Origin of the sequence: Nonomuraea candida, assembly GCF_000725485.1 — a bacterium.
In the GTDB taxonomy this organism is placed as follows: domain Bacteria; phylum Actinomycetota; class Actinomycetes; order Streptosporangiales; family Streptosporangiaceae; genus Nonomuraea; species Nonomuraea candida.
Map to the genome: position 1 here is coordinate 1 of NZ_JOAG01000032.1, position 56,289 is coordinate 56,289.

Below are 56,289 nucleotides of genomic sequence, written 5' to 3' on the forward strand. Positions count from 1 at the left end.
CAGCGGGGTCTCCACCCCGAACAGGTTGACCACCGGCCCGAACGGCACGATCGAGAAGGCCAGGAACGCCGGCACCACCATGATCACCGGCGCGAGCAGGTAGAGCACCTTGTCCACGGTGCGCGGGAAGATGTCCTCCTTCAGGCCCATCTTCAGGCCGTCGGCCACGGACTGCAGCAGGCCGAACTTGCCGGCCCGGTTGGGGCCGTAGCGGTGCTGCATCCGCGAGATCAGCTTGCGCTCGAACCAGACGCCGAACAGGATGCCCAGCATCAGGAAGGCGAACAGCATGACGGCCTTGATGATGGTGATCCACAGCGGATCGTGGCCGAAGTTCTCCAGAGTGGGACTCATGAGGCGCTCCCGATGGTGACGATGTCGCCGGCCACCGCGCGCAGGTCACGCGTGACCGAGCAGCCGCCGGAGTTCGCCGGCACCCAGACCACGCGGTCGGGCAGATCGGCGATGCGCACCGGCAGGGTGACGTTCTCGCCCACGACGAGCTTGTCGCCGTCGGCCACGCCCAGCTCGGCGGCCGTGCTCTCGGAGACCAGTGCTTCGGCGGTGCGGGCGGTGCCCGCGAGGTACGGCTCGCCGTCCTGCAGCCTGCCCTCGTCGAGCAGCAGGTGCCAGGTGGCCAGCAGCGCCTGGCCCTGCTCCGGCGCGTCCAGCGGGCGGGGCAGGGTGACCGGGGCGCTGACGCGGCTGCCGCGCCAGGAGCCCAGGCTGGACAGCTCGCGCCGGGCCGCCTTGGCGTCCGGCAGGCCCAGGTGCACGTCCATGCGGTCGGCCAGGTTGCCGATCACGGCGAGGTCGGACTGGAGCCCCGGCACCTTGAGCGGCGCCTCGAAGGAGCGGCCCCGGCCCTCCCAGTTGACGAACGTGCCGCCCTTCTCCTGCACGGCGGCGACGGGCAGGACCACGTCGGCGCGGTCGGTGACGGCGCTGGCGCGGATCTCCAGGCTGACGATGAACGGCGTGTGCTCCAGCGCCTCCAGCGCGGCCGCCGGGTCGGGCAGGTCGTAGGGGTCGACCCCGGCGACGACCAGCGCGTCCAGCTCGCCGTCGCGGGCGGCGGCGAGGATGCCGGCCGTGTCGCGGCCGGGCGTGGCGGGCAGCGAGCCCACGTTCCACACCCTGGCGACCTCGGCCCTGGCGCTCTCGTCGTCCACCGGACGGCCGATCGGCAGCAGGTTGGGCAGCGCGCCGGCCTCGATCGCGCCGCGCTCACCGGCCCGGCGCGGGATCCAGGCGATCCGGGCGTCGGAGGCGGCGGCCAGGCGTACGAGGGCGGACAGCGCGCCGGGCACGGTGGCCAGGCGCTCGCCGGCCAGCACGATCGTGCCCTCGGCCAGCGTGCCGACCAGGTCGCCGATCGCGTCGGCCTCGGCGCCGGGCGCGGTGCGGATGAGCGTGCCGCCCATCTTCGCCAGGCCCGGGGAGGCGAACGGCGCGATCGAGGTGACCTTCAGGCCCTTCTTCTGCCACGCCTTGCGCAGGCGCAGGAAGACGATCGGCGACTCCTCCTCGGGCTCGAACCCGACGAGCAGCACGTGCGGGGCGTTCTCGAGGTCGGCGTAGCTGATCTCGATGCCCTTGCCGGCCACCGCGTGGGCCAGGAACTGCGCCTCCTCGGCGGAGTGCGGCCTGGCGCGGAAGTCGACGTCGTTGGTGCCGAGCGCGACCCTGGCGAACTTGGCGTAGGCGTAGGAGTCCTCGACCGTGACCCGGCCGCCGACCAGCACGCCGGCCTTGCCGCGCGCCTTGGCCAGGCCCTCGGCGGCCACCATCAGCGCCTCCGGCCACGAGGTGGGCACGAGCACGCCCTCCTCGTTGCGGACCAGCGGCTGCTTGAGGCGGTCGGGCTGCGTGGCGTAGGTGAACGCCCAGCGGCCCTTGTCGCAGTTCCACTCCTCGTTCACCTGCGGGTCGTTGCCCGCCAGGCGGCGGGTGACGCGGCCGCGCCGGTGGTCGGTGCGCAGGCTGCACCCGGAGGCGCAGTGCTCGCACGCACTGGGCGTGGAGACCAGGTCGAACGGGCGGGCGCGGAAGCGGTAGGCGGCGCCGGTGAGCGCGCCGACCGGGCAGATCTGCACCGTGTTGCCGGAGAAGTAGGAGTTGAACGGCTTGCCTTCGGCCGTGCGCACCTGCTCCTTGGCCCCGCGCTCGAAGAACTCGATGAGCGGGTCGCCGGCGATCTGGTCGGAGAAGCGGATGCAGCGCGCGCACTGGACGCAGCGCTCGCGGTCGAGCAGGACCTGCGTGGACAGCGGCAGCGGCTTGGGGAAGGTGCGCTTCTGCTCCTGGAACCTGGACTCGCCCTGGCCGTTGGACATGGCCTGGTTCTGCAGGGGGCACTCGCCGCCCTTGTCGCAGACCGGGCAGTCCAGCGGGTGGTTCATCAGCAGCAGCTCCATGGCCCCGCGCTGCGCCTTCTCGGCGACCGGCGAGGTGAGCTGGGTCTGCACGACCATGCCCTCGGCGACCTCGATCGCGCAGGACGGCTGCGGCTTGGGGAAGCCGCGGCCGTTGCCGGCGTCGGGGATGTCGACCAGGCACTGGCGGCAGTTGGCCGCCGGGTCGAGCAGCGGGTGGTCGCAGAACCGGGGGATCTGGATGCCCAGCAGCTCGGCGGCCCTGATGATCAAGGTGCCCTTGGGGACGCTGACCTGGAACCCGTCGATGGTCAGGGTCACCAGGTTCACTTCTGTCTCTACGACTGTCACTGCTCACCCCAGAGAGTGGACTTCTTCGGGTCGAACGGGCAGCCGCCGATCTCGAAGTGCTTGAGGTACTCCTCGCGGAAGTACTTCACCGAGGAGTGGATCGGGCTGGTCGCGCCGTCGCCCAGCGCGCAGAAGGAGCGACCCAGGATGTTGTCGGCGATGTCGGTGATCGTGGCCAGGTCGTCCTCGGTGCCCTGGCCCTTCTCCAGGCGCTTGAGCACCTGCTTGAGCCAGTACGTGCCCTCGCGGCAGGGCGTGCACTTGCCGCAGGACTCGTGGGCGTAGAACTCGGTCCAGCGCAGCACGGTACGGACCACGCAGGTGGTCTCGTCGAAGATCTGCAGCGCGCGGGTGCCGAGCATGGAGCCCTTGGCGCCGACCGCCTCGAAGTCGAGCGGCACGTCGAGGTGCTCGTCGGTGAAGATCGGCGTGGACGAGCCGCCCGGGGTCCAGAACTTGATCTGGTGCCCCTCGCGGATGCCGCCGGCCATGTCGAGCAGCTCGCGCAGCGTGATGCCGAGCGGGGCTTCGTACTGGCCGGGGCGGGTGACGTGGCCGCTGAGGGAGAAGATGCCGAAGCCCTTGGACTTCTCGGTGCCCATCCCGGCGAACCACTCGGCGCCGTTGGCGATGATCGAGGGAACAGACGCGATCGACTCGACGTTGTTCACGACAGTAGGCGAGGCGTAGAGGCCCGCCACGGCCGGGAACGGGGGCTTGAGCCGCGGTTGACCTCTGAAGCCTTCCAGCGAGTCCAGCAGCGCCGTCTCCTCGCCACAGATGTAGGCGCCCGCGCCACTGTGCACGACGAGCTCCAGGTCATAGCCGGAGCCGAAGATGTCGCTGCCGAGATAGCCCTTCTCGTACGCCTCGCGCACGGCCGCGTGCAGCCGCCGGATGACGTGCAGCACCTCACCGCGCACGTAGATGAAGGCGTGGTTGGCCCGGATCGCGTAGGACGTGATGATGATGCCCTCGACCAGCGCGTGCGGGTTGGCCATCATCAGCGGGATGTCCTTGCAGGTGCCCGGCTCCGACTCGTCGGCGTTGACGACGAGATAGTGCGGCTTGCCGTCGCCCTGCGGGATGAAGCCCCACTTCATGCCCGTCGGGAAGCCGGCGCCGCCGCGGCCGCGCAGGCCGGAGTCCTTGACGGCCTGGATGACGGCGTCGGGCTCCATGCCCAGCGCCTTCCTGGCCGCCGCGTACTCGCCGTACACGTCGAGGGTGAAGGAGTTGGGCTGGTCCCAGTTGGCGGTCAGGACCGGTGTCAGAGTCGTGCTCATGCTTCGGGCGCCTTCCATCCCTTGGCCTTGGCGACCTTCAGGCCCTCCAGCGAGGGGCCGGCGGCCGAGGGGCCGTCGCCCGCGAGGTCGTCGGGCAGACCGGCGAGCACCCGCGAGGCCTCCTTGAAGGTGCACAGCTTCTTCGGGCCGCGCGTGGGCCGCACGTCCTTGCCGTCACGCAGGTCGTCGACGAGCTGCTTGGCCGACTCGGGCGTCTGGTTGTCGAAGAACTCCCAGTTGACCATCATGACCGGCGCGAAGTCGCAGGCCGCGTTGCACTCCAGGCGCTCCAGCGAGATCTTGCCGTCCGGGGTCGCCTCGTCGTGACGGACGCCGACGTGCTCCGACAGCTCCTCCCAGATCTGGTCGCCGCCCATGACGGCGCACAGCGCGTTGATGCACACGCCGACGTGATAGTCGCCCATGGGCTTGCGCTTGTACATGGTGTAGAAGGTCGCGACGCCGGTGACCTCGGCCTTGCTGAGGCCCAGCATCTCCGCGCAGAACTCCTGCCCGTCGTCCGAGACGTAGCCGTCCTCGGACTGCACGAGGTGGAGCAGCGGCAGCAGGGCGGAGCGGGTCTTGGGGTAACGCCCGATGATCTCCTTGGCGTCCCGCTCAAGACGCTCACGGATCTCCGGTGAGTATGTCACCGGTCCACACCTCCCATGACGGGGTCGATAGAAGCCACCGCGGCGATCACGTCGGCGATCTGGCCGCCCTCCGCCATCGCGGGGAAGCTCTGCAGGTTGCAGAAGGACGGCTCGCGGAAGTGCACGCGGTAGGGCCGGGTGCCGCCGTCGCTGACGACGTGGGCGCCGAGCTCGCCCTTGGGCGACTCGATGCTGGCGTACGCCTGCCCGGCCGGCACCCGGAAGCCCTCGGTCACCAGCTTGAAGTGGTGGATGAGGGCCTCCATGGAGGTGCCCATGATGTGCGCGATGTGGTCGGGCGAGTTGCCGAACCCGTCGGGGCCGAGCGCGAGCTGCGCGGGCCAGCCGATCTTCTTGTCCTCGATCATCACGGGGTCGCCCTTGAGCGGGCCGGCGATGCGGTCCAGCGCCTGCTCGATGATCTTGAGGGACTCCTCCATCTCCTTCATGCGGACGAGGTAGCGCGAGTAGACGTCGCAGCCGCGCTCGGTGGCGACGTCGAACTCGTAGGTCTCGTAACCGCAGTAGGGCTGCGACTTGCGCAGGTCCCACGGCAGGCCGGCGGCGCGCAGGATCGGCCCGGTGACGCCGAGCGCCATGCACCCGGTCAGGTCGAGGTAGGCCACGTCCTTGGTGCGGCGCACGTAGACCGGGTTCTCGTCGAGGAGCTTGCGGATGTCCTTGATCCGCTTGGGCATCTCCTTGAGGAATTCGCCGATCTTGTCCACCGCGCCCGCGGGCAGGTCCACGCTGACGCCGCCGGGGCGGATGTAGGCGTGGTTCATGCGCAGGCCGGTGATGTACTCGAACAGGTCCATGATCATCTCACGATCGCGGTACCCGAAGAGGAACGGCGTGGTCGCGCCCAGCTCCATGCCGAACGTGCCCATCGCGACCAGGTGCGAGGCGATGCGGTTGAGCTCCATCATCATCACGCGGATGGCCTGCGCGCGGTCGGGCACGCGGTCCTCGATGCCGAGCAGCTTCTCCACGCCCAGGCAGTAGGCCGTCTCGTTGAAGATCGGCGAGAGGTAGTCCATGCGGGTCACGAACGTGGTCCCCTGGGTCCACGTCCGGTACTCCATGTTCTTCTCGATGCCGGTGTGCAGGTAGCCGATGACGCCGCGCGCCTCGGTGACCGTCTCACCGTCGAGCGTCAGGACCAGCCGGAGCACGCCGTGCGTGGACGGGTGCTGGGGGCCCATGTTGACGACGAGGCGCTCCTCCTCGGCGTCGCGCACGCCACTGACGACCTGGTCCCAGTCGGCGCCGTTGACCGAGTAGACCGTGCCCTCGGTCGCCTCGTCATAAGCGGTGCTCATGAGTGTTCCTCCCTACGGTCGTCAACGCTCAGCTCCACAAGGTCACTCACGCGTAGCTCCTCCTGTGGTCCGGCGAGGGGATGGTGGCGCCGCGGTATTCCACCGGGATGCCGCCGAGCGGGTAGTCCTTGCGCTGCGGGTGACCGTCCCAGTCGTCCGGCATCATGATCCGGGTGAGCGCGGGGTGACCGTCGAAGATGATCCCGAAGAAGTCGTACGCCTCGCGCTCGTGCCAGTCGTGACCAGGGTAGACGCTGACCGTGGATGGGATGTGCGGGTCGGAGTCAGGGGCGCTGACCTCGACGCGCACGCGCCGGTTGTGCGTGATCGAGCACAGGTGGATGACCGCGTGCAGCTCCTCGCCCGCCAGGTGCGGGTAGTGCACGCCCGACACGCCGAGCGAGAGCTCGAAGCGCAGGGCGGGGTCGTCGCGCAGCTTCTGGCAGACCTCGACCAGGCGCTCGCGCTTGACGTGCAGGGTCAGCTCGCCGCGGTCGACGACCACGCGCTCGATCGCGTCGTCGAGCGCGAGGGTGTCGACGATCTCGTCGAAGTAGCTCCCGTACGGGCGCGGCGTCGAGATCTGCGGCGCCCGGCGCACGACGAGGCCGCCGTAGCCGGAGGTGTCGCCGGTGTCGTTGGCGCCGAACATGCCCCGGCGCGCGACGGGCGGCTCCTGGGCCGCCGGCACCTCGGGGACCTGCGCGTCCGGGACCTCGGGGAGGTTGTCGGGCGAGGTCACTTCGAGGCCCCCTGGTCGATCAGCGGCAGCGTGCGCAGCGCCTGCAGCTCGAGCTCCTCGATCTGCTTGGCGCGGTGCGCGCCGAACTTCATGTTCTGGATCTTGTCGTGCAGCTTGACGATCGCGTCGATGAGCATCTCGGGCCGCGGCGGGCAGCCCGGCAGGTAGATGTCGACGGGCACGACGTGGTCGACGCCCTGGACGATCGCGTAGTTGTTGAACATGCCGCCGCTGGAGGCGCACACGCCCATGGCGATGACCCACTTGGGCTCGGCCATCTGGTCGTAGATCTGGCGCAGGACGGGTGCCATCTTCTGCGACACGCGCCCGGCCACGATCATGAGGTCGGCCTGGCGGGGAGACGCCGAAGCGCGCTCCATACCGAAGCGCGCCAGGTCGTAGTGGGGGCCACCGGTGGCCATCAGCTCGATGGCGCAACACGCGAGGCCGAACGTGGCCGGCCACACGGAGTTCTTACGCGCCCATCCGGCGGCCGCTTCGACCGTGCTGAGGATGAACCCGCTGGGGAGTTTCTCTTCAAGTCCCATTTTCAGTCCCAGTCCAGACCCTTGCGGCGCCACACGTACGCGTAGGCCACGAGCACGGTGACGATGAACAGCAGCATCTCGACGAGCGCGAACAGCCCCAGGCCCGAAGAGAGGATGCGGCCGAGGTCGTCCGTCTGCGGAGCGAACGAGACGGCCCACGGGTAGAGGAAGATGATCTCGATGTCGAAGACGATGAAGAGCATCGCCGTGACCATGTATTTGAGCGGGAACCGTCCACCACCGACAGGCTGGGGCGTGGGCTCGATGCCGCATTCGTAGGCGTCGAGCTTGGCGCGGTTCCAGCGCTTGGGACCGGTGAAGGGAGCGATGGCGACCGAGAAGATCGCGAAGCCCCCCGCGAGAACGGCGAGCACCAGGATGGGCACGTAAAGGTCCATCGCTACGCCTCCTCTGGAGTCGCCGCGCGCGCGGGCGCGCAGCCGGATCTGTTGATTGCGAGATTCATGCTGATGGCGCGACCTTCGAGAGTGCGTTGATGATCATGTCGGACGCATCGCCTCGCCGGTCGGTGAGATTACCAAGGAGTTTGAGCGCGAAGCGCATCAGTCTCGGGTGGGGCAACCCGTGCCTGGTGCCGAAGCTCATCACACCCGGCTTCCCGATCGCCTCGACGAACAACCTGCCGAGCGTGAAATAACCGCCGTAGGCGTCCTTCAGAACCTGAGGATAGGTGCGCAGGATCCGCTCCCGTCGCGCGGGGGTGGTGTCCGCGAGCGCCCTGGCGATGACCTCGGCGGCGATCTCCCCGGTCTCCATGGCGTAGGCGATGCCCTCGCCGTTGAACGGGTTGATCGACCCGCCGGAGTCTCCCACGAGAACGAGGCCGCGCGTGTAGTGGGGCTGCCTGTTGAAGGCCATCGGGAGCGCGGCGCCGCGGATCGGGCGCGTCATGTTCTCCTCGGTGAAGCCCCAGTCGGCCGGCATGGAACGGCACCACCGCCGCAGCAGGTCGCGGTAGTCGATGTTGCCGAAATGTGAGCTGGTGTTGAGCAGGCCGAGCCCGACGTTGGCGGTGCCGTCGCCCACGCCGAAGACCCAGCCGTAGCCGGGCAGCAGCGTGTCGCCGTCCCACAGCTCCAGCCAGGTCTCCAGGTAGTCGTCGTCGTGGCGCGGGCTCTCGAAGTAGGTCCGCACCGCCACGCCCATCGGGCGGTCCTCCCGCTTGTGCAGGCCCATGCCCAGGGCCAGGCGGGTGCTGTTGCCGTCGGCGGCCACGACCACGCGGCTGCGGAACTCGCGGCCGTCCTTGGTGGTCACGCCCACGATGTGGCCGCTGCGGTCGTCGAGCACGGGGCCGGTGACGGTGACGCCCTCCATGAGGCGCACGCCGTTCTTGACCGCGTTGGCGGCGACGATCTGGTCGAAGTCCTGGCGGGTGCGGACGAGCCCGAAGTCGGGGAAGCGCTCCAGCTGGGGCCAGTCGAGCTCGAAGCGCAGGCCGCCGCCGACGACGCGCAGGCCCTTGTTCCTGACCCAGCCGGGGGCGTCGATGTCGACGCCCATGTTCTGCAGCTGCTTGACCGCGCGCGGGGTCAGGCCGTCGCCGCAGACCTTCTCGCGGGGGAACCTGGTCTTCTCCAGGAGCAGGACGTCGAGCCCCGCCTGGGCCAGGTAGAACGCGGTCGCGGAACCGGCGGGACCGGCGCCGACGACGATGACGTCGGCGTCGCCAGTGCTCATGGTCGCGCCCGCTTCGCCACTCGTTGGCTGCGCTCTCTCGCGGCGAGCTCCTGCGCTCGGTGTGTGGCTGTTGGCACGGTCACTGGACTGTCCTGTCCCTACACGCTCGAAGGCCTCGGGGTGTCGCGCCTTCGTTCCTTTGTGAACCCCTTCACAAACTTACCGGCCCGCAGTCTACTGCTTTTCGCGTACATAGTGGCAGTCGGGGTACGGTTCTGTGATCCAAGGGGACGGCGTGTCGCCTGAGGCAGCGCAGTCATGATCGTCACGCTAGCAGCAGGCTCCCGGACGCTCAGAGGCCCGCCCGCCAGGCGATGCCGTCTCGAGACTTCTCTCCGGCCGCGCCCGCCCGCCGTGCCGGGCCGGAAGCCGGGCCGGAAATCGCCGAACCGGCGATTGACCCCGTTCCTCGTCCCCGCCCACTTCGGCCGGTTGATTGTGCGCTCGAAATGACGGCGCCGGGCGAGTTTCGGCCGGGCGGAATCGGCGGAGCGCGAAGTCGGGAACGGCGGCAGAATGACAATCCCGATAATCGGCCGGCCGCCGATTTCGGCGGCCGGGCCCCTGGCCTCACATGGCGTCCCGGCTCAGGGGGCCGGACCCTCTGCCCTCGCCTGGCGGCCCGGCTCAGGCGGGCTTGAAGCCCCGGTGCATGGCGACGATCCCCATCGTGAGGTTGCGCCAGGCCACCCGCTCCCAGCCGGCCTCCTGGATGGTGCGCGCCAGCGTGGGCTGGTCGGGCCAGTCCCTGATCGACTCCGCCAGATACTCGTAGGAGTCGTCGTTGGAGCCGAACACCTTGGCCACCTTCGGCAGCAGCCGCATCAGGTATTCGCGGTAGACCAGGTCGAACGGGCCGAACGTGACGTGCGAGAACTCCAGGATCACCAGCCGCCCGCCCGGCTTGGTCACCCGCAGCATCTCCCGCAGCGCCGCCGAGGTGTCGTGCACGTTGCGCAGCGCCACCGAGATCGTCACCGCGTCGAACACCTCGTCGGCGAACGGCAGCCGCATCGCGTCACCGGCGACGAACGGCACCCCCGGCCCCGACAGCGCGTTGCCGCCATGGCGCCGCACCCCGGTGCGCAGCATGCCCAGCGAGAAGTCCGAGGCGATCGCCCGCGCGCCCAAGGTGGTGAACGTGTCGGTGGACGTGCCCGTGCCGGCGCCCAGGTCGAGCACCAGCTCCCCTGGCCCGGCGTCGACGGCGGCGGCCACCGCCTTGCGCCAGAGCCTGACCTGCCCGAGGGAGATCACGTCGTTGACCAGGTCGTAGCGCCGGGCGGTGCGATCGAACATCGCGGCGACCTCATCCGGCTGTTTGTCCAACTGAGCGCGCGTCATGCCCCACAGCCTATTGGTGCGGGCCGGCGGCGCCGCGGCGTGCCGGGCGCCACGGGAACCCGCGGGCGGGGAAGCGCCGCCACACGCCGCCACCCCAGGGAGACCGGGCGGGCGACGAAGCGCCCCGGAGGGCGGCGGGGCCGACATCGTCCGGAGGGCGGCGGGCCCGACAGCGCCCGGGAGGGCGGCGGGCCCGCCGTCATGCCCATCCGGGAGAATCGACGGAAAGTAGCCGCATGGCTACCGATCGTCTGCTAGTTGTTGGGGAATGCTGGCCCGTGTCGCCCTTGCGGCGATCATCGCATCGACCCCCGTCCCGCATGCGCGCGTCGTGTCGGCCGACCCGGTCGACAACACCCCCCATGTGCTCGACGGCATCGTCAACGCCATCGCCGTCGTCGGGCGCACCGTCATCGTCGGCGGCTCGTTCGGCGAAGTCAGCGACGCGGGCCGGACCACGGTCCACACCCGCGCCAACCTGTTCGCCTACGACCTGGTGACCGGCCGCGTCCTGCCCGGCTTCGCGCCGAGCGTGGCCGGCCCGGTCTACGCCCTGGCGGCCGGCGAGAGCGGCACCGTCTACGTCGGCGGCGAGTTCCACGGCGTCGACAACCGCAGCGCGCGCGGCCTGGCCAGGCTCAACGTGGCCGACGGCGCGCTCGTGCCCGGCTTCGCGCCGCGCATCGGCGGCGGCATGGTGACCGCGCTGGCCCGGCAGGGCGGGCAGCTCTATGTCGGCGGCGACTTCGTCCGCCCGCGCACCGCGCTGGCCCGGCTCGACGCCGCCACCGGCGCCCCCGACCCCGGCTTCGCCATCGAGCCGGGCGCGCCGCTGACCCCGCGGGTGAAGATCTACGGGCTGGCCGTCTCCCGCGACAGGCTCGCCGTGGACGGCTCGTTCACCACGCTCGACGGCCAGTCCAGGCCCCAGCTCGGGCTGATCGACATCGGCTCGCCCACCGCGCGGGTGGCCTCCTGGCGCACCGACGCGTACGCGCGCCGGTGCAACCCCAACTTTCCCTCGTACGTACGCGGCCTGGATTTCTCGCCCGACGGACGCTATTTCGCGGTTGTCACCACCGGAGGCGCCAGAGGCGGGATGTGCGACACGACGGCGAGATTCGAGACCTACGCCGGCGGCTCGGCCATCAGGCCGACCTGGGTGAACGCCACGGGAGGCGATTCGCTCTACGCGGTCGCCGTGACCGGCGCGGCGGTCTACGTGGGCGGGCACCAGCGCTGGCTGGACAATCCGCAGGGCCGCGACTCGGCCGGCCCGGGCGCCGTGTCACGCCCGGGGATCGGCGCCATTCATCCGCGCACCGGAAAGGCCCTCAGTTGGAATCCCACGCGGGAGCGCGGCATCGGGGTGAAGGCGTTTTACGCGCACGCCGGCGGACTACTTGTCGGTAGCGACACAACGAGACTCGGACGGGAGTACCATGCCCGGATTGGCATGTTCCCCCTGCCCTAGCCGTCCTGTGGCTTGGGGCGGTCGATCCGGTTGCTAAGACGCTCGCTCATGGCGTCACGCTGCTTGGAGAGCAGGACGTAGCTCGCTATGCCGCTGATCAAGAAAGAGGCCACGATCAGCGCGAGCCAGTTTTGCAGCCCAAGGAGCAGAAGGACACCGAGGGTGACGGTGAACAGGCCGATCCGCGACGCGGTGTAAACGAGAACGGGACGCACGGGTTCCAGGTTACTCGGACCTGTGCAGCGGTCGCTCTTCGCACCGGACGCGAGCACTGCTACTGTTCCCAGTTAGGGAGTTTCGTAAAGAAACACCCACGAGAGCCCCAAAGAGGCTCTATCATATAACAATCGGGCAGTCAGCTGATAACAACCCGTGATCTTTGTAGAAAACCACGGATAAATCAGGCTTCGCTCGACACACTGGTTACCTGTCCGCCCGCTGGCAGGAAGCGGGATGCGAGGGGGAGAGATTGGTGGAGAGTAGCAGCGAGCGTCTGCTGACCCCAGGAGAGGTTGCCGCCCTCTTCCGGGTAGACCCAAAGACGGTTACACGCTGGGCAGCGGCAGGCCGCATCAGCAGTATCCGCACCCCCGGAGGGCACCGGCGCTTCCGCGAGTCGGAAGTCCACGCCCTTCTCCGAGGCGAGGACGTTCTCACGGCCGACAGGCCGGCAGGTGAGTCCCCGCGCGTCTGACGTTCCGTCTAGTCGGTGATCCTGCACGACGGGCCGCCTGTACAGCGGCCCTTCCTCCAGGATCACCGCGGGCGGGACCGACTGTTTCGCGTGCTTTCCGGCCACACGTCCGTACGGTGAGCACGGGGCGGCGCCAACCGCCGACCGTGGCTGGCGCCTGTCCGTTCCCTGGACGGGGGCGGACCTCCTAGGCCTCCTCCTGCCGCGCCTTGAAGGCCAGGAACTCGCGCTCCAGGTCGTCGTTCTCCTCTTCCCAGCGCCGGCGGCGCGACTGCGCCTCCTCCTCGGTCAGCGACTCCGGCAGCCACTGGTCGTAGTCGGGGTCACCGGGCTGCACCTCCACGTACGCGTTGCCGATCAGTCGCCCGTCCTCGCTGGTCAGGCTCCGCGGTACGCGCAAGGTCCCGTCCGCGAGCCGGATGACGTACATCGCCGATCACCTAGATTCCGTAGCGCCGGTTGAAGAACAGCATGATGTCGAGCGCCATGCGCGTGTCGCCCCCGAGCATGTCCACCAGGGCCGGGCGCTGGCGCGAGGCGATGGCGGCGAAGGCGTCGGCGAAGAACTCCTTGCGGCCCAGCCCGCCGCCCTGCCGGTGGAAGGTCGAGGCCAGCAGCGGCACGGCCGCCTCGTAGAGGCGCACGAACTCCGGCGAGTCCGACACCCAGTCGCCGTACGGCGAGTCGACGTCGTCGATCGCGTGGCCCACCTCGTGCATCATCACGTCGGGCGTCGGCGAGGGACGGTCGCCCACCACGATCTTGCGGTCGCCGTACGCGCCCGCGCAGATGTCCCAGGTCGCGCGGCCCGACGGGAGCGGGGCGCCGCGCAGGTAGCCCATGTCGTCGAGGTCGGGCACGCCGCCGGGGCCGATGTAGATGCCTTCGAGGCCGCCGGCGAGCAGCTCCTTGAGCCGGTCGGGCAGCCGGGCCAGGCTCTCCACGGCCCTGACCACGTCGGGCGGCGGCGGGCCCAGCGCGGCGTCCCACTGGCGGTGCAGGATCGGCTCCAGCTCGCCGCAGTGCCGCAGGCCGTCGCCCATCGAGGGCGCGTCGGGGCGGTGGGGGCGGGCTCTGAGCGGCTGGTCGGCCAGCTCGAAGTCGTACCAGGTGTAGCGGGGGCGGTCCACCAGGACGGCGGCGGGCAGGCGCTCGCCGCGCTCCCGCACCCCGCCGTAACCGTCCGCCCCCTCCATCCGGCCGTACGGGTGCCCGGCCGCCTGATCGTACGGCCGGCCCGCCTGCCCGGCACGGGTGTCACCCGGCCATCCGGGGCGCTCGGCGCGGCCGTCGGGGGGCCGGCCCGGTTGCCCGGGACGGCCGCTGAGGCCGCCGTCGCCGAAGCGCCGGGCGCGTTCGGCTTCCTCGTGGCCCGGCCGTCCCGTGCGGCCCTCCTGGGGCCGCTCGCGGGCGTCGGACCAGAAGGAGCGGTCGGCGTCGGCGGGCGCCTCGCTGCGCCGGGAGAACAGGTACGACCCGCGCCGCCACCACCGGCCGCGCCGGTGCCGTCCCTTGTCCCCGGAGTTCCTGCCCGAAGCACCAGGACCTCTGTCGAAGGTAAAAGCCATCGCACCCCTCAACGCCCGTGGAGCCCCGTGGACACCGTCGCATCGGCTTCCACCGTACGACGCCGATCTTCCCCTAGTCACCCGAAATGGGACATCAAGCAGCCCGATCACACCTGAGCATGGCTTACAGTTCGGGACATGGCAGGTGTTCTGATCGGCCTGGCGCTGCTGGCCTTCTGGCTCTTTTCACTCTTCGACGTGGTGACGACCCCCGAGGACGAGGTGCGGAACGTACCAAAACCCCTCTGGATCCTGGTCGTCGTGCTCGTCCCCCTTATCGGCGGCCTGGTGTGGATGGCGCGCGGCCGTCCCCGCGCCCCCCGCGCGCCGTGGCCCGTGACCCCGGGCCCGGGCATGCCGAAGGGCCCCGACGACGACCCCGACTTCCTCCGCGACCTCGAGCGCCGCATGCGCGGCGACGACGTGAGCTAACCCGCAGGCCGCCGACCGGCCCGCGGGCAGGACCCCCGGCTAGTCCACGTCGGCGTAGCTGTGCAGCCCGTCGATGAAGATGTTGACCCCGATCAGGTTGAACAGCAGGCACCCGAACGCCACGAGCTGCACGATCGTCGCGGCCCTGCCCCGCCAGCCCGCCGTCACCTTGGCGTGCAGGTAGGCGGCGTAGGCCACCCACGTGATGAACGACCACACTTCCTTGGGGTCCCAGCCCCAGTAGCGGCCCCACGCCCGGTCCGCCCACAGCGCGCCCGCGATGACGGCGAACGTCCACAGCGGGAAGGCGAAGACGATCGCCCGGTGGGCCACCTTCTCCAGCTCCGCCCGCGACGGCAGGCGCGACATCCCGTCACCGCGCACCAGGTAGAGGACGCCGCTGACCCCCGCCAGCGTCAGCAGGCCGCTGGAGATGATCGCGGCCGAGACGTGGATGGCGATCCAGTACGAGTCGAGCGCCGGCACCACGGGCCCCGCCGCGGTGTAGAAGACCTTGACCGCGAGACCGAGGCCGAGCGCCGCCGCGAGCATGACGAACGCGCCCAGGAAGCGCACGTTGGTGCGGATCTGGGTGCCGAGGAACGCGGCCACGGCGGCGAAGCAGATCGCGACCACGAACTCGTACATGTTGCCCCAGGGCCAGCGCTCCACGGCCAGGCCGCGGGTGGCGATGGCGGTCAGGTTGGCGATCATGCCGAGCCAGGCGAGCCCGAGGGCCACCGTCCCGGTCCTGACGGCCACCCGCATCGTCCTGTCGTCCTGGCCGGCCCGCTCGGGGGCGCCCGGGGGCGTCTCGCCCGCGACCGCCGGCTCCTCCGGGGAGGCGTCCGCCGGGCCGGCGGAGACCTCGTCCGACACCGCCACCGTGTCGCCGCCGGCCGCCGCCCCGACCGCGACTGGCTGCTTGATCTCGACGCGGCGCGCGGTCGCGGCCCTGCCCGGCCGGGACCGGCCGAAGGCCAGCTCGATCGCGAAGCCGACCATGGCGACGACGTAGAGCAGGACGGCTGCTACGACGAAAAGGTCGCTCAGCTCGGCGAGTTGCTCAGCGGACATCCTTTTCTCCTGCTGATAGAACCTGGACGATCTCGGTGAACTCCTCGGCGAAGCCGGCCGCGGAGCCCTCTGTGCGGGTCAGGCCGCCGACCTCGGCCTTGCCCTGCGCGATCCGTACGAACACCCTGCGGCGGCGGATCATGAGGGAGAGCGCGATGGCGACGACGGCCGTGGCGGCGAACACCAGGGCCGGCCAGCGCCCCGGGTCGTAGTTGGTCTGGAGCGTGATCCACTCCTTGACGCCGGTGAACTCGAGCTTGCCCACCCCGCCGGGAAGGTCCAGCGACTGCCCCACGGCCAGCGGCTTGGGCACGCTGGTGCCCATGACCAGGGGCTTGAGCTTCTTCATCACCTCGGGCTCGGCCAGCTCGTAGACCGACTGCGGCTTGCCGGAGTTCATCCCCAGGTCGCCGGAGAAGGCGCCGAGGACCTTCACCTCGGGGTTGAGCTCGCCGGGGAAGGCCGAGGCGTGGTCGCCGTCGGTCAGCGGCACGCTGGTCGGCAGGAACTGCAGCAGGAACCCGAGCTGCGACGGCTGCGCGTCGGGCACCTTGACCACGCAGCCCGAGGTCATCGTGGTCTTCTGCTCGATCAGGCAGGGCACGGCGCCGTCGAAGGCCACCTGCCCCTTCCCGTCGGTGACCCGGAACACGGGCGCGTAGCCGTTGCCGATCAGGTAGGTCTGCGTGCCGTTGACCTCAAGAGGCTCGTTGACCTTGAGCTCGAAGTCGCGGGCGGGCGCGCCGGGCGTGTCGTTGACCTTGAGGTGCGCGGAGTAGTCGAGCGCCTGCCCGCGCTTGTCGCCGGTGACCTGATAGGCCACCTTGAACTCGGAGAGCTGGAAGGAGAACGGCTCCAGCGACTCGGCCGAGACCTGGCTGCCGGGCATGAACCGGTCGTAGGCGGCCACCGTGTTGGCGAACCCGTCGCCCTCGACGACCAGCACGTTGCCGCGGTAGCCGAACAGCGAGCCGGCGCCGATCGCGAGCAGGATGCCGAGCAGCGCGATGTGGAAGAACAGGTTGCCGGTCTCGCGCAGGTAGCCCTTCTCGGCCGACACCCAGCCGTCGCCGGTCACCACGCGGAAGCGCAGCTTGCGCAGCCGCCCGGCGACCTCCTCGGTCGTCAGCTCCGACTCGAACGTGGCCGAGTGGGGCAGGCGGGACGGGTGCCTGGGGGCCGCGGGCGGCTTGCGGCGCAGCTCGCGCACGTAGGTCGCGGTGCGCGGGATGATGCAGCCGATGAGCGAGGTGAACAGCAGCAGGTAGACGGCCGCGAACCAGGTCGAGGAGAAGACCTCGAAGAGCTGGAACCGGTCGTACCACTCGGCCAGGGCGGGGCTCTGCTCGTAGATCCGGGCGACCTTGTCGGGCTCGACGCTGCGCTGCGGCACCAGCGAGCCGGGCACCGAGCCCAGCGCCAGCAGGAACAGCAGGATCAGCGCCGTCTTCATCGAGGTGAGCGTGCGCCACACCCAGCGCAGCCAGGCGACCGCGCCGAACGACGCCTTCTTGGGCGCCTGCTCTCTCTCCAGCTCCTGGACGCTCATCAGATCACCGGCTCGAACGCGCCGATCAGGCCCTGCATGGCGGCGATCATCTCTCCCCAGAGCCCGGTCACGAGCAGCACGCCGACGGCCACCATCATGCCGCCACCGATCCTCGTGATCAGGCGCGAGTGCTTGCGGATGGCGCGGAACGTGCGCAGCGCCCTGCTGTAGGCCAGCGCCGCGGCCACGAAGGGCAGGCCGAGGCCCAGGGCGTAGGCGACGGCCAGGAGCGCGCCGCGGCCGGCGCTGCCCTCGTTGAGCCCCAGCGTCAGCACGACGGCCAGGGTGGGCCCGATGCACGGCGTCCAGCCCAGCCCGAACACCACCCCGAGCAGCGGCGCGCCCGCCAGCCCGGCGGCCGGCAGGCGGTGGATGCGCACGTCGCGCATCAGCCCCGGCAGCACGCCGAGGAAGGCCAGCCCGAGCCCGATGGTCAGCACGCCGAGCACCCGCGTGATGATCTCGGCGTGGCCCAGCATGATCGAGCCGAGACCGCCGAACAGCGCCCCGCTGAGCACGAACACCAGCCCGAAGCCGGCCACGAACAGCGCCGTGCCGAGCACCAGCCGCCCCCGCTTGGGGTCGGCGCTCATGCCGGTGACGTAGGACAGGTAGCCGGGCACCAGCGGCAGCACGCACGGCGACAGGAACGACACCACCCCGGCCAGCACCGCGATCGGCACCGCCAGCAGCAGTGAGCCCGAGGCGACGACGTCACTCATCGCGCACCTTGGTCACGGTGTTCATCAGGTCGGTGTATTTGACGGCGCCCAGCGCCCTGGCCGCGATCCTGCCCTGCTTGTCGATGATCAGCGTGGACGGGATGGCCGCGGGCGGCACCGTGCCCTGGAAGGCCAGCGCGATCTTGCCGGGCTGGTCGAAGATGTGGGGGTAGCCGGTCTGCTCGGTGCGCTCGAACGCCTTGGCGTCGGCCTGGCGGTCCTTGAAGTCGATGCCGAGGAACTGCACGCCGCTGTCCTTGGTCTTGGCGGCGACCTCCTTGAGCACCGGCGCCTCCGCCCGGCACGGGCCGCACCACGACGCCCAGAAGTTGAGCACCACGACCTTGCCCTTGTGCGTGGCCAGGGAGGCCGTGCCCCCGTCGAGGGTCGGCCCTTCGATCGCCGGCGCGGGCTTGCGCTCGGCGGCCTCGAACACCTGCATCTTCCCGTCGCCCGCGACGAACCTGGTGTCGCCCGCCTGCGGCTGGCCGCCCTGATTGCCGGCGCAGCCCGCGACCAGCACGGCCAGGGGGAGAAGGAGGGAGATGGACTTGGCGCGCACGGAGGAAGATCTCCTTGTACTACAACCGGTAGAGCTTGCAACTCTACCGGGGCACCCACGCGCTCCCGACATCAGGCCCCGGGGACGGAGGGCCCCGTCTCCAGTGACCCGGCGGGCTCGCTGTAGCCGATGCTGATCAGGCGGTCGCCGTCGAAGGTCAGCGTGGTCAGGCTGGCCAGCGAGCACTGCCTGCGGCGCGGGTCGTGCCAGAGCCTGCGGCCCTCGGCGGCGCACCTGATGGCCCAGATCGGCAGCTGGTGGCTGACGAGCACGGTCTCGTGGCCGCGCGCGGCCGCCCTGGCCTCGTCGATGATCGACTTCATCCGCTTGACGATGACCGGGTAGGGCTCGCCCCACGACGGGCGCAGCGGGTTGTAGAAGTAGCGGTAGTTGCGCGGGTTGCGCAGCAGCGCCAGGCCGGGCGCGGAGATCCGCCCCTCCAGCAGGTTGCCCGCCTCGATCAGGCGCTCGTCGGAGGTGATCTCCAGGCCGAGCTTGTCGGCGAGCGGCGCCGCCGTCTCCATCGCGCGTTCGAGCGGCGAGCTGTAGAGCGCGACGATGTCACGGCCGCCGATGGCCTTGGCGACCGTCTCGGCCATGAGCTGACCCGTCTGGGACAGGTGGTAGCCGGGCAGCCTGCCGTAGAGGATGCGTCCGGGATTGTGCACTTCACCGTGTCGCAAGAGGTGAACGACTGTGGTTTCAGCCATGGTGGGCACAGCCTATCCGCTCGTCCGAGCTGATCGGCCGAGGCCCTGCCGCTCAGTTCGCCGGGGCCCCGCCGTCTCAGCTCACCGCCCAGGCGTTCTCCTGCTTCCTGCTCGCCTCCACCAGCACGTCCACCATGGCCCTGATCGCGGGGCGGCGGGCCGCGTCGGTGCGCCACAGCGCGTAGATGCGGCGCGCCTGGCGCGGGCGCAGCGGGATGAGCCGCGCGCCGGCCGGCACGCAGTCGCGGCCCAGCCGCGGCACGATCGCGCAGCCCAGGCCCGCCGCCACCAGCGCGAGCTGGGTCGGGTACTCGTCGGCCATGCAGGCGATGACCGGCTCCAGCGAGGCGCTGCGCAGCGTGAACACCAGCCAGTCGTGGCAGAACGTGCCGGGGGTGGAGCTGATCCACTGCTCGCCGTGCAGCGCGGCCAGCTCGACCTCCTGCCGGTCGGCCAGCGGGTGGTCGGCGGGCACGGCCACGTCGGCGACGTCGTCGAGCAGCAGGGCCTTCGACAGGCCCTCGGGGATGGCCATGGGGCGGTTGTGCCAGTCCTGGATGATGCCGAGGTCGAGCTCGCCCCTGGAGACCTCGCGCACCACCCGTTCCGGATCGCGCTCGTTGAGCTGCACCCACAGGTCGGGGTGGCGCTGCTTGAGAGAGACCAGCGCGCCGGGCATGAGGCCGCGCATGGCGGTGGGGAACGCCGCCACGTTGAGCCGGCCGACGACGGCGCCGCGCAGCGCCTCGAAGTCGGCCTCCGCGGTCTCGACCAGGGCGAGGATGCGTTCGGCGTGCTCGGCCAGCAGCCCCGCGGCGTCGGTGAGGCGCACGCCGCGCCCGTTGCGCTCCATGAGGCGGGCGCCCGTCTCCCGCTCCAGCTTGGCGATCTGCTGGGAGACCGCGGACGGGGTGACCATGAGCGCGTCGGCCGCCGCGCCGACCGACCCATAGACATGCACTGCGTGAAGAGCCTTGAGCCGGTTCAGGTCCAACATGTAAGCCAGTCTAAATGGTTTAGCGTAGAAAGTCTCGCTTGTCGTTGAATGTGTAGCGGACGAAAATAGTTGTATGAGAATCCTCAAGACGAAGAAGCAGCAGGCCAGCTCCCTGTCCTACCTCAAGGTCCTCGCCGAGCAGGCCCGCGAGCAGCGCATTCGCTACCAGAAGCCCGCCCGCTGACCCGCGGCGCTCGCGTCGCGGGCTCGCACCGGCGCGAGCCCGCCCGCTCGCCGGAGAACGGCTCGTAGGAGAGCGGCTCGTCAGAGACGACTCGTAGGAGAGCAGCTCGTCGGAGACGGCTCGTCCGGGACCGGCTTCCCGGAGAACGTCTCGTCAGAGAACGGCCGCCCGCTCGTCAGAGAACGGCGGCGGCCGCCTTGGCCGCGGACGGAAGGGCCTCGGCCACGCGGCCGAGCGCCTCGTCGTCGTGAGAGGCCGACAGGAACCACGCCTCGTAGGCCGACGGCGGCAGATAGACACCGTGGTCGAGCATCGCGTGGAAGAAGGCGGTGAACGCCGCCGTGTTCTGCCCCTTGGCCTCGTCGAAGTTCGTCACCTCGGCCTCGGTGAAGAAGATCGAGAACAGGCTCCCCGCCCGCTGCAGCCGGTGCGGCACCCCGGCCTTCGCCAGCGCCTCGGAGGCCAGCTCGCCGACCTTGAGCGCCGCGTCGTCCACCCGTGCGTACGCCTCCGCGTCCAGCGCGCGCAGCGTGGCCAGGCCCGCGGCGCAGGCCAGCGGGTTGCCCGACAGCGTGCCCGCCTGGTAGACGGGGCCCTCGGGCGCGAGATGGGCCATGACGTCCGCCCGGCCGCCGAACGCCGCCGCGGGCAGGCCGCCGCCCATGACCTTGCCGAACGTCATCAGGTCGGCGTCGACCGGGTGCAGGCCGTACCAGCCGGCGGACGAGACGCGGAAGCCCGTCAGCACCTCGTCGACGATGAGCAGCGCCCCGTTGGCCGTGCACAGCTCGCGCAGCCGCGCGTTGAACCCCTCGCGCGGCGGGACGACCCCCATGTTGGCCGGGCACGCCTCGGTGATCACGCACGCCACGTCGGAGGCCGCGAACGCCTCCTCGACGGCCGCGATGTCGTTGTACGGCAGCACGATCGTGTCCGCCGCCGACGCCCCCGTCACCCCGGGCGTGTCGGGCAGCCCGAACGTCACGACCCCGGAGCCGGCCGAGGCCAGCAGCGCGTCCACGTGCCCGTGGTAGCAGCCGGCGAACTTGATCACCTTGGACCGCCCGGTGAACCCCCTGGCCAGGCGCACCGCGCTCATCGTCGCCTCGGTGCCGGAGCTGACCAGGCGCACCTTCTCGACCGGCGCCACCCTGGCCACGATCTCCTCGGCCAGCTCGACCTCGCCCTGCGTGGCGGTGCCGTAGGAGAAGCCGCCGGCGACCGCGCGCTCGACGGCCTCGACGACCGCGGGGTGGCGGTGGCCCAGGATCATCGGGCCCCAGGAGCAGACCAGGTCGACGTAGCGGTTGCCGTCGACGTCGGTGATGTAGGGGCCCTGCCCGGCGGCCATGAAGCGCGGCGTGCCGCCCACCGCGCCGAACGCGCGCACCGGGGAGTTGACGCCTCCCGGCACGATCTCCTTGGCGCGGGCGAACAGGTCCTCAGATTTCTGTGTACGGCTCACCAGATCAGAGTAGTCATTCGCCACGGCGGTGCCGTGCCCGGCCGGGCGGCGAGGCGGTGCCCGGCCAGGCCACGGAGCCGGTCCGCCGGCCAGGCCACGGAGCCGGTCCGCCGGCCAGGCCACGGAGCCGGTCCGCCGGCCAGGCCACGGAGCCGGTCAGGCCGCGGGGCCGGTCAGTCAGCCGGCCAGGCCGCGGGGCCGGTCAGTCGGCCAGCCACTCCAGGATGCGCAGCGGGTCGGGCAGGGGCCGGCCGTCGGGCGGGCGCAACCAGGTGACGGGCTGCCCGCTGGGCAGGGTCGAGGGCGGCGCGAGGACGTAGCTGTCGCGGCAGTGCCAGCGCAGCCCCGGCGTGTCGTCGATGGTGGCCGGGTCGCAGTCGAGGTGGCACGACCACCACTCGTCCTCGTCCTCCGGGTTGCCCCTGGTGGCCACGTAAAACAGGACCCGGTCGCCGTTGGCGGCGACCGGGCCCGGGTGGGCGTCGGCGGCGTCGATCCGGGTCAGGGCCGACAGGCCGACGGGGAGCGGCACGTCGAAGACGTCGAACACGCGGCCCGTCGGCAGGATCACGTTGGCCTCGGGCTCGGCCTGCCACCAGCGCGTGAGCAGGGCCGGGTCGGTCGTGGCCTGCATGTTCCAGGCGGGCGAGAGCGGATGGGCGCCGGGGTCGGGACAGCCGACCCGGTCGCAGGAACAGGCGCGCGGCCCGTGCCGCAGCGGATAGGCGCCCGGCACGACGGGCCAGCCCATGGCGGCGTATTCGAGCACGGTCGAGATGCGTGTGGGCCGCGACCGCTTTTTGGTACGCCGAGCCAGTGGTACCCCCACCATTGGTGTCTCCCGTCGAGTAACAGCGCCTGAGGAGGCCCCGACACCGGGCGGTGCGGCGGACCGCGTCGAGCGGTCCACCACAGGCAGGCGAGCGGCGCCTGCGACAGGCCGCGTCGAGCGGCTCACCGCGGGCAGACGAACAGCGCCTACGCGCACGCGGGACACACCAGCACTTGTCATGCAACTCTAACCCACGGGTCCCATGAGTTGACGGGAAACCCCTTGGTTAGAGCGTGCGCGCCACTTCCGTGGCCCAGTACGTCAGGATCAGGTCGGCCCCCGCCCGCTTGATCGCGACCAGCGACTCCATGATCATCCGCTCGCGGTCCACCCAGCCGTTGGCCGCGGCGGCCTCGATCATCGCGTACTCGCCGCTGACCTGGTAGGCGGCCACCGGCACGTCCACCTCGGCGCGGACGCGGGAGATGATGTCGAGGTAGGCCAGCGCGGGCTTGACCATGACCGCGTCGGCGCCCTCCGCCAGGTCGAGCCGGACCTCGCGCAGCGCCTCCTCCAGCGGGCCCGCGGGGTCCTGCTGGTGGGTGCTGCGGTCGCCGAACTGCGGGGCGCACTCGGCGGCGTCGCGGAACGGCCCGTAGAAGGCGGAGGCGTATTTGACGGAGTAGGCCAGGATCGGCACGTCGCCGTGGCCGGCGCCGTCGAGGGCGGCGCGGATCGCCGCCACCTGGCCGTCCATCATCCCGCTGGGCGCCACCATCTGCGACCCGGCCTCGGCCTGGGCCACCGCGATCGAGGCGTAGCGCTCCAGCGTGGCGTCGTTGTCCACGTCGCCCGAGGGGGTGAGCAGGCCGCAGTGCCCGTTGTCGGTGAACTCGTCGAGGCAGGTGTCGGCCATCACCACCATGGAGTCGCCGACCTCGGCGACCACGTCGCGCAGCGCCACCTGAAGGACCCCGTCGGGGTCGTCGGCGGCCGAGCCGCGGGCGTCCTTCACCTCGGGGATGCCGAACAGGATGACGCCGCCCACGCCGGCCTCGGCGGCCTCGTGGGCCGCCTTGCGCAGCGAGTCGCGGGTGTGCTGCACGACGCCCGGCATCGAGGCCACCGGCTGCGGCTCGCTGATGCCTTCCTTGGCGAACATCGGCAGGATCAGGTCGGCCGGGTGCAGCCGGGTGCCCGCCACCATCCGGCGCAGCGCCGGGTTGCGGCGCAGCCGCCTGGGACGGGCGACGGGGTATTGCGCGCTCATTTGGCTCTCCTCCTGGCGCCCCGGCGGTTCTGGGAGGGCCTGCGCGGGGTGTCACCCGCGGCCAGGGCCGCCTGGCGCTGCTTGGCTCCGAACTCGGCCACCGCGGCGGCCAGGGCGGAGGCTGACGGCTTGTCGGCCATGACGTCGACCCGGAGCCCGAACTCCTCGGCCGTCTTGGCCGTCTGCGGCCCGATGACCGCGATCACGGTGACGTTGTGCGGCTTGCCGGCGATGCCCACGAGGTTGCGCACGGTGGACGAGGACGTGAAGAGCACGGCGTCGAAGCCGCCGCCCTTGATCGCCTCGCGGATGGGCGCGGGCGGCGGGGCGGCCCGCACGGTGCGGTAGGCGGTGACGTCGTCGCACTCCCAGCCCAGCTCGGTCAGCCCGGCCACGAGCGTGTCGGTGGAGATGTCGGCCCGCGGCAGCAGCACCCGGTTGATCGGGTCGAGCATGGAGTCGTAGGGCGGCCACTCGGCCACCAGCCCCTCCGACGACTGCTCGCCGGAGGGCAGCAGGTCGGGCTTGACGCCGAACTCGACCAGGGCCCGCGCGGTCGCGTCGCCCACGGCGGCCACCTTGAGCCCGGCGAAGGCGCGGGCGTCGAGGCCGTATTCCTCGAACTTCTCGCGCACCGCCTTGACCGCGTTGGAGCTGGTGAAGGCCACCCACTCGTAGCGGCCCGTGACCAGGCCCTTGATCGCGCGGTCCATCTGCTGCGGGGTGCGGGGCGGCTCGACCGAGATGGTCGGCACCTCCTCCGGCACCGCGCCGTAGGCGATGAGCTGCTCGGACAGGCTGCGCGACTGCTCCTTCGTACGCGGCACCAGCACCCGCCACCCGAACAGCGGCTTGGTCTCGAACCACGACAGCTTGTCGCGCTGCCCGACGGCCTCGCCGACCACGATCAGCGCGGGCTCGGTGAACCCGGCGTGCTTGAGGTCGGCCTGGAGCCGGCCGAGCGAGGACACGACGGTGTACTGCTCGGTGGTGGTGCCGCCGCTGCTGACCGCGACGGGCATGGTGTCGGGCATGCCGCCGGCGATCAGCGCCTTGCCGATGGCCACGGCGTCGGCCAGGCCGTTGTAGACGACCAGCGTGCCACGGCAGGCGGCGTGGGCGGCCCAGTCCTGCTCCTGGGCGGCGTCGACGATCCTGAACTCGGGCACCGCCGTCGCCGGCGGGATGCCCGCGTAGGTGAGCACGGCGGTCGCGGGCGGCACGCCGGGCACGATCTCGAAGTCCACCTCCGCCGCGGCACAGGCCGCGGCCTCCTCGGTGATCGAGGAGAACAGCATCGGGTCGCCCTCGCACAGGCGCACCACGAGCTGTCCCCGCGCGGCGCGCCGGACGAGCTCGGCGGCCTCGGCGACCTCGACGCCCGTGCGGCAGTGGCCGAGCAGCGGGGATTGCGTCTCCGCGTCGAGCACCACCGCGTCGGCCTTGGCGAGCAGCTCTGCGGCGCGCAGCGTGAGCAGGTTGGGGTCGCCGGGACCCGCGCCCACGAACGCGACGAAACCGGAGGTTGGACTATCGGAGCTCAACGGGAATGCTCCCCCATCAATCTGTCGGCCCCTTCGGCGATCATCTCGGCCGCGAGGAGGCGGCCCAGGTTAGCTGCCTCCGAAGGAGAGCCGGCGGCGGACTTGCGGACCGCTTCGCGGCCGTCGATGGAGACGACCACAGCGGTCAGGTTCAGAGTGTGCCCGTCATCGACCGCGAACGCACCCACCGGAGCGGCGCAGCCTGCTTCGAGGGCGGACAGCACGGCGCGCTCGGCGATCACCGCGGAGCGGGTGGCGGGGTCGTCGACGACGCCCAGGAACTCGATCAGGTCGGGGCGGTCGGCGCGGCACTCCACGGCCAGCGCGCCCTGGCCGGGCGCGGGCAGCAGCTCCTCGACCTCGAAGATCTGCGCGATCTCGGCGCTGCGGCCGAGCCGGGTCAGGCCGGCCGCGGCCAGCACGACCGCGTCGAGCTCGCCGGACGTGACCTTGCCGATGCGCGTGTCGGCGTTGCCGCGGATGGCGACGTATTCCAGGTCGGGGCGGAGCGCGCTGAGCATGGCCACCCGCCGCGGCGAGCCTGTGCCGACGCGGGCGCCCGGCGGCAGGTCGGCGAACTTGTGCGGGCCGACCAGCGCGTCGCGGTGGTCGTGGCGGGCGGGCAGCGCGGCCAGCGTGAAGCGCGGGTCCTGCTTGGTCGGCAGGTCCTTCAGCGAGTGCACGGCGAAGTCGATCTCGTCCTCGACGAGCTTGTCGCGCAGCGCGCTGACGAACACGCCGGTGCCGCCGAGCTGCGCCAGGTGCGCCTTGGTCACGTCGCCGAACGTCGTGACGCCGACGAGCTCGATCGCGCGCCCGGTGCGCTCGACGTAGGCGTCGGCCACCATCTGGGACTGCGTGGTCGCCAGGAGGCTGCGGCGGGTCCCCAGGCGCAGGGCGCCGGACCGGGACGTCACAGCTCCACCTCCCTCACGGCCTCGGGCATCTTCGGATCCAGGTTGAACAACTCCCGCAGGGCTTCGGCATAATGATCGCCCCCTGGGCAGGTGGCGAGCTGCTTGACACGCACAGTGGGCTCATGGAGCAGTTTGTCGACCACGCGCTGGACGGTCATCGCGACCTCGTCACGCGCCCGCTCGTCGAGGTCGGGCACCCGCATGAGCAGGCGGCCCAGCTCCGACTCGACCACGCCGGCCGCCTTGCTGCGCAGCGCCACCACGGTCGGGGTGACCTTGGCGGCCCGCTCGGCGTCGAGGTAGGCGCGCAGCTCCTCGGAGACCAGGGCCCGCACCGACTGTACGGCGTCGCCCTCGCGCGAGCCGATGCCCGACTCCTGGATCGTCTCCAGGTCGACCAGCGTGACGCCGGGCACGGTGCGCACGGCGGGGTCGATGTCGTGCGGCAGCGCCAGGTCCAGCAGGAACGCGGGCCCGCTCAGCATGCCGGGCGTGATGACGTGGCGGCCCGCGCCGGTGCAGGTGATGACGATGTCGGCGCCGGCCAGCTCGTCGGCCACGGCGGAGAACTCGACCGCCCTGCCGCCGACGGACGCGGCCAGCCGGGCGCCCCGTTCGTACGTGCGGTTGGCCACCACGATGTCGGTGACCCCGGCGCGCGCCAGCGTGGCGGCGGCCAGGGAGCTCATGGAGCCCGCGCCGACCACCAGGGCGCGCCGCCCGGCCAGCTCACCGGCGAGGGCCAGCCCCGCGGTGACGAGGGAGGCGCCGTGCTGGTCGATGCCGGTGTCGGTGTGGGCCCGCTTGCCGACCCGCAGCGCCTGCTGCACCAGCTCGTTGAGGGTGGCGCCGACGGTGCCCTGCCGCTGCGCCAGCTTGAGCGCCTGCCGGACCTGGCCGAGGATCTGGCCCTCGCCGACCACCATGGAGTCGAGCCCGCACACCACGGAGAACAGGTGCTCGACGGCGCGCTCCTCGTAGTGCACGTAGAAGTGCGGCGTCAGCTCGTCGACGGGCACGCCGGAGTGGCGCCCCAGGAGCTCGCTGATGGCCGTGACGGCCGCGTGGAAGCGGTCGACGGTGACGTAGACCTCGACCCTGTTGCAGGTCGAGACCACCATGGCCTCGGCGACGCACGGGTCGTCCTGCACGTCGTGCAGGAGCTTGACCAGTGCGTCACCGGTCACCGACACGCGCTCCAGCAGGGACACCGGCGCGGTCCGGTGACTGAGTCCGATAGCCAGAACACTCATTGACTGTCCACCGCCATGAGTGGCCCCCCAGCCTTGCGTTGCTCGTGGAACGCGAGAATCTGCAGTTCGATTGATAGGTCGACTTTCCGGACATCGACGCTGTCGGGCACGGAAAGCACGACCGGGGCGAAGTTCAGGATGCTGGTGACGCCCACGGCGATCACGCGATCGCACACTTCCTGCGCCGCTTCCGCCGGTGTCGCCAGAACCACGATCGAAACCCCTCGCCGTTTGATCACGGCTTCCAGCTCGTCGATGTGCTCAACATTCAACCCCGCTATGGTGTCGCCCACCACTTCGGGGTCGGCGTCCACGAGCGCCGCGACCCGGAAGCCCCTGGAGACGAAACCTCCGTAGTTGGCCAGCGCGCGGCCGAGGTTACCGACCCCCACGATCGCGACCGCCCAGTCTTGCGTGAGGCCGAGTTCGCGGGAGATCTGGTAGACGAGGTACTCGACGTCATAGCCTACGCCTCTGGTGCCGTAGGAGCCGAGATGTGACAGGTCCTTGCGCAATTTAGCCGAATTCACCCCGGCGGCGACGGCGAGATCTTCCGAGCTGACGGTCGCGACGCCCCGCTCCGCCATGCCGTGCAGCGCCCGGAGGTACAACGGGAGCCTGGCGACCGTCGCCTCGGGGATGCCGCGGTCACGGGGCTGGGACGGGCTCATCACGTGCCGGTGCTCCAGGGGACGGGCGGCTTGGGGACCGCGTGAACGGAATCGAACCGTCTTTCAGGTTAATCCCTTTGTGAACCGATGCACAAAGTCGGCAGGGGTACGGTTGCGTCATGCATCGCATCACGTTGCTCGGCAAGCCCGGCTGTCACCTCTGTGACGACGCCCGCGCGGTCATCGCCAAAGTCGCGGGAGAGCTGGGCGTGCCGTGGGAGGAGGTCAGCATCGACTCCTCCGACGAGCTCAAGGAGAAATACTGGGAGATGATTCCCGTCACGCTGATCGACGGGGTGCAGCACGACTTCTGGCGCGTCGACGAGACCCGCCTGCGCGCGGCGCTGACGGGGTAGCCCTCCGGCCCGCCGGCCCGCCGGGGGACGTACGGGCTCGCCGCGCCGCGGACCTGCCGAGGCCCGGCACATCGCGGCGCGCCGGTGATCGGGCGGGGGTCAGTACATCGCGGTGGGCAGCGGCACCACCTTCGCGGCGCTGACGCTCAGCTCGATGACGTTGGTGGCCAGCACCATCGGCTGCCGGTCGTTGACGAACCTCTCCATGTGCGGCTGGCGCTGGTGGTCGCGGTAGGCGACCTCGTCGCGGTAGAGCTCGTAGACGATGCGCTGCAGCGGCGCCGACTTCACCGCGTGGCAGGCGTAGACGAGCGTGTCGGGCTCGCCCCTGCGCACGGCCTCGACCGTCGCCTCGGCCAGCCGGTCGAACGCCTCCCCCGCGCCGTCCACGATCGTGAAGACGGTGAGCAGGCCGTAGATGCTGGGCGAGGGCCTGCCGGAGCCCGGCTGCTGCTGCGGCGCGGGCGAGAACAGGTCGCCGCCGGGAAAGGCCGCGCCGGCGCCCGCCAGAGCCGGGTCGCCGCGCGGCGGGGCCTGCGGCGGGGCGGGAGGGGCGCCGTTCATGATGTAGCCGGTCGAGGGGCCCGAGTCGAGCGGCGGGGCCATCCGGGCGGCGTAGTCGACCTCCCGGTCGGCCCGGTTGTCGCCCGCGCGGTATTCCGCCACCAGGTCGCCCAGCCCCGGCGACCGGCGCGGCGGCGCGGACGGCAGGTCGGCCGCCGGCACCGGCTCCGGCATGCCCCTGCGCCCGCCCCTGGCCGCCTCGTCACGGAACATCGGGCGGTCCTCCGCCGCCATCGGGCGCTCGTCCAGGGCCAGGGGCCGCTCCTCGCGGAGCTGGGCGCGCTCCTCGCGGCGCTGAGATCGCTCCTCCCGGCGCGGCGGGCCCTCGTCGCCGTCAGGACCGAAGTCGTCCTCGTCGTCGTCCTCGTACGGCGCCAGCGGCCGCAGCACGGTGTACCACACCGCCGCCGCGGCCACGGCGAGCAGCGCCGTGGTGAACAACGACGGCACCGCGAACCTCATCGCGCCCAGGAGGGCCAGCCCTGAGGGGACGATGACCACGGTCGCGTGCAGGTTGTCGGTGTCGTATTCGTCGCCGCTGCGCCACTTGAGCCCGGCCACCACCAGCATCGCCACCATGACGAGCACGTCGACCACGTGCACGGCGGTCAGCAGGTAGCCGGGGAAGAGGTTCCAGTGCGTGGCGCCGCTCGGCAGGGTCTTGCCCATCTCGTCGGTCTTGAGCGGGTCCCACACCATGATGACCACGGAGACGAAGGTCAGCGCGCTGCCGAGCAGCCACGCCAGAAACCTGGGCGGCACCTTCTCCGACAGGAGTTGCACCAGCCCCACCGCCAGCCAGAGCGGCGCCACCAGCGACCCGGTCACCTGGTAGACCCGGAAGGTGAAGCCGCCGAAGCCCAGGAGCGAGCCGAAGCCGATCACGCCGAGCGCGACGCAGAGCCCCGCGGCTGCAACGGTCCAGGCGACCAACCACCCCTCGGGCTCTTCGCGCAGTCGTTGGATCAGGGCACCGGCCGCGACGGCGGCCAGGAGCGCACCGGCGAGAGCTATGACAGCAACGAGGATCTCCATGGTGACTCCAATGCTGCCGGACGATGCCTCCCAGCCGGTAGCCGAAGAGGGAACGGGTCGGTCCACCACGGTATCCGCCGATTACGGCTAGTCATGCATGCATGCCGTGGATTGTGGATTTTCCGGTTGATTTCTAGAGTGTTCGAGCACGCCGCACCCCTTACCCCTAGGGATACCGGATGCCTGACTCGTCGCCGTTCGCCGGGCTGCTCGCTCCAGCGGTCGCTGGACCTGCCCGGACGGGCGAGCTCGCCGTGCGCGAAGACGTGCGTGACGACGTGCGTGACGACGTGCGCGACGACGTGCGCGACGACGTGCGCGACGACGTGCGCGACGACGTGCGCGAAGATGTCCCCGAGGACCTCCGCACCCTGGTGACGCACGCCAAGAACGGATGCACGCAGTCGTTTGGCACGCTCTACGACCGCTACGTGGACCTGGTCTACCGCTACATCTACTTCCGGGTGGGCTCCCACCCGCTGGCGGAGGACCTCACCAGCGAGACCTTCCTGCGCGCGCTGCGCAGGATCGGCGACTTCACCTGGCAGGGCCGCGACTTCGGCGCCTGGCTCGTCACCATCGCCAGGAACCTGGTGACCGACCACTTCAAGTCAGGGCGTTACCGGCTGGAGATCCCGACCGGAGAGGTGATCGACGTTCCGCTCGACGGCCCGCACATCCCCGAGAACGCGGTGGTCAATGCCATCATCAACGATCGGGTGCTGCGTGCCGTACGAGATCTCAATCCCGAACAACAGGAATGCGTCGTCCTGCGCTTCCTGCACGGCCTCTCGCTCGCGGAAACCGCGTTGATCATGGGGAAGAAGAGTGGAGCGATCAAAGCGCTGCAGTTCCGTGCCGTACGGGCGCTGGCCAGGGCTCTCAAGCACGACCTGGCGTAACCTCCACCATCCGCCCCTCGTTAAGCAGGTGTCATGGCCGCGTCGGTCAGGGAGCTGGCATGAGTAGGGCGCGCAGGCGGCGCGAACGCGTGCTCGCGCAGCTCGCCGAGTTGCGCGAGCTGCCGCTGGGCGGTGTTCCCGAGCCGGCGTTCAAGGAGCGGCTGCGCGCCGAGCTGCTGGCGGGCGCGCACGCCCGCGAGCCCCTGCCCGCCGAGCGCCTCACCCCGGCACCGCTCGATCCCGAGCCGGCCGCCGCGGAGCCCGAGCCCGCCATGTCCGGTGGGGCCGGTGGGGCCGGTGGGTCAGGCAGGGCGGGCGGGCGGCGGCGGGCGCGGCGGCGGCCGCTGCTGTCCCAGCTCGCCGCCGTCGGGCTGGCGGCGGCGCTGACGGTCTCCTCCTTCGCGACCTACCGCGCGGTGCCGGGGGACTCGCTCTACCCGCTCAAGCGCGCCGCCGAGAGCACGCTCGTCCGCCTCAGCTCCGACGAGGCCGAACGCGGCCGACGCGAGCTCGACTCGGCCAAGACCCGCGCCAGGGAGATCGCCAGCCTGCTCGGCTCCTCCGCCGACGGGCCGCTGGTCAAGAAGACGCTCAAGGACATGGAGGAGTCGACCCGGTCCGGCATCAGCCGCCTCGAACGGGCCGAGCCGCGCTCGCCGCGGATCAAGAAGTTCGCCAAGGACCAGGAGGAAGCCGTCAAGCCCATGCTCCAGGAGCTCGACGACGACCAGTTGGCCCAGGCCGAGGGCTACCTCGACTACATCGAGGGTCTGGTCGCCCCTGAGTAGGAAAGTAAGCTGAAGCGCATGTGGCGGCTTATGCGACGACGACAGGAAGTGCAGTTCGAGGCCGCCGGCGAGGTAGCGGCACAGGCGGCGGTCACAGTCGCGCCGGAGCCGGTCGAGCCGGACCCCGAGGCGGCGGCCTTCTTCGACGTGGACAACACGATGATGCGCGGGGCGTCGATCTACCACTTCGCCAGGGGGCTGGCCACCCGCGGGCTGTTCACCACGTCCGACCTGTTCAAGTTCGCCGTGGGGCAGGCGGTGTTCCGGCTGCGCGGCAACGAGAACCCCGAGCACATCGCGGTGGCCAGGGAGACGGCGCTGGCGTTCGTGGCCGGGGCCAAGGTCGACGACGTCGTCCGCCTCGGCGAGGAGATCTACGACGAGGTCATGGCCGACCGCATCTGGGGCGGCACCCGGGCCCTGGCCCAGAGCCACCTCGACGCCGGGCAGCGGGTCTGGCTGGTCACCGCCACGCCGATCGAGCTGGCCAGGGTGATCGCGCAGCGGCTCGGCCTGACGGGCGCGCTCGGCACGGTCGCCGAGACCAGCAACGGCGTCTACACCGGCCGGCTGGTCGGCGACCTGCTCCACGGGCCCGCCAAGGCCGAGGCGGTGCGCGCGCTGGCCCGCAGGGAGGGGCTCGACCTGACCCGGTGCACCGCCTACAGCGACTCGGCCAACGACCTGCCGATGTTGTCGCTGGTGGGGCAGGCGGTGGCGATCAACCCCGACAGCGAGCTGCGCGAGCACGCCAGGAAGCTCGACTGGCCGGTCAAGGACTTCCGCAGGGGCCGCAAGGCCACGATGACGGCCCTGCCCATCGCGGCCGGCGTGGGGGCCGTGGCGGGGGGCGTCGCCGCGGGCATCGCCCTGCGCCGCCTCTACCGCGGCCGCCCCTGACCACCGCCCCCTACCGGGGGGCCGTCACTTCAGGGAGTCGAAGAGGCGGTCCGCCGCCGGCTGCTTCCAGCGCAGGCGGTTCCCGGTCTCCGGGGCCGGCTCCCAGGGCACCGACACGTAGCTCATCGTGGTGCCGCCGAGCTGCCTGCTCAGCTCGTACATCTCCTCCAGGCTCAGATCCGTCCGCACCCAGCGGCGCACCTCGGCGAGGAACGCCCTGAGCTGGGCGGGCTGACCGACGATCCGCCGGGCCTTGGTCAGCATCGCCTTCACGACCACCGCCTGCCGCTTCATCCGCGCGGTGTCGGAGCCGTCGCCGTAGTGGCGCAGCCGTACGTAGCCGAGGGCCCGCTCGCCGTCGAGCGTGTGCCGGCCGGCGGGCAGGCGCAGCTTCGACGCCCGGTCGTCCACCGGCCTGGGCACCTCGACCGTCACGCCGCCGAGCGCGTCCACCATGCCCTTGAACCCGGTGAAGTCCACCTCGACCGTGTGGTGCAGGCGCAGCCCCGTCAGCTTCTCCAGCGTCGCCCTGAGGCACGCGGCCCCGCCCGAGTTGTAGGCCGAATTGATCATGCTGGTCCTGGCCGGGTCGGACCCGCAGCGCGGGATCTTCACCATGGAGTCGCGCGGGACCCCCACCGCGGTGGCCTTCCCCCGGTCCGCGGGCAGGTTGATGATCATGATGGTGTCGGAGCGCTGGCCGTGATCCTGGCTGTGCGGGCCGTACTTGGCGTTGCCGTCGCCCTTGCGGGTGTCCGAGCCGATCACCAGCACGTTCCTGGCGCCGCTCACGTCCACCGGCGCGGCCGGGGCCGGCGGCGTGCTCACGCTCCGGTCGCCGACGAGCACCGTGGGCACCGCGACGGCGACGCTCGTGGCCACGGCCACGAGACCGGCCGCCCACCACGGCGACCACCTGCGCCGGGGCCGGGCGCGCAGGATCCGCTCCCGCTGGCGCACAAGCGTGGGCGGTGGCTGGTGCTCCAGCTCGGCTCCGAGGTCCCGGAGCAGCTTCAGGTCGTCCATCGTCACTCCTCCTCCATGTCGCCGAGCGCGGCGCGTACCTTCCGCCTGCCCCTGTTGAGGCGGGAGCGCACGGTTCCGACCGGGATGCCGAGCGCCTGCGCGGTCTCCTCGTACGTCAGGTCGCCCCAGGCGATCAGCAACAGCACGTCGCGGTCCTTGGCGGACAGCGTGGCCAGGGCGCCCGCCAGCTCGGCGCGCAGGGCCTGCGCGCTCACCCCTGCGGCGACGCGGTCGGCCGGCGACTCCACGTCGGCGTCCACGGGGGCGCGCAGCAGGGCGCGGTACCGGGCGGCCTCGCTGCGGTGGTGCCGGGAGACGAGCTTGGTGAGAATGCCGAAGAGCCACGGCCTGGCGTCCTGGTAGGCCAGGTCGTAGCTCTTCCTGCGGGAGAACGCGACCAGGAACGTCTCACCGACGAGGTCCTCGGCGGGCTCGGGGCCGAGGCGTCTGGAGACGTACCTGTAGAGCATCGCGGAGTAACGGTCGAAGAGCTCGGCGAAGGCCTCTGGTTCCGTCCATGAGGCCCGTACGAGATCCGCGTCCGCACCCCTGACGGCGGGTTGCGTGATCATCTCCGCCCTTCTGTGGGAGATCGGTCACCGATGTCTCGCCACAACCCGCCCTGAGGGTTCAGATTTCTTTCAGCTGGCCCCCGTCGATCACGAACTCGGCGCCCGTGGTGCTGCCGGAGCGGGGGGAGACGAGGAGGGCGACGGCGTCGGCGACCTCCTGCGGGCGCACGAGCCGTCCGGTGGCCAGCCCCATCATGGCAGGGCCGACCTCATTGATCACGCTGTCCTTGTCGGAGCCGACCATGCCGGCGAAGACCTCGGCCGCGCCGCCCTCCTTGGTCCACCAGTCCGTCAGCACCGGTCCGGGCGAGACGGTGTTGACCCTGATGCCCTGGGGGGCGTACTCGGCGGACAACGACTTGCTCATGGCCAGCACGGCCGCCTTGGCGGCGCTGTAGTCGACGTTCACCGCGCCGGCCTGCCGGCCCATGGTGGAGGACACGTTGACGATCGAGCCGCCGCCCCGCTCCAGCATGTGGGGCACGGCGGCGCGGATCATGCGTACGGCCGCGAACAGGTTGAGCTCGAACATCGCCGCCCAGTCCGCGTCGCCGGGCGTCAGGAACCCGGCGCGGGGCAGCGTCGCCCCGGGCGGCGGCCCGCCGGCGTTGTTGACCAGGATGTCCACCCCGCCGAACTCCGCCACGGCGCGCGCCACGACCTCGGCCGGGGCGGCGGGGTCCATCAGGTCGGCCGCCACGTGCGCGACCTGGCCGGGCAGCTCGTCCGTACGGCTCCGCGAGGCCGCGACGACGTGGGCGCCCTCCTCGGCCAGGGTGCGGGCAATGGCCAGGCCCATGCCCTTGGTGCCGCCGGTGACCACGGCGACCCGGCCGGAAAGCTGCAGATCCATGGGGGTGTTCCCTTCGGTGTTCGGTTGATCCGTCCGTCGAACACCGAGGGGGCGGGGGCGGTTGCACCCGTCTCCGGAAAGTCAGAGGAAGGGCGGGAAGGCGTGCCCTCTGCGCAGCCGCAGCTCGTTGAGGAGCTGCTGGATGACCTCGCGCACGTGGTCGGTGATGTTGAAGACGAGCATGGGGTCGTCGGCGGCGGCCGGCTCGTATTCGTCGGTGCGGATCGGCTCGCCGAACTCGATCATCCACTTCGACGGCAGCGGCACCAGGCCGAGCGGCCCGAGCAGCGGGAAGAACGGGGTGATCGGCAGGTAGGGCAGCCCGAGGATGCGCGCCAGGAACTTCAGGTCGCCGATCTTGGGATAGATCTCCTCGGCCCCCACGATCGCGGTGGGCACGATCGGCACCCCGGCGCGGATGGCCGAGGCCACGAAGCCGCCGCGGCCGAAGCGCTGCAGCTTGTAACGCTCGGAGAACGGCTTGCCGACGCCCTTGAAGCCCTCGGGGAAGACCCCGACCAGCTCGCCCTTGCGCAGCAGGCGGTCGGCGTCCTCGCGGCAGGCCAGCGTGTGGCCGGTCTTGCGGGCCAGGTGGCTGAGCATCGGGAGCTGGTAGACCAGGTCGGCGCCGAGCAGCCGCAGCGGCCTGCCGACCTCGTCGTGCAGCGCCACCTGCAGCATCAGCGCGTCGAGCGGCAGCGTGCCCGAGTGGTTGGCGACGACCAGCGCGCCGCTGTCGTCGGGGATGTTCTTGAGCTCCAGCGTCTCGACGCGGAACCAGTGGTGGTAGAGCGGCCTGATCAGTTCGAGCACGACCTTGTCGGTCAGCTCGGCGTCGTAGCCGAACTCGTCGACCTCGTAGTCGCCGGTCACGCGCCTGCGCAGGAAGGCCAGCAGGGCGGCCATGGGGTCGGGCTCGTGGCCGGAATCGGTTTCCTCGAACGACGGGGCCGCGCTGATCGGGATCACGCGGGCTTCGTCCTCATGGGGGACGCTCACGCGGGCACACCTCCGAGCGGGCGCAGGCTGCGCGAGCGCAGGAAGTCGTCGAAGGCCGCGCCGGTGGAGAACTTGGGCTTCCAGCCCAGCTCGGCCTCCAGCCTGGAGGTGTCGACCACGCGGCCGTGGCACATCAGCCTGACCTGCTCGGGCGAGTATTCGACCAGCCCGGCCCTGCGCACGGCGCCGCCCAGCACCGTGAAAGCGGGCGAGGGCAGCGGCAGCGACGGCCGCCCCGCCCTCCTGGCGCACTGCGACAGCAGCAGCACCCCTGCCCCGGCCACGTTGTACGTGCCGGGGTGGTCTTCGGTCGCCATCCGGCGCAGCACCTCGACCGCGTCGTCCTCGTGGACGAACTGCAGCCGCGGGTCGAAGCCGAACACGGTCGGCAGCACCGGCTGGGTGAAGTAACGGGTCAGCGGCGAGTCGACGCCGGGGCCCATGAAGTTGGCGAAGCGCAGCAGCGAGACCGTCACGTCGGGGCGCCGCCGCGCGAACCCGCGCACGTAGCCCTCGACCTCGACCGCGTCTTTGGCATAGCCGTGGACGGGGCCGTCGTGCGGCTCCAGGTCCTCGGTGAACACCGCGGGGTCGCGGGGCGACGAGCCGTAGACGGCGGTGGTGGAGCGCACCACCACGCGCCTGACGGTCGCCGACCGCTGGCAGGCACCGAGCAACTGCATGGTGCCGATGACGTTGTGCTCCTTCATGGCGGCCCTGCCACCGCTCCGCGACGGAGCGCTGACCAGGCTCATGTGCACAACGGTGTCGATGTCCGCGGCCGCGATCACCTGGGCGATGTCGGGGCTGCGCAGATCGACCCGGACGAACTCCGTCCGGCCGAGGGAGATGCCGCCTTCTCGCGTCAGCGAGGGGGGCGGCACGGTGTCCACTCCTATGACACGGCTGATGTCCGGGTCTGCCGCCAGAACGCTCGCCACCCGGGCGCCTATGTGGCGCGAGACCCCGGTGACAAGCACGGTGTGGGTCATCAGCGCCTCGCAGCTGCGTCGGTTACTTCTTGTTGCGCCGCTGGATGCGCGTCTTCTTGAGCAGCTTGCGGTGCTTCTTCTTAGCCATCCGCTTGCGGCGCTTCTTGATCACAGAGCCCACGGGACCCCCAGGTACTGATAGCAAGTCTGATCGGAGTGCGAGCGCACACCGGCTCACAGACTACCGGCGATCCACGGTAGATCGCCCCTCGGGGGGTGAGAGCCCGGCCACGACGGCGGCGGCCGGGCCTCTCCCTGGGTCAGCACTCACGACACGAACGGGCGTGTCGCTACGTCAACCTGCCTCGATGTAGGCCTCCCGCAGATAGTCGTGTACCGCCTGCTCAGGCACCCTGAACGAGCGGCCGACACGGATGGCCGGCAGCTCGCCGGAGTGGACGAGCCGGTACACAGTCATCTTGGACACCCTCATGACCGTCGCCACTTCTGCCACGGTCAGGAACTTCACCTCGCTGAGAGGTCTTTCGCCTGCAGCCATCGGACGCCTCTTCCGCACGTGTTTCCGGGTTATCCCCACTGGTGCCATTGCTCACGCACGTGTACTGCCGTCAGCGTAAGTCGGGACTCCGAGTGCGCAAACCCCCTAGTTTCTCAGCTCGCGGAGCCGTCTGTCAGCCGAATCTGCGAATTCGCTGGCCAGCAGCAGGTCACCGCGCCTCTCCCACACCTTGGAACTGTCCAAGTTGCCACACTTAAGAGTCCCCGAAGCCCTATCAAAAGTTGGCAAAGTGACAGCGAGGCTCCTGGAATGCAGGCGCGAAAAGACCGTATGGGGATGACCGATTTGAACTCAAAGGGCCTGTGTGACGGATGTGACCAATCGCTCGGTCAACGGTGCGTAGTAGCGAGGTAGCACGTTGTCGTCGAGTGGCACGACCACGTCAAGCTTGCCTTCCGCCTCACCGACGAACAGCCCGGGGTCGTTGCAGTCGGCGAACGCCACCGTCGGCACGCCCGCCTCGCCCGCCGCCCCGGCCCAGCCGTGGTCGGCGATCACCAGGTCGGGCAGATCCGCGCCCAGCTCGTCGAGCATGTGCCGCATCGGGGCCGCGTCGTGGGAGTGCACCAGCGCGCCCCGGTCGTCGAGCATGGCGACGTCCTGGAGGTAGCGGATCCTCCTGGGCCGGCCGAAGCCCGACCCCGCATACGTCCAGCCCTCGGCGGGCGACAGCAGCTGCGCGCCCCTCGACGCGCAGAACGCGGCCAGCGGCAGGTGGATGGCCAGCACGCCGGTGGGGTGGCCGGTGGCGAACAGGATGCGCGGACGGGGCCGCGCCAGCACCGCGGCGATGCGCTCGGCCATCGCGTCGAGCGCGTCGATCGTCAGGTCGGGGTCGATGGTGTCCTGGCCCGAGCGGTGGCCGGGGTCGGAGACCACGCCCGCGGACTTGGCCATCAGCGCCAGCACGTCGCGGTAGGACCACGGCTGGTCGAACGTCAGGCCCAGCGCGTAGTAGGGGTCGCCGTTGGCCAGCGAGCTGTAGTGGTCAAGGTTGTTCTCGCGGGAGGTCGCGACATCGCCGGCGATGCGGGTGGAGACAAGGTGATCTCGGAGTTCGTCGCGGCTCAGCACTGGATTCTTCCTCGTCAGGGCATCGGATCGAGGCCGTGCAGGGGGAACACCGCGTTTCGGGTCGCCATGACCGCACGGTCAATGGGGTCCGCTGGATCATAACCACTGGACAAGTCACGAAATTCCGGGTTTCGTCCGTCGGTCATGGTCAGCGGGGGCGCCTCGCCGGTGCGCTCCCGTACGAGGCGGCGCCAGCCCTCCCCCGTCGGCGTGGCCGGATCGACGGGATGCCCGGCCACCTCGGCGATGAGGTGCGTCCACGCCCGCGGCACCACCTGGACCAGCTCGTATCCGCCGCCGCCCGTCGCGATCCACCGGCCGCCCGCGGTCTCGTGGGCCAGGCGGTGCAGCGCGGAGTAGGCGGCCCGCTGGCCGTCCACGCTGAGCATCAGGTTGGCCAGCGGATCGAGCGCGTGGCTGTCGCAGCCGTGCTGGGTCACCAGGATCTCCGGCCCGAACTCGCGCAGCAGCGGCGGCACCACCGCGTGGAAGGCCCGCAGCCAGCCGGAGTCGCCGCAGCCCGCCGGGAGCGCGACGTTGACGGCCGTGCCCTCGGCCCCGGTCTCCTCGGGGAAGCCCGTGCCGGGGAACAACGTGCGCGGGCTCTCGTGGAGACTGATCGTCAGCACCCTGGGGTCGTTGTAGAAGACGGTCTGCACGCCGTCGCCGTGGTGGACGTCCACGTCGACGTACGCGACGCGGCTCACGCCCCGCTCCAGCAGCCACGCGATGGCCAGCGCCGGGTCGTTGTAGACGCAGAAGCCGCTGGCGGCCGCGGGCATCGCGTGGTGCAGCCCGCCCGCCACGTTGATCGCGTGCTCGGCCGCGCCCTCCCACACCGAGCGGGCGGCGGCCAGCGAGGCGCCGGCGATCAGCGCCGAGGCCTCGTGCACGCCCGCGAACGCGGGGTTGTCGGTGGTGCCGAGCCCGACGGCGAGATCCGGCCGGCCCGCGGCGGACACCCGCTTGACGGCCTCGATGTAGCCCCGGTCGTGCACCATGGCCAGCTCGTCGTCGCCGGCGGGGGCGCAGCCCGCCACCTCGACCTTGTCGAGCACGCCGAGCTCGCGGGCGAGCGCCATGGTCAGCTCGACCCGGACGGGGGCGAGCGGATGGCTCGGGCCGAAGTTGTAGGAGGTGAGAGCGTCGTCCCAGATCACCCGTGCCGACCGGCTCATGCCAACCCCTTCGCCGCCTGCTCGCCTTGCGCCGACGTTACCGCAGCGCAGACACCTCGTTGTAGCCCGGGTTCAGCGGCCGGAAACGTCGCCGCAATATCGATATTTCCTGCTTTAGGGTTGCAGCGTGCGCGTGGGGCGGACCTTCATGAGGGTCGTACGGTTCTTCCAGCGGCCCGTGGTCTTCGACAGGGCGCTGGTGATCGTGCTGGCGTTCCCGCAGGTCGTCGGCGTCATCGTGGTGCTCGGATGGGGGCAGGACGTCCTGCGCGCGGACGGGCCGCCCCCTCTCCTGGTCTCCCTGCACTACCTGCTGGGCATGGCGTTCCTGCTCATGCGCCGCCGCCGGCCGATCCTGACGACGGCGCTGGTGACCGGCGTGGACGTCGTGTTCATCCTGGCGCACGTCGTGGAGGCCACGAACCTGCCCACCGGCATCGCCCTCTACAGCCTGGGCCGCTACGCCAACGGCCGCACCACCGCCATCACCGCCCTCGTCGTCTACGCCGGCTACGCCTCCGTCCTGGAGCTGGGCCTGGGCGCCAGGGGCGGCTGGGTCGCCGCCCTGTTCGCCATCGGGGCCTGCGTGGGCGTCGGGCAGCTCGTCCGGCTCAGGGCCGAGCTGAGCGAGCGCGGCCGGCGCGAGGCCGCCGACGCCGCCGTACGGGCCGAGCGGCGGCGCATCGCCCGCGAGCTGCACGACGTGGTCGCGCACCACATCACCGTGATCAACGCGCTGGTCGGCGGCGCGCGGGCCACGCTCCCGCCCGAGCAGGAGGTCACCAGGAACGCGCTGGAGAGCGCCGAGCAGACCGCCCGCCAGGCGATGTCGGAGATGCGCCACCTGCTCGACGTGCTGCGGGCCGACGGCAACGAGGGGCCGGACGCCGCGACCGGGGTGGGCGCGGACCGGCTGCCCGCGCTGATCAGGGAGGCCGGGTCTGCGGGGCTGCCGGCCAGCCTGACCGTGACGGGCGAGCCCGTCGAGCTGCCCGCCGCCGTGGACCACGCCGTCTACCGGATCGTGCAGGAGGCGCTGACCAACACGCGCAAGCACGCCGTCGGCGCCAGGGCCAGCGTCCGCCTGGCCTACGAGCCCACCGCCGTCGAGGTCGAGGTGCTCGACGACGGCCTGCCCAAGGACGGGGACGCCCCGGGATTCGGGCTCGGCGGCATGGCCGAGCGGGTGGCCCTGTGCGGTGGCCGGCTCTCCACCGGCCCCAGGCCCGAGGGAGGATTCCGCGTGCACGCCCGGATACCGCTGGAGAGCGCATGACCCCTGACGAGACGATCAAGGTGCTGCTGGCCGACGACCACGAGCTGGTGCGCAAGGGCTTCCGGCTCATGCTCGACGCCCAGCCCGACCTGAGCGTGGTCGGCGAGGCCGGGGACGGCGGGGAGGCGGTCGAGCTGAGCCGGCGGCTGCGGCCCGACGTGGTGCTGATGGACCTGCACATGCCCGGCATGGACGGCGTGCGCGCGACCGAGCTGATCACCTCCGAGCTGCCGGGGGTGCGGGTGCTCGCGCTGAGCACGTTCGACCTGGACGAGAACGTGGTCGCGGCGCTGCGCGCGGGCGCGGACGGCTTCCTGCCCAAGGACGTCTCGCCGGAGGAGCTCATCGAGGGCGTGCGCGTGGTGCACAGGGGCGAGTCGGCCGTCGCCCCGCGCCTGCTGACCAGGCTCATCGGCGCCTTCGTCCGCGCCCCCGGCGGCCCGCGCCGCACGTCCGCCGAGCCGCCGGGCGCGTCCGGGGCCGGGGCCGGGGCCGGTGCTCCGGGGCTGGCGGGGCTGACGGAGCGCGAGCGGGAGATCCTCGTGCTGATCGCCCGCGGCCGGTCGAACGCGGAGATCGCCGCCGAGCTGGCCGTCTCCCCCTCGACCGTCAAGAACCACGTCACGAACCTGTTCGCCAAGATCGGCGTCAGGGACCGCGCCCAGGCCGTGATCGTGGCCTACGAGGCGGCCCTGATCCACCCGGGAGAGTAGGACCAGGGTCCTATCCCGCCGCCGTGGGAACGGTTCCCGGGCAGGAAGAAACCCGGCGATCGTGACGGCACGCTTGGATCATGACCGCGATTCGGGCAACGAATTTGAGCAAGCGCTACGGCGGCACCGCTGCCGTGGCGGACCTGTCGTTCGACGTCGAGCCCGGTCGGGTGACCGGCTTCCTCGGCCCCAACGGCGCGGGCAAGTCGACCACCATGCGCATGATCCTGGGCCTCGACCGCCCCTCGGGCGGCTCGGTGCTGGTGGACGGCCGGCCGTACGCCGAGCTGAGACACCCCCTGCGCAAGGTGGGCGCGCTGCTGGACGCCAAGGCCGTGCACGGCGGGCGCAGCGCGCACAACCACCTGCTGGCCATCGCCCAGAGCAACGGCATTCCCGCCGGCCGGGTGCGCGAGGTGCTGGAGATCGTGGGCCTGCGCGAGGTGGCCAAGCGGCGGGTCGGCGGCTTCTCCCTCGGCATGGCGCAGCGACTCGGCATCGCCGCCGCGCTGCTCGGCGATCCGGAGATCCTGCTGTTCGACGAACCCGTCAACGGGCTCGACCCGGACGGCATCCTGTGGATCCGCACGCTCATGCGCAAGCTGGCGGCCGAGGGGCGGACGGTGTTCGTCTCCAGCCATCTGATGAGCGAGATGGCGCAGACCGCCGACCACCTGATCGTGATCGGCAAGGGCCGGCTCATCGCCGACACCAGCGTGCAGGAGTTCATCGGGCGCAGCTCGCAGGGCTACGTACGCGTCCGCTCGCCCCGCCTGGCCGAGGTGGCCGAGCTGGTCAAGGTGGGTGAGCTGCACCCCGACCACCTGCGCGTGACCGCGATGAGCACGCTGGAGATCGGCGCGCTGACGGCACGAGCCGGCATTCCGCTGGAGGAGCTGACCTTCGTGCAGCCCTCGCTCGAAGCGGCCTACATGGAGCTGACCAAAGACAGCCTGGAGTTCTCCGCATGATCGACATCCTCAGGTCCGAATGGACCAAGATCCGCTCGGTCCGCTCGACGGTGTGGACCCTGGCCGTCACCGCCGCGCTGATGGTGGGCCTGTCCGCACTGCTCACCGGCTCCATGAAGAGCACCGCCGACGGGCCCGTGAACGCGGAGCAGGCGATCGCGGGAAGCCTGCTGGGCATCATGTTCGCCCAGCTCGCCATGGCCACGCTGGGCGTGCTGGTGATCTCCAGCGAGTACCGCACCGGCGGCATCCGCACCTCGCTGATGGCCGTGCCCCAGCGGCTGCGCCTGCTGACCGGCAAGATCCTGGTGTTCACCGCGACCTCGCTGGTCGTCAGCGCGGTGGCCTCCGCCGCGGCGCTGGGCGTCGGCCTGGCCATCACGCAACCGCCCTCGCTGCCGACGAACGACGTCCTGATGGCCGTGCTCGGGGCCACTCTCTACCTGACCGCCTGCGGCCTCTTCGGGCTGGGGCTGGGCACGCTCGTGCGGCACACGCCCGGCGCGGTCGTGGCGGCCATCGCGCTCATGCTGGTGCTGCCCCAGGTCGCGACGCAGCTCCCGGGAGCGTGGGGACAGAGGATCGCCGAGTACTTCACCACCAACGCCGGCCTGCTGCTGGTGGGGCAGAGCAACTCCGAAACGCTGGGGCCGTGGAGCGGGTTCGGCGTGTATCTGATCTGGGTGGCCGTCGCGATGATCGCCGGCGCCGTCCTCCTCCGCCGCCGCGACGCGTAACGGTCGCGATCGTTGTGGCGATCACCGGTTCGCGCCGGTGATCGCCCTCCTCCCCGGCTCCGCTCCCGTCCCGCGCCGCTTCTGTCCGTCACGCCACCCTTCCTTTACGGCTGCGCCACCCCGGCCCCACCCGCCGCACGTGGCGGGCCTCCGTCCAGGGAGACGCTCCTCCGGCTCACGAGCCGGCCACCGCTACGAGCGCCCCGTGGGCCGTCCGCGGGGCGCTTTCCGTGCCCGGGAAGCACGAAGGCGGGCGGTCAGTCGCCGGAGGCGAGTTCGCGGCCGCGGTCGCGGGCGGCTTCGATGGCGGCCAGGAACGCGGCCCGCACGCTGTGCCGCTCCAGCTCGGCGATCGCCGCGATCGTGGTGCCGCCCGGCGAGGTGACGGCCTCGCGCAGGATCACCGGGTGCTCGCCGGAGTCGCGCAGCATCACCGCGGCCCCCACGATGGACTGGGTGACCATGTCGAGCGCGGCGGCCCTCGGCATGCCGAGCAGGATGCCCGCGTCGACCATGGCCTCGACCAGGTAGAAGAAGTAGGCGGGACCGCTACCGGACAGGGCCGTGGCGGCGTCCTGCTGCGACTCGGGGATGCGCAGCACCTTGCCGACCGGCCGCAGCAGGCCCTCGGTGAGCTTGAGGTGCTCCTCCCCCGCGTACGCCCCCGCCGAGATCACGCTCATCGCCTCGTCGAACTTGATCGGCGTGTTGGACATCACCCGCACCACCGGCACCTCGATGCCGAGCCGCTGCTCGACGAAGGACGTGGTGATGCCGGCCGCAGCGCTGATCACCAGGCGCTCGGCCGGGACGTAAGGGGCGATCTCGGCCAGCAGGGTGCCCATGTCCTGCGGCTTGACCGCCAGGATGAGGGTGTCGGCGGACTTGGCGGCCTCGGCGTTCGACACGATGCGCACGCCGTAGGTCTCGCGCAGCGCCTGGCCCCGCTCGGCCCGGCGGGTGGTGGCCATGATGTCGCCCGGCTTGAACCCGGCCCGCAGCAGCCCGGACAGCAGGGCTTCGCCCATCTTGCCCGTGCCCAGAATCGCGATCATTTCGCCCCTCGGAGAAAAGTAGACGCCCGACCCGGCAGCTTATCGGGCCACCCCAGCGTTCCGGCGGGTCAGCGGCGTGACATCAGGGAGCGGAGGAAGAAGGCCAGGTTGCGGGGGCGTTCGGCCAGGCGGCGCATGAGGTAGGCGTACCAGTCGGCGCCGTAGGGGACGTAGACGCGCACCCGGGAGCCGAGCTGGGTCAGGCGGACCTGCTCGCCGGGCCGCACGCCATACAGCATCTGGTATTCGAGGCCGGTCACGTCGCGCCCGTCGAGCACCGCGAGCGTGGCGGCGATGCGCAGCAGCCGGGGGTCGTGCGTGGCGACCATGGGGTAGCCGGTGCCGGCCATCAGGATCCTCAGGCACCGTACGAAGGCGCGGTCGATGTCCTGGGGCCTGGTGTAGGCGCCGGGCGCGGTGTAGGCCCCCTTGCACAGCCGCACGCGCGCGCCTTCGAGCTTCTCGCACCGCTCCAGCGAGTCCGGCAGGTATGCCTGCACCACCACCCCCACGTCGGGATGGTCCCGGCGCAACGCGGCGTGCACGGCGTGCAGGCCGGGGATGGTGTCGTGCTCCTCGGCGTCGAGCGTCACCGTGATGCCCCGGCCGGCGGCGGCCGCGCAGATGGTGGCCGCGTTGCCGAGCGCGAGCTCCCGCGACTGCCGCAGCCCGAGCGCGGTGAGCTTGACCGACACGTCCGCGCCCGCGGGCAGCAGGTCGAGCAGCGAGACGTAGGCGGCGACGGCGGCCTCGGCCTGGGCGGGGTCGGTGACCTCCTCGCCGAGGTGGTCGACGCTGACGAGCAGGCCCTTGCGCGTCAGCTCGCCGACCACGGCGGCGACGTCGTCGGCGACGTAGCGCCTGACCACGTCGGCCGTCAGCGGCGAGGTGGTGACGAGCCGTTCGGCGCGCGGGCTCTTGGAGAGGGCGAGCATGGCCTGACGGAGCACGTGGACCACACTAGACAACTGAACCGCGGACCGGCGCGATCCGTCGTAAGGGTATGCGGACAATGACAGCGACTCTCCTGGCCGGATCTCTGGTGCTCGCCACGAGCTGCGGCACGGCCCCGCCGGCCGAGCGGGCCTCGTCGGTCACCCCGGCGAAGCCGCCGGTCGTGTCGAGCCCGGTCACCACCACCTCCCCGAAGGACCCCAAGCCGGTCAAGCCGACGGGCGACGCGATCAACGTGCGCAAGATCCGCTGGACCAAGGCCAAGGCCGTCTCGAAGGGCAAGAAGGTCCAGCTCACCTGGTGGTCGGGGGTGGAGCCGTGCACGGTGCTCGACCGGGTGAAGGTGAAGGAGACCGGCAGGAAGGTCACGATCACCCTGTACGAGGGCGCCTCGCCCAAGGCGAAGAACGTGTCGTGCATCATGGTCGCGATCGAGAAGACCACGACGGTCAAGCTGAAGAAGCCCCTCGGCAAGCGGAAGATCGTGGACGGCGCCAAGGCGTAATCCGCCTATCTGGCGCCAAAGTGTGATCTGTCCACTTACGGACAACCCCAGTGACAAATGATCGATTGCTTGCGATACATCGATCAGGACACCGCGGCGGCGGGGCGCCGGTGGTGATGGCACGCTCCACTGGGGGAATCCGTGAAACGGCTCTTACGCTGCCTGATTTCTGCTGCCCTGATCATGACCGGCCTCGTGGCGCCCGCCCCGCCTGCGGCGGCCCTGCCCCAGCCCTTCCCGCTCGCCCCGCAAGCGGCGGCCCTGCCCCAGTCCTTCGAGAAACAGATCGTCTTCAGCGGGCTGACCAATCCGACCAACATCGAGTTCTCGCCGGACGGGCGGGTGTTCGTGGCCGAGAAGAGCGGCCTGATCAAGGTGTTCGACTCGCTCACGGACACCACGCCGAGCGTCTACGCCGACCTGCGCACCCAGGTGCACAGCTTCTGGGACCGCGGCCTGCTCGGCCTGGCCCTGCACCCCGGCTTCCCTGCCGACCCGCGCGTCTACGTCCTGTACACCCGCGACGCGGTCCCGGGCGGAACCGCGCCGCGCTGGGGCACCGCCGGCGCCGTCAACGACCCGTGTCCCACCCCGCCCGGCGCAACGGGTGACGGCTGCCTGGTCACCGGCCGGCTGTCGGTCATCTCGCCGTCGGGGGCGGAGACGCCGCTGATCACCGACTGGTGCCAGCAGCACCCCAGCCACTCGGTCGGCGACCTGCAGTTCGGCCCCGACGGCGCCCTGTACGCCTCCGCCGGCGACGGCGCCAGCTTCAACTTCGCCGACTACGGCCAGGACAACCTGCCCTCCTCCGACATCACCCCCGACAACCCCTGCGGCGACCCACCCTCGGCGGTCGGCACCGCCCTCACCCCGCCCACCGCCGAAGGCGGCGCGCTGCGCTCCCAGGACATCCGCACCACCACCGACCCCGCCGGCCTGGACGGCACCGTCATCCGGATCGACCCCGACACCGGGGCCGCCGCCGCCGGCAACCCCAACGCCGGCCACGCCGACCCCAACCTGGCCAGAATCATCGCCCACGGGCTGCGCAACCCGTTCCGCATCACCAACCGCCCCGGCACCGGCGAGATCTGGTCCGGCGAGGTCGGCTGGAACATCTCCGAGGAGATCAACCGCATCGCCGCCCCCACCACCACGGTGCCCAACTTCGGCTGGCCCTGCTACGAAGGCGCCGGCCGCCAGGCCGGCTACGACAACCTCAACCTGACCCTCTGCGAAACCCTCTACACCGCCGGCGCCACCGCGCACACCGCCCCGTACTTCGCCTGGAACCACAACGCCCGACCCGCCCCGAACGACCCCTGCCCCACCGGCGGCTCCTCCTCCAGCGGCGTCGCCTTCTACCCGGGCGGCACCTACCCCGACGCCTACGACGGCGCGCTGTTCTTCTCCGACTACAGCCGCTCCTGCGTGTGGGTGATGACCAAGGGCGCCAACGGCCTGCCCGACCCCGCCACCGTGGCCCACTTCGACTCCGGCATCCCCGCCGTGGAGCTGGAGACCGGCCCCGGCGGCGACCTGTTCGCCGTCGACTACGCCGCCGGCCGGATCATCCGCTACCTCTACGACAACACGCCCCCCACCGCCGCCATCACCGCCACCCCCACCACCGGCCCCGCCCCGCTCACCGTGGCCTTCTCCGGCACCGGCTCCACCGACGCCGACGGCGACCCCCTCACCTACGCCTGGGACCTCGACGGCGACGGCGAACTCGACGACTCCACCTCCGCCGCCCCCACCCACACCTACACCCAGCCCGGCTCCCCCGTGGTGCGGCTACGCGTCAGCGACGGCCGCGGCGGCCAGGGCGACACCACCGTGACCGTCAACATCGCCAACACCGCCCCGAACGCCGCCATCACCACCCCCACCGCCACCACCACCTGGGCCGTGGGCCAGTCCATCTCCTTCTCCGGCACCGCCACCGACACCCAGGACGGCACCGTCCCCGGCTCCCGCATGCTCTGGACGCTGATCCTGCACCACTGCCCCGGCACCTGCCACGAACACGAGATCACCACCTTCACCGGCGCCTCCGGCACCTTCCAGGCGCCCGACCACGACCACCCCTCCCATCTGGAACTACGCCTGACCGCCACCGACGCCCACGGCCTGACCGACACCGAAAGCGTCCTGCTACACCCCAGAACCACCCAGCTCACCTTCACCTCCACACCACCCGGCCTGCGCCTGGGCTTCAACGGCGAACAGGCCACCACCCCGTTCACCCGCACCGTCATCATCGGATCCGGCAACTCGATCTCCGCACCCTCACCACAGACCCTGAACGGCCAGAGCTACGCCTTCACGACCTGGTCCGACGGAGGCGCCGCCACCCACCAGGTCGCCGCACCGGCGACGCCGACCACGTACACGGCGGCGTACGAGCAGTCGCAGACCCCGTCCGGTCTGGTCGCCGCCTACGGCATGAACGAGAACGCCGGCTCGTCCGTCGCCGACGCCTCCTCGACCGGCAACACCGGCACCGTCACCGACACCACCTGGTCGGCCACCGGCCGGTACGGCGCCGCGTTGTCCTTCAACGGCTCCTCCAGCTGGGTCACCGTCGACGACGCCCCCAACCTCCGCCTCACCACGGGCATGACCCTGGAAGCCTGGGTCAGACCCGCCACGGTCGCGAGCTGGCGCACCGTCATCATGAAGCAGCACAGCGCCGGCCTCGCCTACGCGCTGACGGCGGGCAGCGACAGCGACCGGCCCCACGTCGCCATCCACACCACCGGGGACGCCGACATCGGCGGCACCGCCTCCCTCCCCCTCAACACCTGGAGCCACCTGGCCGCCACCCACGACGGCGCCACCCTGCGCCTCTTCGTCAACGGCGTCCAGGTCGCCCAGCGCGCCGCCGACGGCGCCATCCGCACCGACGGCGGAGTCCTGCGCATCGGCGGCAACAGCGTCTGGGGCGAGTACTTCAGCGGCCTCATAGACGAGGTACGCATCTACAACCGGGCGTTGACCGCCACCGAGATCCAGACCGACATGAACACCCCCCTCTGAGAAGCCACCCCCGACAGCGGACCCCCGGCCCACGCGCCCACCGTGCCGGGGGTCCGCCCATTCCCGGCTCCGCCCCGGGCCGCGATAGCGCCCTCAGCGCAGGCCCCTCAGGCAGCCCCCGAAGGACAACGCCCTCAGGGAAGGTCCAGGGGAAACCCTGAGGTGGGGAGAGGAACCGGGGTCGGTCTGGCGGCGTTACGCGTGGTGTGTGGCATTACGCCCGTTCTTGCCCTTCCGTCGGGAATGCTTTCCCGCTCACCGAGGTTGAGTCGGGTAGGCTCAAGTCGTTTGACAAAGACGACACGCATCCATAGGTTGAGTCCGACCGACTCAACTTTGACTACAAGGACGTACTCATGGCACGTGCGGTAGGTATCGACCTGGGGACGACCAACTCCGTCGTCTCGATCCTCGAGGGCGGTGAGCCCACCGTCATCGCCAACGCGCAGGGCTCGCGGACCACGCCGTCCGTGGTCGCCTTCGCGAAGAACGGCGAGGTCCTCGTCGGCGAGGTCGCCAAGCGGCAGGCCGTCACCAACGTGGACCGGACGATCCGCTCGGTCAAGCGCGAGATGGGCACCAACTGGTCCCAGGAGATCGACGGCAAGAAGTTCTCGCCCCAGCAGATCAGCGCCTTCGTGCTGCAGAAGCTCAAGCAGGACGCCGAGGCCTACCTGGGCGAGAAGATCACCGACGCGGTGATCACCGTCCCCGCCTACTTCAACGACGCCCAGCGCCAGGCCACCAAGGAGGCCGGCACGATCGCGGGCCTCAACGTGCTCCGCATCATCAACGAGCCGACCGCCGCGGCCCTCGCCTACGGGCTCGACAAGGAGCAGGACCAGACGATCCTGGTCTTCGACCTCGGTGGCGGCACCTTCGACGTGTCGCTGCTCGACGTCGGCCAGGAGGACGGCCACGGCTTCGTCGAGGTCAAGGCCACCTCCGGTGACAACCACCTCGGCGGTGACGACTGGGACCAGCGCGTCGTCGACGAGCTCGTCAAGCGTTTCCAGAACGCCCACGGCGTCGACCTGGCCAAGGACAAGATGGCGCTCCAGCGCCTGCGTGAGGCCGCCGAGAAGGCCAAGATCGAGCTGTCCAGCCAGTCAGAGACCAACATCAACCTGCCCTACATCACGGCCTCGTCCGAGGGCCCGCTGCACCTCGACGAGAAGCTGACCCGCTCGGAGTTCCAGCGGCTGACCGCCGACCTCCTCGAGCGCACCAAGGGCCCGTTCCACCAGGTCATCAAGGACGCCGGCATCAAGGTCTCCGACATCGCCCACGTGGTGCTCGTCGGCGGCTCGACCCGCATGCCCGCCGTCTCCGAGCTGGTCAAGGAGCTGACCGGCGGCAAGGAGCCCAACAAGGGCGTCAACCCCGACGAGGTCGTCGCCATCGGCGCCGCCCTCCAGGCCGGCGTGCTCAAGGGCGAGGTCAAGGACGTCCTGCTGCTCGACGTGACCCCGCTGTCGCTGGGCATCGAGACCAAGGGCGGCATCTTCACCAAGATCATCGAGCGCAACACGACGATCCCGACCAAGCGCTCCGAGGTCTTCACCACGGCCGAGGACAACCAGCCGTCGGTGCAGATCCAGGTCTACCAGGGCGAGCGCGAGATCGCCTCCTACAACAAGAAGCTGGCGACCTTCGAGCTGACCGGCATCGCGCCGGCGCCGCGCGGCATCCCGCAGATCGAGGTCACCTTCGACATCGACGCCAACGGCATCGTCAACGTCTCCGCCAAGGACCTGGGCACGGGCAAGGAGCAGACGATGACGATCACCGGCGGCTCCGCGCTGCCGAAGGACGACATCGAGCGCATGATGCGCGAGGCGGAGTCCTACGCCGAGGAGGACAAGAAGCGCCGCGAGGAGGCCGAGGTCCGCAACAACGCGGACGGTCTGGCCTACCAGACGGAGAAGTTCCTCCGCGAGAACGACGACAAGGTCCCCGGCGAGATCAAGACCGAGGTCAACGACGCCCTGGCCGAGCTGAAGAAGGCGCTGGAGGGCACCGACACCGACGTCATCCGCACCTCCGCCGAGAAGCTCGCCACGGTCAGCCAGAAGATGGGCTCGGCGATCTACGCCGCGAGCCAGGGCCAGCAGGGCGGCGCTGAGGGCGCCCCGCAGGACGCCTCCGCCGACCAGGGCCAGAAGGCCGACGACGACGTCGTCGAGGCCGAGATCGTGGACGACGACCAGCCGAAGAAGGACAAGTGATGCCGCCGCGTGAGAACGGGCACGAGGAGCCGGTGATCCGCGACAACCGCAAGATCGACCCCGAGACGGGTCAGGTCAGGGAGCCCGCTCCCGCCGAGCAGCCGGCTCCGTCCGCCCCGCAGGCGGCGGCCGCCGGCGCCGGTGGCGCCGGCGACGGCGAGCTGGAGTCCCAGCTCGCCGAGCGGACCGCGGACCTGCAGCGCCTCCAGGCCGAATACGTGAACTACCGCCGGCGCGTCGAGCGCGACCGTGCCGCGGTCCGCGAGCAGGCCGTCGCCGGGGCGCTGACGGAGCTGCTGCCCGTGCTCGACGACATCGGCAGGGCGCGCGATCACGGTGAGCTGACCGGCGGCTTCGCGAAGGTGGCGGAGTCGCTGGAGTCGGCGCTCACCAAGCTGGGCCTCACCGCCTTCGGGCAGAAGGGCGACCCGTTCGACCCGACCGTCCACGAGGCTCTGATGCACAGCTACTCGCCCGACGTGACGGAGCCCACCGCCATCGACGTGTTGCAGCCTGGATACCGGATGGGTGACAGGGTGCTGCGCCCGGCGCGGGTGGCCGTCGCCGAGCCCGAGGACGCCCCTGCCGCGTCCAATGACGACGACAACTGATCACGAGGACGAAGGGCCGTAGATGAGCACCAAGGACTACCTGGAAAAGGACTACTACGCCGTCCTTGGTGTGCCCAAGACCGCCACCGCCGAGGAGATCAAGAAGGCCTACCGGAAGCTGGCCAGGCAATACCACCCCGACACCAACCAGGGCGACGCGTCCAAGGAGACCAAGTTCAAGGAGGTCTCGGAGGCTTACGACGTCCTGTCCGACAGCAAGCGCCGCAAGGAATACGACGACGCGCGCACGCTGTTCGGGTCCGGGGTGGGCGGCCAGCGTCCCGGCGGTGGCGGTTTCCCGTTCGACTTCGGTGACCTGTTCGGCGGCACCGGCCAGCAGCAGGGCTCCGGCGGAAGTGCGGGTGAGCGGCTCGGCGACCTGTTCGGCGGGCTGTTCAACCGGGGCGGCACGACGGGCCGCACCACCGGCGCCACCCGGCCCCGGCGTGGTCAGGACATCGAGTCCGAAGTGACGCTGACGTTCACCGAAGCGGTCGAGGGCACCACCGTGTCGCTCAGGCTGACCAGCTCCGCCGCCTGCACCGCGTGCAGCGGCACCGGAGCCAAGGCGGGCACGACCCCCCGGGTCTGCCCCACCTGCGAGGGCACCGGCGCGGCCAGCCGCAACCTGGGCAACTTCGCCTTCTCCGAGCCCTGCCGCGACTGCAAGGGCCGCGGGCTGATCGTGGACAACCCCTGCCCCGTGTGCGAGGGCAGCGGCCGGGCCAAGAGCACCCGCACCATCCAGGCGCGCATTCCCGCGGGGGTGGCCGACGGCCAGCGGGTCAAGCTCAAGGGCAAGGGCGCACCCGGCGAGAACGGCGGCCCGGCGGGCGACCTCTACATCCAGACGCACGTCAAGCCGCACGCCGTGTTCGGCAGGACGGGCGACAACCTGACGATCACCGTGCCGGTGACCTTCACCGAGGCCGCGCTCGGCGCGGAGATCAAGGTGCCGATCCTCAAGGGCATGCCGGTCACGCTGCGCATTCCCGCGGGCACCCCCAACGGGCGCACGTTCCGGGTGCGCGGCAGGGGCGTGACCCGCAAAGACGGCACCAAGGGCGACCTGCTCGCCAGCGTCGAGGTGGTCGTGCCGAAGACGCTCGACGACAAGTCGCGAGAGCTGCTCAACGAGTTCAACAACGCCCACGCGGGCGAGGACCCACGCGCAGAGCTCATTCAGCGAGCCAGAAGCGAGTAGCCGATGGACGCCAACTATTTCGACCTCTCAGACGACACCCCTGTCTATGTGATCTCGGTGGCCGCGCAGCTGTCGGGGCTCCACCCGCAGACGTTGCGCCAGTACGACCGGCTCGGGCTGGTCAGTCCTGGCCGCACGGCGGGGCGCGGCCGCCTCTACTCCACGAGAGACATCATCCAGCTCCGCGAGGTGCAGCGGCTCTCCCAGGAGGAGGGCATCAACCTCGCGGGGATCAAGCGGATTCTCGAGCTCGAGAACGAAGCTCTGCGGCTGCGTGAGGAGGTTCACCGCCTGCGCGCCGAGATGCGGATGGTCAGAGCGCTGATCCGCTACGAGCTGCCACCGGGGGCCTAGAAAGACATGGACTACAAGCTCACCCAGAAGAGCCAGGAAGCGCTCGCGGGCGCCATGAGGCGCGCCGCCGCCGAGGGCAACCCGGAGATCTCCCCGGCTCACCTGATGACCACTCTGCTCTCCCAGACGGGCGGCACCGCCGTGCCGCTGCTCGAGGCCGTCGGCGCCGACTGGCGCACGCTGCGTACGCGCACGGAGGAGCAGCTCGCGGCGCTGCCGAAGGCGCAGGGCGCGACGGTGGGGGCGCCGTCGAGCTCGCGCCAGCTCCTGACGGTGATGAACACCGCCGCCCAGCACGCCAACCGCCTCGAAGACCTCTACGTCTCGACCGAGCACCTGCTGGTCGGCCTGGCCGCCGACGGGGGGCAGACGGCCGAGCTGCTCAGGTCCCAGGGCGCCACGCCGCAGGCGCTGCTCGACGCGTTCGAGAAAGTACGCGGCAACGCCCGCGTCACCAGCGAGACCCCTGAGGACACCTACCAGGCGCTGGAGAAATACGGCGTCGACCTGACCGAGCGGGCCCGCGGCGGCAAGCTCGACCCGGTGATCGGCCGTGACTCCGAGATCCGCCGCGTGGTCCAGGTCCTCAGCCGCCGCACCAAGAACAACCCGGTGCTCATCGGCGAGCCCGGCGTCGGCAAGACCGCGGTCGTCGAGGGCCTGGCCCAGCGCATCGTGGCCGGCGACGTGCCCGAGTCGCTGCGCAACAAGCGGCTCATCTCGCTCGACCTGGGCGCGATGGTGGCCGGCGCGAAATACCGCGGCGAGTTCGAGGAGCGGCTCAAGGCCGTGCTCTCCGAGATCAAGGAGAGCAACGGGCAGATCGTCACGTTCATCGACGAGTTGCACACCGTCGTCGGCGCGGGGGCCGCCGAGGGCTCGATGGACGCCGGCAACATGCTCAAGCCCATGCTGGCCCGCGGCGAGCTGCGCATGATCGGCGCGACCACGCTCGACGAATACCGCGAGCGCATCGAGAAGGACCCGGCGCTGGAGCGCCGCTTCCAGCAGGTCTACGTGGGCGAGCCGTCCGTCGAGGACACGATCGCGATCCTGCGCGGGCTCAAGGGCCGCTACGAGGCCCACCACCAGGTCCAGATCGCCGACAGCGCGCTGGTGGCCGCCGCCGCCCTGTCCGACCGCTACATCACCAGCCGCTTCCTCCCCGACAAGGCCATCGACCTGGTCGACGAGGCCGCCTCGCGGCTGCGCATGGAGATCGACTCCCGTCCGGTGGAGATCGACCAGCTCCAGCGCAACGTCGACCGGATGAAGATGGAGGAGCTGGCCCTGTCGAAGGAGACCGACGAGGCGTCGGTCCAGCGGCTCGAACGCCTGCGCCAGGAGCTGGCCGACCGCCAGGAGGAGCTCAACGCGCTCGTCGGCCGCTGGGAGCACGAGAAGGCCGGGCTCAACAAGGTCGGTGAGCTGAAGAAACAGCTCGACGAGGCGCGCGGCGCGGCCGAGCGGGCCCAGCGCGACGGCGACTTCGAGGCCGCCTCCCGGCTCATGTATGCCGAGGTGCCCCGGCTGGAGCAGGCGCTCAAGGCCGCCTCCGAGGCCGCGCCGCCGGAGAACGCCATGGTCAAGGAGGAGGTCGGGGCCGACGACATCGCCGAGGTGATCTCGTCCTGGACCGGCATCCCCGCCGGGCGGCTGCTGGAGGCCGAGACGGCCAAGCTGCTGCGCATGGAGGACGAGCTGGGCCGGCGCCTCATCGGGCAGCGGCAGGCCGTGCAGGCCGTCTCCGACGCCGTGCGCCGCAGCCGGGCCGGCATCGCCGACCCCGACCGGCCGACGGGCTCGTTCCTGTTCCTCGGGCCGACCGGGGTGGGCAAGACCGAGCTGGCCAAGGCGCTGGCGGAGTTCCTGTTCGACGACGAGCGGGCGATGACCCGCATCGACATGAGCGAATACTCCGAGAAGCACAGCGTGGCCCGGCTGGTCGGCGCGCCTCCCGGCTACGTCGGCTACGAGGAGGGCGGCCAGCTCACCGAGGCCGTGCGGCGGCGCCCGTACACCGTGGTGCTGCTCGACGAGGTCGAGAAGGCCCACCCCGAGGTGTTCGACATCCTGCTGCAGGTGCTCGACGACGGGCGGCTGACCGACGGCCAGGGCCGCACGGTCGACTTCCGCAACACGATCCTCATCCTGACCTCCAACATCGGCTCGCAGTTCCTCGTCGATCCCAAGCTGGAGAACGGCGCCAAGCGCGAGGCGGTCATGGGGCTGGTGCGCAGCTCGTTCAAGCCGGAGTTCCTCAACCGGCTCGACGACGTGATCCTCTTCGACGCGCTCGGCACTGAGGAGCTGTCGCAGATCGTCGACCTCCAGGTCGATCGCCTGGCCCGGCGCCTGGCCGACCGCAGGCTGACGCTGGAGGTCACGCCGGCGGCCCGCGAGTGGCTGGCCCTGACGGGCTACGACCCGCTGTACGGCGCCCGTCCGCTGCGCCGCCTGGTCCAGTCCGCCATCGGCGACAAGCTGGCCAAGTCGGTGCTGTCGGGCGAGGTCGCCGACGGCGACAAGGTCCTGGTCGAGCTGGGCGACGACGAGCTCCTCGTCAAGCGCGCGGCCTGACCCGACCCGGGCGCGACCGGCCCGGCCCTGGTCCGGCCATCCGGCCCAGGCAGGTCGGCCCCGGGCGCGACCGGCAGAGGCGTGCTTCTGAGCCCGGAGATCGAGGCGATCTCC

The 56,289-nt window shown here is 70.9% G+C and carries 55 protein-coding genes and 1 pseudogene; 18 read left to right on the plus strand and 38 right to left on the minus strand.

Features of this window, described 5'->3' with window-relative positions:
• From IO39_RS29160 to IO39_RS29205, 10 genes are all read right to left on the minus strand, one after another.
• Positions 1-354, minus strand: a 354-nt coding sequence (locus IO39_RS29160; RefSeq protein WP_043629644.1) for an NADH-quinone oxidoreductase subunit H, incomplete at its 3' end; no start/stop codon positions are given.
• Positions 351-2,705, minus strand: coding sequence for an NADH-quinone oxidoreductase subunit G (locus IO39_RS29165; RefSeq protein ID WP_245642339.1), 2,355 nt, complete (start codon positions 2,703-2,705; stop codon positions 351-353). The genes IO39_RS29165 and IO39_RS29160, both read right to left, overlap by 4 nt.
• A 17-nt stretch (positions 2,706-2,722) precedes the next feature.
• Complete coding sequence (gene nuoF, locus IO39_RS29170) at positions 2,723-4,012, minus strand: NADH-quinone oxidoreductase subunit NuoF (protein ID WP_043629649.1); 1,290 nt, start codon at positions 4,010-4,012, stop codon at positions 2,723-2,725.
• Positions 4,009-4,665, minus strand: a complete 657-nt coding sequence (gene nuoE / locus IO39_RS29175; protein ID WP_043629652.1) for an NADH-quinone oxidoreductase subunit NuoE — start codon at positions 4,663-4,665, stop codon at positions 4,009-4,011. The genes nuoF and nuoE overlap by 4 nt, the downstream gene beginning before the upstream one ends.
• Complete coding sequence (locus IO39_RS29180) at positions 4,662-5,987, minus strand: NADH-quinone oxidoreductase subunit D (protein WP_043629656.1); 1,326 nt, start codon at positions 5,985-5,987, stop codon at positions 4,662-4,664. The genes nuoE and IO39_RS29180 overlap by 4 nt, the downstream gene beginning before the upstream one ends.
• A 46-nt stretch (positions 5,988-6,033) precedes the next feature.
• Positions 6,034-6,729 carry an NADH-quinone oxidoreductase subunit C gene (locus IO39_RS29185; RefSeq protein WP_043629659.1) on the minus strand — a complete coding sequence of 232 codons (696 nt, stop codon included), beginning with the start codon at positions 6,727-6,729 and terminating at the stop codon, positions 6,034-6,036.
• Complete coding sequence (locus tag IO39_RS29190; RefSeq protein ID WP_043629661.1) at positions 6,726-7,277, minus strand: NuoB/complex I 20 kDa subunit family protein; 552 nt, start codon at positions 7,275-7,277, stop codon at positions 6,726-6,728. The genes IO39_RS29185 and IO39_RS29190 overlap by 4 nt, the downstream gene beginning before the upstream one ends.
• 2 nt (positions 7,278-7,279) lie before the next feature.
• Positions 7,280-7,675 (minus strand): NADH-quinone oxidoreductase subunit A, encoded by a 396-nt coding sequence (locus IO39_RS29195; RefSeq protein ID WP_043629664.1) that lies wholly within the window; start codon positions 7,673-7,675, stop codon positions 7,280-7,282.
• Between the two features lie 64 nt (positions 7,676-7,739).
• Positions 7,740-8,978 carry a geranylgeranyl reductase family protein gene (locus tag IO39_RS29200; RefSeq protein ID WP_043629667.1) on the minus strand — a complete coding sequence of 413 codons (1,239 nt, stop codon included), beginning with the start codon at positions 8,976-8,978 and terminating at the stop codon, positions 7,740-7,742.
• 627 nt (positions 8,979-9,605) lie between these two features.
• Complete coding sequence (locus IO39_RS29205) at positions 9,606-10,322, minus strand: demethylmenaquinone methyltransferase (RefSeq protein ID WP_043629670.1); 717 nt, start codon at positions 10,320-10,322, stop codon at positions 9,606-9,608.
• Between the two features lie 331 nt (positions 10,323-10,653).
• Between IO39_RS29205 and IO39_RS29210 the strand changes: the two genes are divergently transcribed.
• Positions 10,654-11,796 carry a hypothetical protein gene (locus IO39_RS29210; RefSeq protein ID WP_245642341.1) on the plus strand — a complete coding sequence of 381 codons (1,143 nt, stop codon included), beginning with the start codon at positions 10,654-10,656 and terminating at the stop codon, positions 11,794-11,796.
• On the opposite strand, the gene IO39_RS29215 is transcribed toward IO39_RS29210, so the two are convergent.
• The gene (locus IO39_RS29215; RefSeq protein WP_043629676.1) at positions 11,793-12,011 is read right to left on the minus strand and encodes a DUF4229 domain-containing protein; all 219 of its coding nucleotides are present in this window, start codon (positions 12,009-12,011) and stop codon (positions 11,793-11,795) included. The two genes, IO39_RS29210 and IO39_RS29215, sit on opposite strands and share 4 nt — an antisense overlap.
• 257 nt (positions 12,012-12,268) lie before the next feature.
• Here IO39_RS29215 and IO39_RS53060 point away from each other — a divergent pair, with 257 nt between their 5' ends.
• Positions 12,269-12,490 carry a BldC family transcriptional regulator gene (locus IO39_RS53060; RefSeq protein WP_026214226.1) on the plus strand — a complete coding sequence of 74 codons (222 nt, stop codon included), beginning with the start codon at positions 12,269-12,271 and terminating at the stop codon, positions 12,488-12,490.
• Between the two features lie 187 nt (positions 12,491-12,677).
• Here the strand turns inward: IO39_RS53060 and IO39_RS29225 are convergent, their stop codons facing one another.
• A complete protein-coding gene (locus IO39_RS29225) occupies positions 12,678-12,920 on the minus strand; it encodes a hypothetical protein (RefSeq protein WP_043629680.1) in 243 nt (80 codons plus the stop codon).
• Positions 12,921-12,930: 10 nt separating this feature from the next.
• Complete coding sequence (locus IO39_RS29230) at positions 12,931-14,058, minus strand: hypothetical protein (RefSeq protein ID WP_084773681.1); 1,128 nt, start codon at positions 14,056-14,058, stop codon at positions 12,931-12,933.
• Positions 14,059-14,196: 138 nt separating this feature from the next.
• Here IO39_RS29230 and IO39_RS29235 point away from each other — a divergent pair, with 138 nt between their 5' ends.
• Complete coding sequence (locus tag IO39_RS29235; RefSeq protein WP_043629682.1) at positions 14,197-14,490, plus strand: PLD nuclease N-terminal domain-containing protein; 294 nt, start codon at positions 14,197-14,199, stop codon at positions 14,488-14,490.
• Positions 14,491-14,529: 39 nt separating this feature from the next.
• On the opposite strand, the gene ccsA is transcribed toward IO39_RS29235, so the two are convergent.
• From ccsA to IO39_RS29300, 13 genes are all read right to left on the minus strand, one after another.
• Positions 14,530-15,567, minus strand: coding sequence for a cytochrome c biogenesis protein CcsA (gene ccsA, locus IO39_RS29240; RefSeq protein WP_043629685.1), 1,038 nt, complete (start codon positions 15,565-15,567; stop codon positions 14,530-14,532).
• On the minus strand, positions 15,557-17,116 hold the full coding sequence (resB, locus tag IO39_RS29245; RefSeq protein WP_043629689.1) for a cytochrome c biogenesis protein ResB: 1,560 nt from the start codon (positions 17,114-17,116) through the stop codon (positions 15,557-15,559). The genes ccsA and resB overlap by 11 nt, the downstream gene beginning before the upstream one ends.
• Entirely contained in the window at positions 17,116-17,838 is a 723-nt protein-coding gene (locus IO39_RS29250; RefSeq protein ID WP_043629693.1) for a cytochrome c biogenesis CcdA family protein, read from the minus strand. Before IO39_RS29250 ends, resB begins: the two co-directional genes overlap by 1 nt.
• Positions 17,831-18,400, minus strand: coding sequence for a TlpA family protein disulfide reductase (locus IO39_RS29255; protein ID WP_043629696.1), 570 nt, complete (start codon positions 18,398-18,400; stop codon positions 17,831-17,833). Before IO39_RS29255 ends, IO39_RS29250 begins: the two co-directional genes overlap by 8 nt.
• Positions 18,401-18,471: 71 nt before the next feature.
• Positions 18,472-19,110, minus strand: coding sequence for a histidine phosphatase family protein (locus IO39_RS29260; RefSeq protein ID WP_043629928.1), 639 nt, complete (start codon positions 19,108-19,110; stop codon positions 18,472-18,474).
• A gap of 76 nt (positions 19,111-19,186) precedes the next feature.
• Positions 19,187-20,107, minus strand: coding sequence for a LysR family transcriptional regulator (locus IO39_RS29265; protein ID WP_043629699.1), 921 nt, complete (start codon positions 20,105-20,107; stop codon positions 19,187-19,189).
• 359 nt (positions 20,108-20,466) lie between these two features.
• Complete coding sequence (hemL, locus tag IO39_RS29270; RefSeq protein WP_043629703.1) at positions 20,467-21,756, minus strand: glutamate-1-semialdehyde 2,1-aminomutase; 1,290 nt, start codon at positions 21,754-21,756, stop codon at positions 20,467-20,469.
• A 202-nt stretch (positions 21,757-21,958) separates the two neighbouring features.
• On the minus strand, positions 21,959-22,588 hold the full coding sequence (locus IO39_RS29275; protein ID WP_043629707.1) for a bifunctional DNA primase/polymerase: 630 nt from the start codon (positions 22,586-22,588) through the stop codon (positions 21,959-21,961).
• Between the two features lie 226 nt (positions 22,589-22,814).
• Positions 22,815-23,798, minus strand: a complete 984-nt coding sequence (gene hemB, locus IO39_RS29280; protein WP_043629710.1) for a porphobilinogen synthase — start codon at positions 23,796-23,798, stop codon at positions 22,815-22,817.
• Entirely contained in the window at positions 23,795-25,342 is a 1,548-nt protein-coding gene (locus tag IO39_RS29285) for a bifunctional uroporphyrinogen-III C-methyltransferase/uroporphyrinogen-III synthase (RefSeq protein WP_043629713.1), read from the minus strand. Before IO39_RS29285 ends, hemB begins: the two co-directional genes overlap by 4 nt.
• Positions 25,339-26,259 carry a hydroxymethylbilane synthase gene (gene hemC / locus IO39_RS29290; protein WP_043629716.1) on the minus strand — a complete coding sequence of 307 codons (921 nt, stop codon included), beginning with the start codon at positions 26,257-26,259 and terminating at the stop codon, positions 25,339-25,341. Before hemC ends, IO39_RS29285 begins: the two co-directional genes overlap by 4 nt.
• Positions 26,256-27,512: a glutamyl-tRNA reductase gene (locus IO39_RS29295; RefSeq protein WP_043629719.1), complete on the minus strand. Its 1,257-nt coding sequence runs from the start codon at positions 27,510-27,512 to the stop codon at positions 26,256-26,258. The genes hemC and IO39_RS29295 overlap by 4 nt, the downstream gene beginning before the upstream one ends.
• The gene (locus IO39_RS29300; RefSeq protein ID WP_043629930.1) at positions 27,509-28,183 is read right to left on the minus strand and encodes a redox-sensing transcriptional repressor Rex; all 675 of its coding nucleotides are present in this window, start codon (positions 28,181-28,183) and stop codon (positions 27,509-27,511) included. Before IO39_RS29300 ends, IO39_RS29295 begins: the two co-directional genes overlap by 4 nt.
• 119 nt (positions 28,184-28,302) lie before the next feature.
• On the opposite strand from IO39_RS29300, the gene IO39_RS29305 reads away from it, so the two are divergent.
• Entirely contained in the window at positions 28,303-28,539 is a 237-nt protein-coding gene (locus IO39_RS29305) for a glutaredoxin family protein (protein ID WP_043629723.1), read from the plus strand.
• Between the two features lie 99 nt (positions 28,540-28,638).
• Here the strand turns inward: IO39_RS29305 and IO39_RS29310 are convergent, their stop codons facing one another.
• Positions 28,639-30,138 (minus strand): putative quinol monooxygenase, encoded by a 1,500-nt coding sequence (locus IO39_RS29310; protein WP_157549030.1) that lies wholly within the window; start codon positions 30,136-30,138, stop codon positions 28,639-28,641.
• 179 nt (positions 30,139-30,317) lie between these two features.
• Between IO39_RS29310 and IO39_RS29315 the strand changes: the two genes are divergently transcribed.
• From IO39_RS29315 to IO39_RS29330, 3 genes are read left to right on the plus strand one after another with little or no spacing between them, the layout of a single operon-like run.
• Positions 30,318-31,040, plus strand: coding sequence for a sigma-70 family RNA polymerase sigma factor (locus tag IO39_RS29315; protein ID WP_043629729.1), 723 nt, complete (start codon positions 30,318-30,320; stop codon positions 31,038-31,040).
• Positions 31,041-31,099: 59 nt separating this feature from the next.
• Entirely contained in the window at positions 31,100-31,828 is a 729-nt protein-coding gene (locus IO39_RS51105) for a DUF5667 domain-containing protein (protein WP_157549032.1), read from the plus strand.
• Positions 31,829-31,858: 30 nt separating this feature from the next.
• A complete protein-coding gene (locus IO39_RS29330; protein ID WP_043629732.1) occupies positions 31,859-32,728 on the plus strand; it encodes an HAD family hydrolase in 870 nt (289 codons plus the stop codon).
• Positions 32,729-32,752: 24 nt separating this feature from the next.
• Here the strand turns inward: IO39_RS29330 and IO39_RS29335 are convergent, their stop codons facing one another.
• The 9 genes from IO39_RS29335 to IO39_RS29370 form a co-directional block, all read right to left on the minus strand.
• Positions 32,753-33,754 carry an LCP family protein gene (locus tag IO39_RS29335; protein ID WP_052423527.1) on the minus strand — a complete coding sequence of 334 codons (1,002 nt, stop codon included), beginning with the start codon at positions 33,752-33,754 and terminating at the stop codon, positions 32,753-32,755.
• A 2-nt stretch (positions 33,755-33,756) separates the two neighbouring features.
• Positions 33,757-34,326, minus strand: a complete 570-nt coding sequence (locus IO39_RS29340; protein WP_043629735.1) for an RNA polymerase sigma factor — start codon at positions 34,324-34,326, stop codon at positions 33,757-33,759.
• 58 nt (positions 34,327-34,384) lie between these two features.
• Positions 34,385-35,179, minus strand: a complete 795-nt coding sequence (locus IO39_RS29345; protein WP_043629737.1) for an SDR family NAD(P)-dependent oxidoreductase — start codon at positions 35,177-35,179, stop codon at positions 34,385-34,387.
• A gap of 81 nt (positions 35,180-35,260) precedes the next feature.
• A complete protein-coding gene (locus IO39_RS29350) occupies positions 35,261-36,178 on the minus strand; it encodes a lysophospholipid acyltransferase family protein (RefSeq protein ID WP_439331489.1) in 918 nt (305 codons plus the stop codon).
• Positions 36,175-37,170: an NAD-dependent epimerase/dehydratase family protein gene (locus IO39_RS29355; protein ID WP_043629744.1), complete on the minus strand. Its 996-nt coding sequence runs from the start codon at positions 37,168-37,170 to the stop codon at positions 36,175-36,177. The genes IO39_RS29350 and IO39_RS29355 overlap by 4 nt, the downstream gene beginning before the upstream one ends.
• Positions 37,171-37,192: 22 nt before the next feature.
• Positions 37,193-37,291 carry a 30S ribosomal protein bS22 gene (locus IO39_RS53065; RefSeq protein WP_018654693.1) on the minus strand — a complete coding sequence of 33 codons (99 nt, stop codon included), beginning with the start codon at positions 37,289-37,291 and terminating at the stop codon, positions 37,193-37,195.
• Positions 37,292-37,465: 174 nt separating this feature from the next.
• Positions 37,466-37,669, minus strand: a complete 204-nt coding sequence (locus tag IO39_RS29360; protein WP_043629748.1) for a helix-turn-helix domain-containing protein — start codon at positions 37,667-37,669, stop codon at positions 37,466-37,468.
• A 312-nt stretch (positions 37,670-37,981) separates the two neighbouring features.
• Positions 37,982-38,764, minus strand: coding sequence for a phosphatase (locus IO39_RS29365; RefSeq protein WP_043629751.1), 783 nt, complete (start codon positions 38,762-38,764; stop codon positions 37,982-37,984).
• A gap of 14 nt (positions 38,765-38,778) precedes the next feature.
• A complete protein-coding gene (locus IO39_RS29370; protein ID WP_211267213.1) occupies positions 38,779-39,942 on the minus strand; it encodes an acetoin utilization protein AcuC in 1,164 nt (387 codons plus the stop codon).
• A 148-nt stretch (positions 39,943-40,090) separates the two neighbouring features.
• Between IO39_RS29370 and IO39_RS29375 the strand changes: the two genes are divergently transcribed.
• The 4 genes from IO39_RS29375 (at position 40,091) to IO39_RS29390 (ending at position 43,639) form a co-directional block, all read left to right on the plus strand.
• On the plus strand, positions 40,091-41,218 hold the full coding sequence (locus IO39_RS29375) for a sensor histidine kinase (RefSeq protein WP_157549034.1): 1,128 nt from the start codon (positions 40,091-40,093) through the stop codon (positions 41,216-41,218).
• Complete coding sequence (locus tag IO39_RS29380; RefSeq protein WP_043629757.1) at positions 41,215-41,931, plus strand: response regulator; 717 nt, start codon at positions 41,215-41,217, stop codon at positions 41,929-41,931. Before IO39_RS29375 ends, IO39_RS29380 begins: the two co-directional genes overlap by 4 nt.
• A gap of 80 nt (positions 41,932-42,011) precedes the next feature.
• Positions 42,012-42,902: an ABC transporter ATP-binding protein gene (locus IO39_RS29385; protein ID WP_043629760.1), complete on the plus strand. Its 891-nt coding sequence runs from the start codon at positions 42,012-42,014 to the stop codon at positions 42,900-42,902.
• A complete protein-coding gene (locus IO39_RS29390; protein ID WP_052423529.1) occupies positions 42,899-43,639 on the plus strand; it encodes an ABC transporter permease in 741 nt (246 codons plus the stop codon). The genes IO39_RS29385 and IO39_RS29390 overlap by 4 nt, the downstream gene beginning before the upstream one ends.
• A gap of 257 nt (positions 43,640-43,896) precedes the next feature.
• On the opposite strand, the gene proC is transcribed toward IO39_RS29390, so the two are convergent.
• Together proC and IO39_RS29400 are read right to left on the minus strand one after the other, a co-directional pair.
• Positions 43,897-44,694: a pyrroline-5-carboxylate reductase gene (gene proC / locus IO39_RS29395; RefSeq protein WP_043629763.1), complete on the minus strand. Its 798-nt coding sequence runs from the start codon at positions 44,692-44,694 to the stop codon at positions 43,897-43,899.
• A 68-nt stretch (positions 44,695-44,762) separates the two neighbouring features.
• A complete protein-coding gene (locus IO39_RS29400) occupies positions 44,763-45,644 on the minus strand; it encodes a proline dehydrogenase family protein (protein ID WP_043629938.1) in 882 nt (293 codons plus the stop codon).
• A gap of 62 nt (positions 45,645-45,706) precedes the next feature.
• Here IO39_RS29400 and IO39_RS29405 point away from each other — a divergent pair, with 62 nt between their 5' ends.
• The 7 genes and pseudogenes from IO39_RS29405 (at position 45,707) to clpB (ending at position 56,175) form a co-directional block, all read left to right on the plus strand.
• Complete coding sequence (locus tag IO39_RS29405; RefSeq protein WP_245642343.1) at positions 45,707-46,153, plus strand: hypothetical protein; 447 nt, start codon at positions 45,707-45,709, stop codon at positions 46,151-46,153.
• Positions 46,154-46,336: 183 nt separating this feature from the next.
• Positions 46,337-49,198: a LamG-like jellyroll fold domain-containing protein gene (locus tag IO39_RS59105; RefSeq protein ID WP_084773685.1), complete on the plus strand. Its 2,862-nt coding sequence runs from the start codon at positions 46,337-46,339 to the stop codon at positions 49,196-49,198.
• Between the two features lie 356 nt (positions 49,199-49,554).
• Positions 49,555-51,426 (plus strand): molecular chaperone DnaK, encoded by a 1,872-nt coding sequence (dnaK, locus tag IO39_RS29415; protein ID WP_043629766.1) that lies wholly within the window; start codon positions 49,555-49,557, stop codon positions 51,424-51,426.
• Positions 51,426-52,037 carry a nucleotide exchange factor GrpE gene (gene grpE, locus IO39_RS29420; protein ID WP_043629769.1) on the plus strand — a complete coding sequence of 204 codons (612 nt, stop codon included), beginning with the start codon at positions 51,426-51,428 and terminating at the stop codon, positions 52,035-52,037. The genes dnaK and grpE overlap by 1 nt, the downstream gene beginning before the upstream one ends.
• A gap of 22 nt (positions 52,038-52,059) precedes the next feature.
• Complete coding sequence (dnaJ, locus tag IO39_RS29425) at positions 52,060-53,241, plus strand: molecular chaperone DnaJ (RefSeq protein WP_043629772.1); 1,182 nt, start codon at positions 52,060-52,062, stop codon at positions 53,239-53,241.
• A gap of 3 nt (positions 53,242-53,244) precedes the next feature.
• Positions 53,245-53,568: pseudogene (locus IO39_RS29430) on the plus strand (heat shock protein transcriptional repressor HspR); the annotation flags it as partial.
• A gap of 33 nt (positions 53,569-53,601) precedes the next feature.
• Positions 53,602-56,175 (plus strand): ATP-dependent chaperone ClpB, encoded by a 2,574-nt coding sequence (clpB, locus tag IO39_RS29435; RefSeq protein ID WP_043629779.1) that lies wholly within the window; start codon positions 53,602-53,604, stop codon positions 56,173-56,175.
• The last annotated feature ends 114 nt before the right edge of the window (positions 56,176-56,289 follow it).

Excerpts from the sequence above, each read along its gene's own strand:
- IO39_RS29330 (WP_043629732.1), top strand. The coding sequence starts at position 31,859 with ATGCGACGACGACAGGAAGTGCAGTTCGAGGCCGCCGGCGAGGTAGCG.
- IO39_RS29190 (WP_043629661.1), bottom strand. The coding sequence starts at position 7,277 with ATGGGACTTGAAGAGAAACTCCCCAGCGGGTTCATCCTCAGCACGGTC.
- dnaK (WP_043629766.1), top strand. The coding sequence starts at position 49,555 with ATGGCACGTGCGGTAGGTATCGACCTGGGGACGACCAACTCCGTCGTC.
- clpB (WP_043629779.1), top strand. The coding sequence starts at position 53,602 with ATGGACTACAAGCTCACCCAGAAGAGCCAGGAAGCGCTCGCGGGCGCC.
- IO39_RS29375 (WP_157549034.1), top strand. The coding sequence starts at position 40,091 with ATGAGGGTCGTACGGTTCTTCCAGCGGCCCGTGGTCTTCGACAGGGCG.
- IO39_RS29225 (WP_043629680.1), bottom strand. The coding sequence starts at position 12,920 with ATGTACGTCATCCGGCTCGCGGACGGGACCTTGCGCGTACCGCGGAGC.
- IO39_RS29340 (WP_043629735.1), bottom strand. The coding sequence starts at position 34,326 with ATGATCACGCAACCCGCCGTCAGGGGTGCGGACGCGGATCTCGTACGG.
- IO39_RS29195 (WP_043629664.1), bottom strand. The coding sequence starts at position 7,675 with ATGGACCTTTACGTGCCCATCCTGGTGCTCGCCGTTCTCGCGGGGGGC.
- proC (WP_043629763.1), bottom strand. The coding sequence starts at position 44,694 with ATGATCGCGATTCTGGGCACGGGCAAGATGGGCGAAGCCCTGCTGTCC.
- ccsA (WP_043629685.1), bottom strand. The coding sequence starts at position 15,567 with ATGTCCGCTGAGCAACTCGCCGAGCTGAGCGACCTTTTCGTCGTAGCA.
- dnaJ (WP_043629772.1), top strand. The coding sequence starts at position 52,060 with ATGAGCACCAAGGACTACCTGGAAAAGGACTACTACGCCGTCCTTGGT.
- IO39_RS29230 (WP_084773681.1), bottom strand. The coding sequence starts at position 14,058 with ATGGCTTTTACCTTCGACAGAGGTCCTGGTGCTTCGGGCAGGAACTCC.
- IO39_RS29380 (WP_043629757.1), top strand. The coding sequence starts at position 41,215 with ATGACCCCTGACGAGACGATCAAGGTGCTGCTGGCCGACGACCACGAG.
- IO39_RS29235 (WP_043629682.1), top strand. The coding sequence starts at position 14,197 with ATGGCAGGTGTTCTGATCGGCCTGGCGCTGCTGGCCTTCTGGCTCTTT.
- IO39_RS29315 (WP_043629729.1), top strand. The coding sequence starts at position 30,318 with ATGCCTGACTCGTCGCCGTTCGCCGGGCTGCTCGCTCCAGCGGTCGCT.
- IO39_RS59105 (WP_084773685.1), top strand. The coding sequence starts at position 46,337 with ATGACCGGCCTCGTGGCGCCCGCCCCGCCTGCGGCGGCCCTGCCCCAG.
- IO39_RS29405 (WP_245642343.1), top strand. The coding sequence starts at position 45,707 with ATGACAGCGACTCTCCTGGCCGGATCTCTGGTGCTCGCCACGAGCTGC.
- IO39_RS29345 (WP_043629737.1), bottom strand. The coding sequence starts at position 35,179 with ATGGATCTGCAGCTTTCCGGCCGGGTCGCCGTGGTCACCGGCGGCACC.
- IO39_RS29335 (WP_052423527.1), bottom strand. The coding sequence starts at position 33,754 with ATGGACGACCTGAAGCTGCTCCGGGACCTCGGAGCCGAGCTGGAGCAC.
- IO39_RS29300 (WP_043629930.1), bottom strand. The coding sequence starts at position 28,183 with ATGAGCCCGTCCCAGCCCCGTGACCGCGGCATCCCCGAGGCGACGGTC.
- IO39_RS29295 (WP_043629719.1), bottom strand. The coding sequence starts at position 27,512 with ATGAGTGTTCTGGCTATCGGACTCAGTCACCGGACCGCGCCGGTGTCC.
- IO39_RS29180 (WP_043629656.1), bottom strand. The coding sequence starts at position 5,987 with ATGAGCACCGCTTATGACGAGGCGACCGAGGGCACGGTCTACTCGGTC.
- grpE (WP_043629769.1), top strand. The coding sequence starts at position 51,426 with ATGCCGCCGCGTGAGAACGGGCACGAGGAGCCGGTGATCCGCGACAAC.
- IO39_RS29275 (WP_043629707.1), bottom strand. The coding sequence starts at position 22,588 with ATGGTGGGGGTACCACTGGCTCGGCGTACCAAAAAGCGGTCGCGGCCC.
- IO39_RS29385 (WP_043629760.1), top strand. The coding sequence starts at position 42,012 with ATGACCGCGATTCGGGCAACGAATTTGAGCAAGCGCTACGGCGGCACC.
- IO39_RS29390 (WP_052423529.1), top strand. The coding sequence starts at position 42,899 with ATGATCGACATCCTCAGGTCCGAATGGACCAAGATCCGCTCGGTCCGC.
- IO39_RS51105 (WP_157549032.1), top strand. The coding sequence starts at position 31,100 with ATGAGTAGGGCGCGCAGGCGGCGCGAACGCGTGCTCGCGCAGCTCGCC.
- IO39_RS29265 (WP_043629699.1), bottom strand. The coding sequence starts at position 20,107 with ATGTTGGACCTGAACCGGCTCAAGGCTCTTCACGCAGTGCATGTCTAT.
- nuoF (WP_043629649.1), bottom strand. The coding sequence starts at position 4,012 with ATGAGCACGACTCTGACACCGGTCCTGACCGCCAACTGGGACCAGCCC.
- IO39_RS29250 (WP_043629693.1), bottom strand. The coding sequence starts at position 17,838 with ATGAGTGACGTCGTCGCCTCGGGCTCACTGCTGCTGGCGGTGCCGATC.
- IO39_RS29355 (WP_043629744.1), bottom strand. The coding sequence starts at position 37,170 with ATGACCCACACCGTGCTTGTCACCGGGGTCTCGCGCCACATAGGCGCC.
- resB (WP_043629689.1), bottom strand. The coding sequence starts at position 17,116 with ATGAGCGTCCAGGAGCTGGAGAGAGAGCAGGCGCCCAAGAAGGCGTCG.
- IO39_RS29305 (WP_043629723.1), top strand. The coding sequence starts at position 28,303 with ATGCATCGCATCACGTTGCTCGGCAAGCCCGGCTGTCACCTCTGTGAC.
- IO39_RS29310 (WP_157549030.1), bottom strand. The coding sequence starts at position 30,138 with ATGGAGATCCTCGTTGCTGTCATAGCTCTCGCCGGTGCGCTCCTGGCC.
- IO39_RS29205 (WP_043629670.1), bottom strand. The coding sequence starts at position 10,322 with ATGACGCGCGCTCAGTTGGACAAACAGCCGGATGAGGTCGCCGCGATG.
- IO39_RS29200 (WP_043629667.1), bottom strand. The coding sequence starts at position 8,978 with ATGAGCACTGGCGACGCCGACGTCATCGTCGTCGGCGCCGGTCCCGCC.
- IO39_RS29260 (WP_043629928.1), bottom strand. The coding sequence starts at position 19,110 with ATGGCTGAAACCACAGTCGTTCACCTCTTGCGACACGGTGAAGTGCAC.
- hemB (WP_043629710.1), bottom strand. The coding sequence starts at position 23,798 with ATGAGCGCGCAATACCCCGTCGCCCGTCCCAGGCGGCTGCGCCGCAAC.
- IO39_RS29370 (WP_211267213.1), bottom strand. The coding sequence starts at position 39,942 with ATGAGCCGGTCGGCACGGGTGATCTGGGACGACGCTCTCACCTCCTAC.
- IO39_RS29360 (WP_043629748.1), bottom strand. The coding sequence starts at position 37,669 with ATGGCTGCAGGCGAAAGACCTCTCAGCGAGGTGAAGTTCCTGACCGTG.